This is a genomic window from Streptomyces sp. NPDC057697 (assembly GCF_042799335.1).
Taxonomy (GTDB): Bacteria; Actinomycetota; Actinomycetes; order Streptomycetales; family Streptomycetaceae; genus Streptomyces.
Genome location: NZ_JBHVJA010000026.1, coordinates 1 through 44,929, shown reverse-complemented (window position 1 = coordinate 44,929; position 44,929 = coordinate 1). Strand labels below are relative to the sequence as shown.

Sequence of the window (44,929 nt, the reverse complement as noted above, 5' to 3'; positions counted from 1 at the left end):
CAGGGGGGACCCTGTGGGAGAGTAGGACGCCGCCGAACTCCTTTTGTTGAAAAGCCCCGTGCCCTTGTGGCACGGGGCTTTTCTGCGTTCACCGGGCCTTGCCGTCACCCCTGTGCAGGCGGCAGGAGTGGCTGAGGGTAGGGTCAGGGGGCATCATTGGCACGTTCTTCACACAGGAGGCCCCCGGGTGGAGGTCCAGGAGACTCGGGTTCAGACGGACCGAGTCCTCACCATCCCCAACATCCTCAGCATGGCTCGCCTTGTCGGGGTCCCGCTCTTCCTGTGGCTGATTCTTCGCCCTGTGTTCGGCGGCCCCCAGAGCGATGGCTGGGCCCTGCTCGTGTTGATGTTCAGCGGCATCAGCGATTACCTCGACGGTAAGCTCGCCCGCCGATGGAACCAGATCAGCAGCCTCGGCCGGCTCCTGGATCCCGCTGCGGACCGCCTCTACATCCTTTCGACTCTCGTCGGCCTGACCTGGCGCGAGATCCTGCCGCTCTGGCTCACCGCGGCACTTCTTGCCCGTGAGCTGATGCTCCTCGTGATGGTGGGAATCCTGCGGCGTCACGGCTATCCGCCACCCCAGGTGAACTTCCTGGGCAAGGCGGCCACCTTCAACCTGATGTACGCGTTCCCCTTGTTGCTGCTCAGCGACGGAAGTGGTTGGCTTGCATCGCTGGCCGCTGTTTTCGGATGGGCGTTCGCAGGTTGGGGTACAACGCTCTATTGGTGGGCAGGGATCCTCTACGTCGTTCAGGTCCGCCGGCTGGTCAAGGCGGATGCAGTAGCCGATTGAGCTCGTTGACGCGGTGCCGCGCAGAGTGGCCGGCCCGCCGCTGATGACCCGGATCATGCCCCGACGGGCGAAGTCGGCCAGACCGTCGTCTCTTCAAGGAGGACGTTTCCGACATGAAGGCCGTCGTGATGGCTGGCGGCGAAGGCACACGCCTTCGCCCCATGACCTCAAGCATGCCCAAGCCGCTTCTGCCCGTAGCCAATCGGCCGATCATGGAGCACGTGCTTCGGCTGCTCAAGCGGCACGGGCTGAATGAGACCGTCGTAACGGTCCAGTTTCTCGCCTCGCTGGTCAAGAATTACTTCGGGGACGGCGAAGAGCTCGGGATGGAGCTCAGCTACGCCAACGAGGAGAAACCGCTCGGCACCGCGGGGAGCGTCAAGAACGCCGAGGAAGCGCTGAAGGACGACACCTTCCTCGTCATTTCCGGTGATGCCCTCACCGACTTCGACCTCACCGATCTCATCGCCTTCCACAAGGAAAAGGGCGGCCTGGTCACGGTGTGCCTGACCCGTGTGCCGAACCCGCTGGAATTCGGCATCACGATCGTGGACGAGGGCGGCCAGGTCGAACGCTTCCTGGAGAAGCCCACCTGGGGGCAGGTCTTCTCGGACACCGTGAACACCGGTATCTACGTCATGGAACCCGAGGTGTTCGACTACGTCGAAGCCGATGTCTCGGTGGACTGGTCCGGTGACGTCTTCCCGCAGCTCATGAAGGAAGGCAAGCCCATCTACGGCTACATCGCCGAGGGCTACTGGGAGGACGTCGGCACCCACGAGAGCTATGTGAAGGCGCAGGCCGACGTCCTCGAACGCAAGGTCGACGTCGACATCGACGGCTTCGAGATCTCGCCGGGCGTATGGGTCGCGGAAGGCGCGGAAGTACACCCGGACGCGGTGCTGCGCGGTCCCCTCTACATCGGGGACTACGCGAAGGTCGAAGCCGGTGCGGAGATCCGCGAGCACACGGTCATCGGGTCGAACGTGGTCGTCAAGAGCGGCGCGTTCCTGCACAAGGCAGTGATCCACGACAACGTCTACATCGGCCAGCACAGCAATCTGCGCGGCTGCGTGATCGGCAAGAACACCGACGTCATGCGGGCGACCCGCATCGAGGACGGCGCCGTCATCGGGGACGAATGCCTGATCGGCGAGGAGTCGATCATCCAGGGCAACGTACGCGTCTACCCGTTCAAGACGATCGAGGCCGGTGCCTTCGTCAACACCTCGGTGATCTGGGAATCGCGCGGCCAGGCTCATCTCTTCGGAGCCCGCGGGGTGTCCGGGATCCTGAACGTCGAGATCACCCCGGAGCTGGCGGTCCGGCTCGCCGGGGCCTACGCCACGACGCTGAAGAAGGGCTCGACGGTCACCACCGCACGCGACCACTCCCGTGGTGCCCGTGCCCTCAAGAGAGCCGTGATCTCGGCCCTCCAGGCCAGCGCGATCGATGTCCGGGACCTGGAGAACGTGCCGCTGCCCGTCGCGCGCCAGCAGACCGCACGCGGCAGCGCCGGCGGGATCATGATCCGGACGTCCCCCGGCGTGCCCGACTCCGTCGACATCATGTTCATCGACGAACGGGGAGCGGACCTGTCGCAGGCGCGGCAACGGAAGCTGGACCGCGTCTACGCACGGCAGGAGTACCGGCGCGCCTTCCCGGGCGAGATCGGGGACCTGCACTTCCCGTCCAGCGTCTTCGACTCGTACACCGGATCGCTGCTGCGGAACGTGGACACCGCGGGGATCGCCGACGCGGGGCTCAAGGTGGTCGTCGACGCCTCCAACGGGAGCGCCGGGCTCGTACTGCCCAGCCTGCTGGGGCGGCTCGGTGTCGACGCGCTGACCATCAACCCCGGCCTCGACGAATCACGCCCCACCGAGACCGCCGAGACCCGGCGCTCCGGACTGGTGCGGCTGGGCGAGATCGTCTCCTCGGCGCGGGCCTCGTTCGGCGTACGGTTCGACCCGGTCGGCGAGCGGCTCTCCCTGGTCGACGAGCGGGGCCGCATCGTCGAGGACGACCGGGCGCTCCTCGTGCTGCTCGACCTCGTGGCGGCCGAACGGCGCAGTGGGCGGGTGGCCTTGCCGGTCACCACGACACGCGTCGCCGAACAGGTCGCGGCGTACCACGGCACACAGGTCGAATGGACGACGACGTCGCCGGACGACCTGACGCGTGTGGGACGTGAGGAAGGCACCATCTTCGGTGGAGACGGGCGCGGAGGCTTCATCGTTCCCGAATTCAGCAGTGTCTTCGACGGAACCGCCGCGTTCGTGCGGCTCCTCGGGCTGGTGGCCAGGACACAGCTCACCCTCAGCCAGATCGACGCCCGCATCCCCCGCGCCCATGTCCTGCGTCGGGACCTCGCCACCCCGTGGGCCGTCAAGGGCCTCGTCATGCGCCGGGTCGTGGAGGCCGCCGGAGACCGCGACGTCGACACGACCGACGGCGTACGCGTGGTCGAGGCCGACGGGCGGTGGGTGATGGTGCTGCCGGACCGGGCCGAGGCCGTCACCCATCTGTGGGCCGAGGGACCGGACGACGCCTCCGCACAGGCACTGCTGGACGAATGGGCGGCGGTCGTGGACAGCGCCGGTCAGTAGCGGTGACTCCGGTGTGCCCGGCGGCGGCCGACGACGCCGGCGGGCACACCGGTGGGGCCATTCGGCGGTAGCGGCGGCGACGTGCGACGATGTGCGGCATGTCGCAGCAGCCCCCCGATCGGAGTACCGCCTCGCCACCCGCGCGTCCCGACGCGTCCATGTCGCTGCTGACCAATGTGATGGACCACAGCCTGGACGACGGATACGCCGAGGCGTCGGCGCGTCGCAAGGCCGACGGCAGCGCGGGCCTGCCCCGTACGCTCAAGTCGAAGCTCGGCCTCGCCGCCTGTCTGGTGCTCGCCGCCCTGGTCGTCACGCTCGGGGCCGCCGAGGCCCGCGTCTCCGCGCCGGTCCTCGCCAAGGAGCGCCAGGAGCTGATCGATCGCATCGACGACGAGACGACGGCCGCCGACACCCTTGAGTCGCAGGTCGACAAGCTCCGGGACGACGTGGGCAGGCGCCAGCGCAAGGCGCTGGAGAAGCACGGCGGCGACCAGGGGGAACCGGTGGCGCTGCTCGCCGGGGCGACCCCGGTGGAGGGGCCCGGCGTGAAACTCGTCGTCGACGACGCCAAGAACACCGACCAGGGCGGTGGCGGTCCCAGGGAGACCAGCGGATTCGCCGATACCGGCCGGGTCCGTGACCGGGACCTCCAGAGGGTCGTCAACGGGCTGTGGCAGTCCGGTGCCGAAGCGATCGCGATCAACGGGCAGCGTCTGACCGCCCTGTCGGCGATCCGCGCGGCGGGCGACGCCATACTGGTCGACAACAGACCGCTCGTCCCGCCCTACACGGTGCTCGCGGTGGGGAACGGGAAACGACTCGGCACCGCGTTCCAGGACAGTGCCGACGGTCGCTACCTCCAGGCGCTCAAGGACACCTTCGACATCCGGACGAGCATGTCCGCGCAGCAGAAGGTCAGCCTCCCGGTCGCGCCGAGCCTGATCGTACGTACAGCAGAGCCTTACAAGGCCGCAGACACCGGCAGTGGTGCGGCAGACACAGGGAAGGGCACATCGTGATCGCCGTACTGGGCCTCGTCGTGGGAGTCGTGGTCGGGCTGTTGGTCCGGCCCGAGGTGCCGGCCGTGGTCGAGCCGTATCTCCCGATCGCCGTCGTGGCCGCCCTCGACGCCGTCTTCGGTGGCCTGCGGGCCATGCTCGACGGGATCTTCGTCGACAAGGTGTTCGTCGTCTCGTTCCTCTCGAACGTCGTGGTGGCCGCCCTGATCGTCTTCCTGGGCGACAAGCTGGGTGTCGGAGCGCAGCTGTCCACCGGTGTGGTGGTCGTGCTCGGGATCCGGATCTTCTCCAACGCCGCGGCCATCCGCCGGCACGTCTTCCGGGCCTGACGCCGATGAGCAACGAAGAACTTCCCGGCGAGCCGGAGCGCGCCGACGAGCCCATCCCCGGCTCCGCCAAGGAACTCACCGGTCGTCAGCGGCTTGTCGCCGGACTGTGGCCGCCGAGGGTGACACGGGCTCAACTCGTCGTCGCGCTCCTGCTGTTCGTTCTCGGTCTCGGGCTCGCCATCCAGGTGCGGTCCACCAGCGACAACAGCGCGCTGCGGGGCGCCCGGCAGGAGGACCTGGTCCGGATCCTCGACGAGCTGGACGACCGCACCCAGCGCCTGGAGGACGAGAAGCAGCGGCTGGCCGCTCAGCGCACGGAGCTGGAGAACAGCTCCGACCAGGCCGAGGAGGCGCGCAAGCAGACGCTGGAGAAGGAGCGGCAGCTCGGAATCCTCGCGGGTACCGTGGCGGCGCACGGGCCCGGCATCACCCTCACCGTCAACGACCCCGGGAGCGGAGTCAAGGCGGACATGCTGCTCGACGCGCTCCAGGAGCTGCGGGCGGCGGGCGCCGAGGCGATCGAGGTCAACGGGGTGCGTGTGGTGGCCAATACGTACTTCTCCGGCGACGGCGGCAACGTCAAGGTCGATGACCATAAGATCACTGCGCCGTACGTCTTCGAGGTGATCGGCAAGCCCCAGGATCTGGAGCCGGCGCTGAACATCCCGGGCGGCGTGGTGCAGACACTGGAGAAGGAGCAGGCCACCGTGCAGGTCACACGGGCCGACGACATCGTCGTGGACGCCTTGCGACCGGCGAAGCAGCCTGACTACGCTCGGTCGTCGTCCCCGTGATGCCGCGGCACGCGAGGAGCAAAGGATATGGGCGCGAGGTTGCGGGGGGTCGCCGCATCGTATTGGTGGTGCGTGGTGGAAACTGTCGAGTGCGTACGGACGTTGTGAGGATGTCCGGGTCGGCAGGTGTGTTCATTCAGGGTTCGTCCTGCCCCACGGGCGGGTCTATTTCGGTCAAGGGGAATCGCCCGTGAAGTTGTTTGGGAAGTTGTTCGGCAAGAGCGCTCGAGACGAGGCAGCCCGCCATCGCGCACCGCGCCATGGCCAGGCGGATGAGCAGGGCACGGATCGCCCGCTCTTCCGTGATCAGGTGCCGGGTACGGGCAGTGACAATTCGGGAGCATCCGGCGCGTCGTCTGTTGACCCTGCCGGTCCCGCCCGCATAGGTTTCGGGGAATCGCCGACCTCGGGTACGGGGGGAGAGTTCGCCCCCAGGCAGGAGGGTTCGTCCATGCCGGTCTGTACGAGGTGCGGGCACCGCAACAGCGAGGCCGGCCGTTTCTGCTCCAACTGCGGTGCGCCGCTGAGGGGCGGGGTCCCCGAGCGTGCCTCGGAGACGACCTCGACGATCTCCATCTCCGGTCTTGAGGCGTACGAGGCGGAGGCCACCGGGCAGACGGCCCTTCCGTCCCTCTCGCCCGAGGCACAGGCCGCCGTCGACGCCCTTCCGCTCGGCTCGGCCCTCCTGGTGGTGCGTCGCGGTCCGAACTCCGGCAGCCGCTTCCTGCTGGACGGTGAGCTGACCACGGCCGGCCGACACCCGCAGAGCGACATCTTCCTCGACGACGTGACGGTGTCGCGGCGGCACGTGGAGTTCCGCAGGAACGCGGACGGCAGCTTCACGGTCGGGGACGTCGGCAGCCTGAACGGCACCTACGTCAACCGTGAGCGCATCGACTCCGTCGCCCTCTCCAACGGCGACGAAGTGCAGATCGGCAAGTACCGGCTGGTCTTCTACGCGAGCCAGCGCGGTATCTGACCCGCCCCCCGACTCCGTCGGGGGACCCCAGGAAGGTCCATGCTGAGAACACCGACGGGCGGTGCCGTGACCGGCACCGCCACCGCCGACGACCGTCCGATGAGCATCGGCACGGTGCTTCTGCGGCTGCGTGACGAGTTCCCCGAGGTCACGATCTCCAAGATCCGGTTCCTGGAGGCCGAGGGACTCGTCGAGCCGCAGCGGACCCCTTCCGGCTACCGGAAGTTCCGGGGCGCGGACGTGGAGCGGCTGGCTCAGGTGCTGCGCATGCAGCGGGACCACTACCTCCCGCTCAAGGTCATCCGTGAGCACCTGGACGCCCTCGCCCGGGGCGAGCAGTCCGCTCTGCCGTCCGGGGGCGGTCCGGCCGACGGTGCCTGGGACGCGGTGGCCGTTCGCGCCACCGCGTCCCGGATCGGGCGTGCCGAGCTGCTGGCGGCCGCCGAGGTCACCGAGAGCGACCTCGACGAGTGGGAGTCGTACGGCCTGGTCACTCCGACCGCCGAAGGCGGCTACGACTCCGAGATGGTCACCGTCGCCAAGCTTGTGGCGGATCTGGGCAGGTTCGGTCTGGAACCGCGTCACCTGCGTGCCGTGCGTGCGGGCGCGGATCGTGAGGTCGCGCTGATCGAGCAGGTGGTCGCACCCTTGCGCCGGCACCGGAATCCGCAGACCAGAGCCCATGCGGAGGCCACCGCGAAAGAGCTGGCGGAGCTGTCCGTGAGGCTCCATTCGGCCCTGGTGCAGAGCGCTCTGCACATCCGTCTCCACTGATCGCGCCGGTGCCCGACTACCCAAACCTGCCGGGCACGTCCTAGGGTTGCTGTGTGAACGAGCTCGACGTTGTGGGTGTCCGGGTGGAAATGCCCTCCAACCAACCGATCGTGCTCCTGCGTGAAGTGGGAGGCGACCGGTACCTCCCCATTTGGATCGGTCCTGGTGAGGCGACCGCGATCGCCTTCGCCCAGCAGGGCATGGCTCCGGCCAGGCCGCTGACCCATGATCTCTTCAAGGATGTGCTCGAGGCCGTCGGCCAGGAGCTCACCGAGGTCCGCATCACGGACCTCCGCGAAGGGGTCTTCTACGCGGAGCTGGTCTTCGCCAGCGGAGTCGAGGTGAGCGCGCGGCCGTCCGACGCCATAGCGCTCGCCCTGCGCACCGGCACGCCGATCTACGGCAGTGACGGGGTGCTCGACGACGCGGGCATCGCTATTCCGGACGAGCAGGAGGACGAGGTGGAGAAGTTCCGCGAGTTCCTCGATCAGATCTCTCCGGAGGATTTCGGTACCAACAGTCAGTGACCGTTCTTCGGGGCCGCCGTCAGCGCATCCGGCAAGCCTTTCCCGTTCGTGAGACACGGGAAACCACCCTCAGGGTGATTATCACTCGGCGTGCCGAGTGTGGCGATCGTTGACGCACCCCGAGTGACTGCCTACCTTCGAGAGGGCAGGTCAAGGACGGAGGTCGGCGTGAGAAGCAGCGGCGACGGTACGGCAGCGGGTGGGCCGTATCCGCAGCAGGGGAGTACAGCCGACCACACCATCATGCAACCGGTTCAACCGGCGGCGGTGGCGGGGGGCGCAGTGGCATCGGCCAACGACATCGGCTACCGCGGGCCGACGGCCTGCGCGGCTGCCGGGATCACCTACCGGCAGCTCGACTACTGGGCGCGCACGGGGCTGGTGGAACCGAGCGTGCGACCGGCGTACGGCTCCGGCACACAGCGGCTCTACAGCTTCCGGGACGTCGTCCTGCTGAAGATCGTGAAGCGCTTCCTGGACACGGGCGTGGCGCTCCAGAACATCCGCACCACCGTCCAGCACCTGCGGGCCCGCGGGTTCCAGGACCTTGAGCGGATGACGCTGATGAGCGACGGCGCGACGGTCTACGAGTGCTCTTCGCCCGACGAGGTCGTCAGCCTCCTCCAGGGCGGCCAGGGCGTCTTCGGGATCGCGGTCGGCGTGGTCTGGCAGGACGTCGACGCCGCACTCTCCCAGTTGCACGGCGAGCGGGTGGACACCGGCGAGACCCTCATCGGGAACAACCCCACCGATGAGCTCGCGCGGCGCCGCAACCGCGCCGGCTGACCCGCCGAGCGCGCCGGACACGCCTCGGGGCGCGGCGGTTGTCAGTGCCGTAGGGCAGCATCGACAGATGTGAGAGCCGCGCCCACCATCCTGCATCTGGACATGGATGCCTTCTACGCCTCTGCCGAGCAGGCGGCGAAGCCGAGCCTGCGCGGCAAGCCGGTCGTGGTCGGCGGGCTGGGGCCGCGCGGGGTCGTCGCCACCGCCTCGTACGAGGCACGCCGCTTCGGGGTGCACTCGGCGATGCCGATGGCGCAGGCGCGGCGCCTGGCGCCCAACGCGGCCTACCTGGTGCCCCGCTTCCAGCTCTACCGGGCGGTGAGCGATCAGGTGATGGAACTGCTCGCGAGGCTCTCCCCGCTGGTGGAGCCGCTCAGCCTGGACGAGGCCTTCGTGGACCTGGAGGCCGGCGGGACGGCCGACAGTGCGGCCTCGTCCCGGGAGATCGGTGAGCAGCTGCGTACGGCCATCCGGGCGGTCACCGGGCTCACCGGATCGGTCGGGCTCGCCGGTTCCAAGATGCTGGCCAAGATCGCTTCGGAGGAGGCGAAGCCCAACGGCCTGCTGCTCATAGAGCCGGGCACGGAGAGGGCCCTGCTGGCGCCCATGCCGGTACGGATCCTCCCCGGCGTCGGGCCCGCGACGGCGGACCATCTGCGCCGGGCCGGGATGACCACGGTCGACGACCTCGTCGAGGCGGGTGAGGACGAGCTCGTGCGGCTGCTGGGGAAGGCGCACGGCCAGTCCCTCCACCGCATGGCGTCCGGGTACGACGACCGGCCGGTGGTCGCGGAGCGGGACGCGAAGTCGGTGTCGGTCGAGGACACCTTCGACGCCGATCTGCACGACCGGGTCCGGATCAGGACGGAGGTCGAACGGCTGGCCGACCGGTGCGTGCAGCGGCTGCGGGGCGCGGGGCGCTCCGGGCGCACGGTGGTGCTGAAGGTCCGCCGATACGACTTCTCGACGCTCACGAGGTCCGAGACGCTCCGTGGGCCCACGGACGACCCCACGGTGGTCCGTGAGGCCGCCGCACGGCTCCTGGAGGCCGTGGACACCACCGGAGGCGTCCGGCTCCTGGGAGTGGGCGTCACGGGCCTCGCCGACTACACGCAGGAGGACCTCTTCGCCCAGGCCGCCGGTGAGCGGGCCTCGGCAGCGGAGACGGCCGAGGAGGCTCCCGCGGCGGGGGCCGAGGAGTCCCGGCCGCCGGACGATCCCGAGGTACCGGCTCCGGAGACCGCCGAGACGCTCGCCGCGCGCCGCTGGCCCGCCGGACACGACGTACGGCATGACGTGCACGGCCACGGCTGGGTGCAGGGGAGCGGGGTGGGCCGGGTGACGGTGCGGTTCGAGGAGCCCGGGTCACCACCCGGGCGGGTCCGTACGTTCCGGATCGACGACCCGGAGCTCCGGCCGGCCGATCCGCTGCCCCTGGTGCGGGACCCGGCGGACTACTCGTCCTGGCCGGCCAGTCTGCCGAAGTCCCTGTCCGGGCCGGGCTCCTCGGGCGGGGAGTCCAGACCGTAGTGCCGGTAGAGCTGGAGTTCCTGTTCCGGCGAGAGGTGACGGCCGACCCCGAAGTCGGGCGCGTCCTTGATCAGCGCGCGGTCGAAGGGGACGCGGAGCGTGTCCTCCACGAATTCACTGGGTTCCAGCGGGACGAACGCGTCCCGGCTGAAGAGTCCGGTGCGTACGGCTGCCCACTCGGGCACACCGGTCGCGTCGTCGAGATACACCTCGTCCACGGTCCCGATCTTGGTGCCCTTGCGGTCGAACGCCTTGCGGCCGATCAGGCTGCGCGGATCGATGTCGGTCTGCACGGACCCTCCCACTGGTCGCGGCTACTCCACAAGCACTACAGAAAGGCAGATCCGAGTGGTTGGCCACTCGAGAAATCAGCCATGAACCCCGCTGGTAGGCTGGTGATGGCTGCTGACCCCGTGCGGGAGAGTCCTCCGGAGCTGATCCGAAGGCGCCGAAGGAGCAAATCCTCCCCGGAATCTCTCAGGCCCCCGTACCGCACGGACGAGGTCACTCTGGAAAGCAGGGCGGGTTTCGTGCGGCCGAGTGCCGGTGCGGATCCCTCCCTCACCGACGGTGAAAGCCGGTACGCCGCGGGGCGCGCCGGTGAAGCTCTCAGGTTGAGATGACAGAGGGGGAGGCCGTTCGGGCACCCGCGCCGTGGTGCCCCTCGCAGGTCGTGACAGACCAGGAGGCCTCCACCATGACCCCCCGTCGCACTCCGCTCTCCCAGCTGGAGCAGGGCATTCCGTTCGAGCAGCGCCATATCGGTCCCGATGCCGAGGCTCAGTCGAAGATGCTCGCCCAGGTCGGTTACGGCTCGCTGGACGAGCTGACCGCGGCCGCGGTGCCCGATGTCATCAAGAGCACGGAGGCCCTCGGGCTGCCCGCCGCGCGCACCGAGGCCGAGGTGCTCGCCGAACTGCGCGCCCTCGCGGACCGCAACCAGGTGCTGGCCCCGATGATCGGGCTCGGCTACTACGGCACCTTCACCCCGCCGGTGATCCTGCGCAACGTCATGGAGAACCCCGCCTGGTACACGGCCTACACGCCGTACCAGCCGGAGATCTCGCAGGGCCGCCTGGAGGCGCTGCTCAACTTCCAGACGATGGTCGCCGAGCTGACCGGGCTGCCCACCTCCGGCGCCTCCCTGCTCGACGAGGGCACCGCGGCCGCCGAGGCCATGGCGCTCTCCCGGCGCGTCGGCAAGGTGAAGAACGGCGTCTTCCTGGTCGACGCCGACGCCCTGCCGCAGACGGTCGCGGTCATCGAGACCCGCGCCGAGCCAACCGGTGTCGAGGTCGTCGTCGCCGATCTCTCCGACGGCATCCCGGCGGAGATCGCCGAGCGCGGTGTCTTCGGCGTCCTGGTGCAGTACCCGGCCGCGTCCGGGGCGGTGCGGGACATCCGTCCCGTCGTCGAGCAGGCCCACGGACTGGGCGCGATCGTCACGGTCGCCGCCGATCTGCTGGCCCTGACCCTGCTCACCTCGCCCGGCGACCTGGGCGCGGACATCGCGGTCGGCACCACACAGCGCTTCGGCGTGCCGATGGGCTTCGGCGGGCCGCACGCCGGCTTCATGGCCGTGCGCGAGAAGTTCGCCCGCAGCCTCCCCGGCCGCCTCGTCGGTGTCTCCGTCGACGCGGACGGCAACAAGGCCTACCGGCTGGCCCTGCAGACCCGCGAGCAGCACATCCGCCGCGAGAAGGCCACCAGCAACATCTGCACCGCCCAGGTGCTGCTCGCCGTCATGGCCGGAATGTACGCCGTCTACCACGGCCCGGACGGACTGCGGACGATCGCCCGGCGCACCCACCGCTACGCGACGATCCTGGCCGAGGGGCTGCGCGCCTCCGGCGTCGACGTCGTGACCGGCGCGTACTTCGACACCCTGACCGTGCGTGTCCCGGGGAAGGCCGCCGACGTCGTCGCGGACGCCCGTGAGCGCGGGGTCAACCTGCGGCTGGTCGACGCCGACCTGGTCTCCCTCGCCTGCGACGAGACCACCACGCGTACCCAGATCGCCGCTGTCTGGGCCGCCTTCGGCGCCGACGGGGACATCGAGGAGCTGGACGCCACCGCGGGCGACGCGCTGCCCGAGGGGCTGCTGCGCACCGACGAGATCCTCACCCACCCGGTCTTCCACCAGCACCGCTCCGAGACCGCGATGCTGCGCTACCTGCGCAAGCTCGCCGACCGGGACTACGCGCTGGACCGCGGCATGATCCCGCTCGGCTCCTGCACCATGAAGCTGAACGCGACCACCGAGATGGAGTCGATCACCTGGCCCGAGTTCGGCGCGCTGCACCCCTTCGCTCCCGCCGAGCAGGCGCAGGGATTCCTCACTCTCATCCGTGAGCTGGAGGAGCGCCTCGCCGAGGTCACCGGGTACGACGCGGTCTCCATTCAGCCGAACGCGGGTTCGCAGGGTGAGTTCGCGGGCCTGCTGGCCGTGCGGGCCTACCACCGGGCCAATGGTGACGACCAGCGCACCGTCTGCCTCATCCCGTCGTCCGCGCACGGCACCAACGCGGCCAGCGCCGTGATGGCCGGGATGAAGGTCGTCGTGGTCAAGACCGCCGACGACGGCGAGGTCGACATAACGGACCTCCGCGCCAAGATCGAGAAGCACCGCGACGAACTCGCCGTCCTCATGATCACGTACCCGTCGACGCACGGCGTGTTCGAGGAGCACGTGGCCGACATCTGCGCCGAGGTGCACGACGCGGGCGGTCAGGTGTACGTCGACGGGGCGAACCTCAACGCGCTGGTGGGTCTCGCCCGGCCGGGCCGGTTCGGCGGCGACGTCTCGCACCTGAACCTGCACAAGACCTTCTGCATCCCGCACGGCGGCGGCGGCCCCGGCGTCGGACCGGTCGGTGTGCGCGCGCACCTCGCCCCGTACCTGCCCAACCACCCGCTCCAGCCCGCGGCGGGCCCGGAGACCGGCGTCGGACCGATCTCGGCCGCTCCGTGGGGCTCGGCCGGCATCCTCCCCATCTCCTGGGCGTACGTGCGCCTGATGGGCGGTGAGGGCCTGAAGCGTGCGACGCAGGTCGCCGTGCTCGCGGCCAACTACATCGCCAAGCGCCTGGAGCCGCACTACCCGATCCTGTACAACGGCCCGGCCGGTCTGGTCGCGCACGAGTGCATCGTGGATCTGCGGCCGATCTCCAAGGCCACCGGCGTCAGTGTCGACGACATCGCCAAGCGTCTGATCGACTACGGCTTCCACTCGCCGACGATGTCGTTCCCGGTCGCCGGGACGCTGATGATCGAGCCGACCGAGAGCGAGAACCTCGCGGAGCTCGACCGGTTCTGCGACACGATGATCGCCATTCGCGGCGAGGTCGAGAAGGTGGCCTCCGGCGAGTGGAGCGCGGACGACAACCCGCTGCACAACGCTCCGCACACCGCGGCGATGCTGGGCGGGGAGTGGAAGCACGAGTACGACCGCGAGGTGGCGGTCTTCCCGGCCGGTGTCTCGGCCGCCGACAAGTACTGGCCGCCGGTGCGCCGGATCGACGGTGCCTTCGGCGACCGCAACCTCGTCTGCTCCTGCCCGCCGCTGGACGAGTACGACGACTGAGTCCTGCGCGCCACCGTGTGACGCGGACCTGTGGCGGGGCCGGTTCGGAGAGCTCTCCGGGCCGGCCCCCGTCCGTACCGGCCGCGGTCAGGCGGCCTTCGCCACCCGGTCGGCCGCCAGCGGCCGGTGCGGGGCGATGATCTGGCCGTCCGGAAGCAGCTCACCGGTGTCCTCGAAGAGCAGGACCCCGTTGCACAGCAGACTCCAGCCCTGCTCCGGATGGTGCGCCGTCAGGCGGGCGGCTTCCCGGTCGGCTGAGTCGGCGGTCGGACATGGTGGCTGGTGCTGGCACATGGCTGGGTTCTTTCGCTGCGTCGTAGTGAATGCCCTGCGGCTGGACGAGGTGTTCATGGCCGCCCCCCGTATCGATCGGTCCGGTCCCAGTGTTGCCCCACGGGCGTCATTCCGCAGGGATTTCGCAGCAGCACTTCTCCTTACCCGCAGGACGCATCACCCGCGCGGACGGTTCACCGCAATTGCACTGTCCCTTCGGGTGGTTCGGGGTGGCCGGTACGGGCTAGTCCGGACGGGCGGACCGTGCGCCCCCCCAGCACTGTGCCCCGCGACCGGGGACGGTGGCGGGGCACGGCGTGCCGGTGCGGAGGCCGGTTCTCAGGCCGGGGATCCGAGCAGGGGGCCGGGGCCGGGGGCGATGCGCAGCGTCATCACGCGGAGCAGATCGGCGACCCGGTGCGGGCGGTGCGCGGCGATGCCCGGCGGGGCGGGAGCCAGCGGGACGAGCAGATCGGCGGGGGCGAGCGCCCCGCCGGAGGCGTCGGCCCCGGTGTCGCCGTGCAGCCACAGCGCCAACATGTAGAGCTCCGGGATGGAGAGCAGCCGCGGCTGGTGGTCCGGGGTCACCGTTTCGGCCTGGCGCAAGGCCAGTTCGGTCGAGGCGATGTAGGGGCCCTCGAAGAAGTGCGAGAAGGCCCAGCCGTCCGGAGTGAGCATGGTGTCCGCCGCGGCGACGGCCTGCTCCGAGCTGCGGATCACGAACCGCCAGCCGGCGAGCCGGGTGGCGGGAGCGAGCCCGTTCGGACCGATCCGCTCCAGTACGTGGACGGGGAGCGGGAGTTCGGGGCTCAGCGGTCCCTGTGCGGACCGGAGTGCGGGTGTGCGGGCTTCGCGGACCGCGGTGGGTGAACCGAGTGCCGCGAGAACGCTGCGCAGAGCGGGCGCGGGAGCCGGGTGTACATGCAGCGGCATGGTGGGTCGCCTCTCACTTCGGAGACACGGTGGTGCGTGGGCGGGTGCAGACGGCGCTGTCGGCATGCGGGGCCAGAGGAGGCCGGTGACTGGGCCGGTGCGTCAACTCTCTGCCTCGTCCGCGGAGTTTATACGACACGTGTTCACACGGTGATTCCACTAGCCGTCGCAGGCATTGCCGACAAGGCGGTATCAAGACTTTATTATGCGGAGAATCTACTGATTCCGTGTCATCGGCGCAGCCGCCGCCTGGGATTTTTCCTGCGGCGCGGACGGCCGAAAGACGTCGGCGTTTTCATCCGCGCCGGGCGGGCAAACGTGCCGTGCGCCATGCCCTTGGAATGTGCCTCGGGCCGACGCCCTCAGATTACTGTGTCAGCGGCGTTCTCGTGGGCGTTATGGATCACCCGCCCTGGGCATTATCGATCGTGACGCGAGCGGCCTGGGCCGCGGGCCGCCACTTGAGGGAGGGACGCTCCGATGGGGGAGAAGGTCGTGGCGGGCGCCTTTGACCTGGCCGATCGGCATGGGTACCGGAAGAAGCTCCACCAGTGCCTGGAGGGGCTGGAGAGGCTTCTTGCGGAGCGGAGGTTCGACCGGCCCCGCAACCTCATGGGTGTGGAGATCGAGCTGAATCTCGCGGGCGCCGACGGCATGCCGAAGATGCTGAATGGGGAGGTTCTCCCGCGCATCGCGAGCAGCGATTTCCAGATGGAACTCGGGATGTTCAATTTGGAAGTGAACATAGTCCCGCACCGTCTGGACGGGCGCGTTTTTGATCAGCTGGCCGAGGAGCTGAGGACCGGGCTCGGATATGCCCACCGGAAGGCGGGCGAGGTGGATGCCGGGATCATGATGATCGGTATTCTGCCCACCCTGCGGCACGAGGACCTCGTCCTGGCGAACCTCTCGGACGCGGACCGCTACACACTGCTGAACGATCAAATGGTGGCCGCGCGGGGCGAGGATTTCTCCCTCGATATCCAGGGTGTGGAACGCCTGCTCTCCACCTCGGCCTCGATCACCCCCGAGGCCGCCTGCACCTCGGTCCAGCTCCATCTGCAGGTGACACCGGAGCGATTCGCGGCCGTGTGGAACGCGGCCCAGGCCATCGCCGGTGTCCAGATCGCGCTCGGCGCCAACTCGCCCTTCCTGTTCGGCAAGGAGCTCTGGCGGGAATCGAGGCCGCCGCTCTTCCAGCAGGCCACCGACACCCGGCCGCCCGAACTCCAGAACCAGGGCGTGCGGCCCAGGACCTGGTTCGGTGAGCGGTGGATCGATTCCGCGTACGAGCTCTTCGAGGAGAACCTGCGCTACTTCCCGCCGCTGCTCCCGATCGGCGACGAGGAGGAACCCCTGCGGGTCCTCGACGAGGGCGGGGTGCCCCGGCTGCAGGAGCTGGTGCTCCACAACGGCACGGTCTACCGCTGGAACCGGCCGGTGTACGGGCTGGTCGACGGCGTACCCCATCTGCGGGTGGAGAACCGGGTCCTGCCGGCCGGGCCCACCGTGACCGATGTGATCGCCAACGCGGCGCTGTACTACGGCCTGGTGCGCTCGCTCGCCGACGAGTCCCGTCCGGTGTGGACCAGACTGCCGTTCGCCGCCGCGGAGGAGAACTTCGACACCGCGTGCCGTCTGGGCATCGACGCGGAGCTGCTCTGGCCGCGCCCCGGCCGCGCGGGCGGACTGGCCCGGGTGCCGGCCGTCGAGCTCGTACGCGACGAGCTGCTGCCGCTGGCCGCCGCGGGGCTCGCTGCCTGGAACATCGCACCCGCGGACCGCGACCGCTATCTCGGAGTGATCGAGGGGCGCTGCAAGCGACGGGTGAACGGAGCGTCCTGGCAGGTCGACACCTATCACCGGGCCCGGGAGACCGGGCTCGACCGGCACGCGGCGCTGGCCGCGACCACCCGGCGGTACACCGAGCTGATGCACGGCGGGGAGCCCGTGCACACCTGGCCGACCAGCGTTCCCGGGCGGTGACGCCGGTACGGCGGGCGCCGGGCCCGCCCCGGTCCGGCTCCGGAGCGGTTTCGCCGTCCCGCGGCTCGCGCCTCCGCGGCCGTCCGGCCGCGAATTCGGCTACTCCTCGGAGGTGCGACCGTTCTGGCCCGCCGTCATGATGGCCTGGAGGATCACCGTCTGGATCTCGGCCGGGTCGATGACCTGGTAGCCACCGCCACCGGTCACCTTCGCTATCTCGTTCACCTCCTCGCGGTCGGCCTCGGGACCGACCGCGATGGCGAGGAGGGGAACCGGCCGCTCGGGGTCGGCGATCCGCTTGAGTTCCGCGATCAGGGCACTGCGGGAGATCGAGCGGTTGTCCTGGTTCGATCCGTCGGTGAGGATGACGACCGCGTTGAACTTGCCCTTCACATAGGTCGCCTGGGCGTCCTTGTACGCGGCCAGCATGGTGTCGTACAGACCGGTCGCGCCGTCCGGCACGGGCTTCAGCGCCGCGAAGGCCGCGGTGAGCTTCTCGCGGTGCGTGCCGCCGCCCTTGGCCGGGTCGCCGAGCCGGCTGGTCGGCATCAGCCTGCGGTAGTCCTTCTCGCCGTCGAGCGTGGTGGCGAACTCCCAGAGACCGATCTCGTCGTTGGGGGTGAACTGGTCGAGGGCCTGGATCAGGGACGCCTTCGTGACGTCCATCCGGGACTGGTTGCGCCCGGGGACCAGCGTGGCCATGGATCCCGACGCGTCGACGACCGTGGTCAGCCGGGCGCTCTGCACCGTGATCGTCCACATGCCGAGGGTCTGCTGAAGCGCCTCGGCGGTCGGCGCGTCGGCGGCAGCGGTGGCGTACGGCTGGGGCTTCCTGCCGCCCGCCGCCGCGACCACCGACTCCCCGGCCGTGCCGTCGACGTCCCTGAAACCGTGCTTCTCCAGCGTGGCCTGCGCGCCGGGCTCGTTCAGCAGCGTCATGAACCGCATCGCGGCCCGGCCCTCGGCCGTGCTCATCCTCGTCTCGTCGACCAGCGTGTACGGATAGTTGAGGAGCGGGGTGCCGTCCTCGGGGTAGAAGAGGTCGACCTTTCCGCCGCCGGTCGACTCCGCGTTGTGGGCGAACGCGGCCTGCTCGGAGAGGAGCACCGCCTGATTGCGTCGGGGATTGCCCTGTTCGGCGCCCGAACCGCTCTGCGCCAGCGTGCCCAGCACCTGGGTGTCCCCGTCCGACATGCGCTGCGCCAGCAGTTTGGCGGTCGCCGCGACCCTGGTGTCGCTGTCCTTGCCCTGCTTCTCGGAGGACGCGCCGATGCCGGCGAGCGCCAGCAGCCCGGTGGCGCTGCGCGCCGGGTCGGCCGAGCCCAGGCGGACCTTGTCCGACTCCATGGCCGCAGCCGTCAACTCCGCCCAGGTGTACTTCTTCTCGGGCCAGCCCAGGCTCTTGGCCGCGGACGGCACCATGGCCAGGGTCACGGGGGAGGAGGCGATGGAGTCGCCCGGTGTGATGGGAACGCCGTCGCCGGAGCCCTTGGCCCGGTCGAGCCAGAGGTCGGAGTCGGGCAGCCAGACCTGGAAGTCCGGGGCGTGGCCGTTGCCGGAGAGGGCGTCGGCGACCTTGTAGGAGTCGCGGGCCACCACCGTCACGTACAGGCAGCGGCCGTCGGACCGTACCTCGTCCTCGCGCGCCTGGTCGGCCACGGCGCGAACGGCGGGGGCGATGTCCGGCGAGGCCATCAGGGACAGCCGGACGGCCGAGTCCTCGCAGCTCTTCGAGAACGACAGCAGCCCGCCCTGCGCCGCGACGGCCGTTCCCGCAGCGACCGCGAGTACGAGCATGGTCGCGATCACCACGGTGCGCCGACGGCGCGGCGGTGACCCGTCCCCGCTTCCGTCGCCGGCGTACTCGTCGGGCAAGCTGTGACGTCCCATGTCGGTGGTGCCCCTCCTTGAGGATGAACAAGGAAAAGGGGGACCACACCCCTGGCAAAGGTGGTTGTCCCCCGGCCTGTCGCGCATGATCTTCGTACCTGCATTCGAGACCCTAGCCGGAGGGGGAGCAGGATGGGGCGTGAATGCACAACTCAAGGCAGGTGTACAGGTGGAGGCGGGGCTTGTGGCTGATTCTTTCCCCCAGGAGGCCGTACCGCGACGAATTCTGCGGTCCGAAACGATCCTCGTGCTGGCTCTCTCGCTGGGGGCCAGCGGGGTGTCTGCCCTGATCAGTTTTGTCGGATCACTGACGAAACCAGGGGGTTTGAAGGATCAGGCCGCGACACTCAACAGTTCGTACGCGCCGGGGCGTCCATGGCTGGATCTCGCCTGGCAACTCTTCGGTATCGCGACGGCTCTGGTGCCCGTCGCCCTGGTCGCGCATCTGCTGATCAGGGAGGGCGCCGGCCTGCGGGCCATCGGGTTCGACCGCACCAGACCATGGCCGGACCTCGGGCGCGGCACCCTCGTCGCGGCGGGCATCGGCAGCGCCGGCCTCGCCTTCTATCTGGTGGCGCGGGCCGCCGGATTCAATCTGACGGTGGTGCCGGAGTCGCTGCCCGACGTCTGGTGGAAGTTCCCGGTCCTGATCCTGTCCGCGCTCCAGAACTCCGTCGTGGAGGAGGTGATCGTCGTCGGGTATCTGCTGCGCAGGCTCGGGCAGTTGGGGTGGACGCCGATGGCCGCGCTGGTCGCCAGTTCGGTGCTGCGCGGTTCGTACCACCTGTACCAGGGGATCGGCGGCTTCGTCGGCAACATGGTGATGGGCGTCGTCTTCGTGCTGCTGTACCGGCGCTGGGGCCGGGTGGGGCCGCTGGTGGCGGCGCACGCCCTGCTGGACATCGGGGCCTTCGTCGGATACGCGCTGCTGGCGGGGAAGGTGGGCTGGTTGCCCACACCGTGAGGAACGGGGGCGGGCGGGGAGCCCGCGGGGCGGTGTGCGGGTCCCCGCCGCGCGGGCTCAGAGCGCCGTGAGCAGTTCGCCGTCGATGACGGTCACCGCCTCGCCGGTCAGCAGGGTGCGATCGCCCCGCAGCGCGGTCCGGACCAGGCCCGAACGGGCGGAGGCCTGGAGTCCGGTCAGTTCGTCGCGGCCGAACCGGGCCGACCAGAAGGGTGCGAGCGCGGTGTGGGCGCTGCCGGTCACCGGGTCCTCGTCGATCCCGACACGTGGGAAGAAGCCGCGGGAGACGAAGTCGTAGCCCCGGGACGGGTCCTGCGCGGCGGCCGTGGCGACGACGCCCCGCCGGGAGACGGCGGCCAGCGCGGCGGGATCGGGGGTCAGCCCGCGTACGGTCGCCTCGTCGGACAGCTCCACGAGCAGGTCGCCGATGAACGGGCCGGTGTCGTGGACGGACAGCGGGTCCGCGCCCAGGGCGGCGGCCAGCCCGTCCGGGGCGGTCGCCGGTGTCAGCGGGGCCGTCGGGAAGTCGAGGGTGATCGCACCGTCCGGGCGGGTGGTCGTGGTGAGGATCCCGCACCGCGTCGCGAAGCGCACCGTGCCGCTCGCCGTCGCGGTGGTGTGCAGGACGTGCGCGGTGGCCAGGGTGGCATGCCCGCACATGTCGACCTCCGTGGTCGGGGTGAACCAGCGGAGCGCCCAGTCCGCCTCGCCGCCCGGGGGCAGCGGGTGGGCGAAGGCGGTCTCGGACAGGTTCAGCTCCATGGCGATCCGCTGGAGCCGGTCCTCGGCGGCGAAGGTCCCGGAATCCAGCACCAGGACCCCCGCCGGGTTGCCGGTGAAGGGGCGGTCGGTGAACGTGTCGACGATGCGAATCCTCATGTCCGTGACCCTACGCACGGCACGGAGCCGGGGGCCAAGGCCAATTCCGTGTCGCCGGCCCCCGGATCCCGGCGTCGCGCGGGCGGCGGTGTCAGTGGCACCGGATACGGTCCGGGTGACGGACCGAGGGAGGCCTGTACATGGGAATCAAGTGGAGCCTGACCATCGACTGCGCGCGCTCGGCGCGGCTGGCCGCGTTCTGGGCACTCGCGCTGGAGTACGTGCCGAGGCCCGCGCCCGCCGGGTTCGGGAGCTGGGAGGAGTGGTTCGCACACCACGGGGTCCCGGAGGACGAGTGGGACCAGGGCGCGTATCTGTCCGATCCCGCCGGGGAGGGGCCCGGTCTGTCCTTCCAGCAGGTGCCGGAGGCGAAGGCCGTGAAGAACCGCCTGCACCTCGATGTGCAGGCCGGTGGGGGGCGTGACACCCCCTGGGAGGAGCGGTGGCCGCGTGTGGTCGGGGCGGTGGAGCGCCTGACGGCCGCCGGAGCGACGGTGGTCCGTGAGGAGGCGCTGGACGGCAGACCGGACCATGTGGTGATGGCCGATCCCGAGGGGAACGAGTTCTGCGTGCTCTGAAGCGGTGGCCGCCGCGCGCGGTGGGACGGCGGCGCTCCGGATCGCGACGTGCCCATGTGTGCGGGGGCGGCGGGCGGGTCCGGGGCGTGAGTGCCTGTGCCGTCCCGTGCCGATGTGCTTGTCCGCCCTCGCGGCGCCGCACTACGGTGCCGGGGTGGATCTCTTCGCATGCTCCTGGACGGCGTTGCGCACAGCGGTCGCCGGGCTTCCGGACGACGACTTCGTGAAACCCTCCGGCTGCGCGGGCTGGCTCGTGAGGGACCTGGTGTGCCACCTGGTCATCGACGCCCAGGACGTACTGATCACCCTCGCGACCCCCACCCGCGCGGAACCGACCCGCGACGCGGTGACCTACTGGGACGTCGCGGACGCGCCCCCGACCGGCGACGATCCGCTGGACGCGCTGACCGTCCGGCTGGCCGCCGCCTACGAGGAACCCCGGCTGCTCACGTTCCACCTCGACGACGTCGGCTCCGCCGCGGGCCGGGCCGCCGCGCTCGCCGACCCCGGCCTCCGGGTCGGCACCCGGGACGAGGTCCTCACCGCGGGCGACTACCTCCACGCGTACGTCCTGGAGTGGACGCTGCACCATCTCGACCTGGTCGCGTACGGCCCGGACGCGGCCGGACCGCCCGCGGCGGGACTCGCCGCGTCCCGCGACATGCTGGAGCGGATCGCCGGAGCCGCCTTCCCCGCGTCGTTCTCGGACGAGGACGCGCTGCTGATCGGCACGGGGCGGCGGGCCCCGACCGAGGCGGAGCGGGCCGAACTGGGCGGGACGGCAGTGAAGTTCCCGCTCTGGCTGGGCTGACCTTCCCGGCGAGGCGAGCACCGGCCGGGAGCCGGTGGCCCGGTCCGGGGGAGGGGAACCGGCGCGGCGGCCCCTGTGGTCCCGTAACCGCCCGGACCGGACGGCCCGCGTGCCGGCGGGGCGCCCGACGCCGGCTCGGCGGACCGGCTCCGCTTGACCTTGACACGGTGACAACGCGTTCACTGTGGTCGAGGAGGTGGTCCCGATGACCATGCCGCAGGAGAACACGATCCGAGCCCTCCGGGGGCTGGAGAACCCCAGTTCGTCGGTCCGGCTGCAGGCCGCGCTGGCGGTCGGGACGGCCCCGGACCCGCAGTTCGTCGACAAGCTCGTCGAACGGTGCGCGATCGAGCCCGAGTTCTATGTGCGCGAAATGCTGACCTGGGCACTCACCCGCCATCCGTCGTCGGCGGCGGTCCCGCCTCTGGTCGGGGAACTCCGCTCGGAGCGTGCGCAGGCACGGAGCCAGGCGCTGCACACCCTGTCCAAGATCGGGGAGCGGCAGGCGTGGCCGGCGATCACACGGGCGCTGCTGACCGACGCCGACGACGAGGTCGCCCGGAGCGCCTGGCGAGCGGCGGTGGTACTCGTGCCGGAAGGCGAGGAACCCGCGCTGGCGGAGGTGCTGGCGACCCAGTTCGGGCGCGGCGGGCGGGAGACGCGGCTGAGTCTCAGCCGGGCGCTGATCGCGCTCGGTGAGGCGGTCGTGCCGGCCCTGCGTGCCGCGATGACGGATCATGACCCAGGCGTGCGCCAGCACGCGATCGCCACCGAACGGCTGTTGCGCAACCCGGATGCCGGATTCGAGTGGGCGGTCGAGGAGGCGAAGCGCATCGTGGTCCTCGGCACGACCGGCCAGGAGGAGTGACAGGCAGTGTTGATCGGAGACGTGGCACGACTGTCCGGGGTGAGCGCCCGGATGCTCCGGCACTACGACTCGCTCGGCCTGGTGCGGTCGACGGACCGGACCGAGGGCGGCTACCGGGAGTACTCCGACGAGGACATCCGGCGGATCTTCCACATCGAGAGTCTGCGGTCGTTGGGCCTGTCGCTGCGTGATGTCGCGCGTGCGCTCGACGATCCGGGCTTCACGCCCTCGGGCCTCGTCGACGACCTCGTCCGCCGGACGAGAGAGCGCATCGCGAGCGAGACGGAACTGCTCGCGCGGCTCCGTCGGATCGGTGCCGCGGAACCCGCCCGCTGGGAGGACGTCCTCCAGATCGTGGCGCTCCTCCGGGGGTTGGGATCGAAGAACGCCGGAACGCGCCAACGCGCGGCGCTGTCCGCGGTCGAAAAGGACCCGGGAACCGTGGAAGCGCTGGTCGAGGCCGTGCTGAACGAGACGGACCCGAATGTCGCCGGAGCGCTGCGATGGGCGCTGGCGCACGGGGGCGACGGCGGACCGGCCCTGCTCGCGGAGGCCCTCGGCTCATCCGTCGCCGAGGTCCGGAAGCGTGCCGTCCGGTCCATCGTGGAGATTCCGGGCGACGAGAGCACCGCACTGCTGCGGGAGGCCCTGACCCACCCCGACGTCGTGGTCCGCAGATACGCGGCTCCGGAGCTCGCGGCGCGTGGGGTGACCGAGGCGATCCCCACGCTCATCGAGATGATCGCCGAGGAGACGCATGACGTCGAAGCGGCCGACGCGCTGAGCGCGCTGGCGCGGGACCCCGAGGTGGCGGAGCGGATCGCCACCGGACTCGTGGACCGACTCGCCCACCGCCCCGTCGAGTCCTCCGTACGCCGACGGCTGGCACAGGCGCTCGCGGACATCCCGGGAGCCACGACGTCACGCGCCCTCGCGGAGCTGGCCCAGGACGAGGACCGCGCCGTCGCGCTCACCGCCGCGTACGTCCTCGGGATACGGGGCGCGCGGTAACGGGCGCCTTCCGCGGCGTCGTGACCCCCGGGCCGGGCGCTCGTCGGCCCCCGGCGGGACACATGGCGGGACACATGGCGGGACCGGCGCCGTCGTGGCCCGGCAGTCTCCCGCGCGGACGTACCCGATCGGGCGGGGCGCCCACCCTGGCCGCCCTTCCAGGGGATCACGCCCCGATTCCGGGTCCGGTTCCGATTCCGGGTCCGGTTCCGGGTCCGGTTTCGCGTCCGGTCCCGGCCGCCGGTCAGCCGGTCGTCGGCGCGGCGAGGGTCGTACGCAGCAGCTCCAGGACGGCGGCGGCCGCGGGGCCGGTGGGCCCTTCCGTCCGCCAGGCCAGCGCGACCCGGGCGCGAAGCCGGGGCTCCGTGATCTCCAGCGTCCGCAGCCCGAGCGCCGACGACGTGTCGGCGGGCAGGGCCGGGACCACGGCCACGCCGAGCCCGCGGGCGGCGAGCTGCGCGAGGAACAGCGGAGCCGCCGCTTCGAAGGCGATGCGGGGCCGCAGACCTGCCCGCGCGCACGCGTGGTCGAGAACCCCGCGGATGCCTGTGCCACGGGGCAGGCTGATCAGCGGGCGATCACGCAGCTCGGCCAGGGGAATGCTCGCGCGGTCGAGGGAGGCGAGGGCCGGATCGTCCAGGGGGACGGCCGCGACCAGGGGTACGTCGATCAAGACCTGGAGCGAAATGCCCGGCGGGGGCTCCGTGTTCGCGAGACCGATCACCGCGATGTCGAGTTCCCCCCGGTGCAGTGCGGTGAGCATCCACTCCGAGGTCTCCTCGGTCAGCGCGATCTCCACCTGGGGATGGTCCGCGTGGAAACGGGCCAGTACGGCGGCCAGGTCGAACTCATGGGCCGCCCCGGCCGCCCCCGCGACCAGACCGAGGGCGACCCGTCCGCGGAGCAGACCGGTGAACTCGTCGGCGGTCTGGCGGACGGCCTCGACGGCGCTGATCGCGGCTCGCGCGTACGGCAGTACGGCCTCGCCCACCTCCGTCAGGGTGACCGAGCGGCCGGAGCGGTCCAGCAGCCGATGGCCGAGCTCCTTCTCCAACTGCCGGACCTGGGCGCTGACTCCTGGCTGCGCCAGGTGCAGCCGGGCGGCGGCACGGGTGAAGTTGGCTTCCTCCGCGACCGCGACGAAGTACCGCAGCTGCCGGATTTCCATAACCCGTCATTCTAGTGGCGAGACAACCAAACTATTGGACTTATGGTGGGCCCGCCGAGAGCCTTGACGTCATGGGGACGACGAAGCAGCGCAGGCCGCTGGCACAGGTCAGGGCCGCGATCGCGGCCGAACGCCGGGAGCTGGCAGCCATGTTGGACGGCCTGTCGGCGGGGGAGTGGGAAGCACCGACCCTGTGCGGGGGATGGCGGGTACGGGAAGTCGCCGCCCACATGACGATGGGGTTTCGCCACTCGCTCGCCAGGACGGCGTGGGAGCTGGTCGCGGCGCGGGGCAGTCTCCACCGGATGACCGATCGCTGCGCCCGCAAGGACGCGGCGGCGCATACGACGCGTGAACTGGCCGCCCTGCTCCGCGACAACGCGGACCACCCGTGGAAACCGCCGGTCGGCGGGATCGAGGCGGCCCTGGGCCACGACGTGATCCACGGCCTGGACATCACGGTCGCGCTGGGTCTGGACCGCCGGGTTCCCAAGGACCGTGTGCGCATCCTCCTGGAGACGGTCGACGCCAGGACCCTCACGTTCTTCAAGGCAGACCTGGGCGGTGTCGAACTTCGCGCGGACGACCTCGACTGGTCCTACGGCACCGGAACACCCCTGTACGGCGCCGCACAGGATCTGCTCCTGCTGGCCTACGGCCGACGGCTTCCGCCGGGACACCTCCGCGGCGACCCGGCCGGTCGTTTCCTCGCCGGGCAGGGGTGACCGCGGCGCCACGGCCGCATCGGAACCGGCTGCGCAGGGGGGGCGGTCCGCCCCGTCCGGCTCTCCTCCTCGGGTGCGGGCCACTCCCGGACCGTCCGAGTCGTGGTCGGCCCGCCCCTCGGACCGTCCGTGTTACGTCGTCGGCCCGACCGCCCGACCGTCCGTGTCGCTTCGTCGGCCCGACCGCCGGACCGTCCGTGTCGCGTCGTGGGCCCGCGTGATCAGTCCGTCGTGGACGTGAAGGATCAGAAGGCCGGGGACCGTGAAGCGGGTGCGTCAGGCCAGCAGGGCTCCCACCACGACGTGCTCGGCGGTGATCACCTGCGGATCGGTGGTCTCGTACGCCGAGATCCTCCTGATCTCCCGCACCTGGACGGGGCCCGTGCCCCGGACCGCCCGGTGTCCGGCGCGTACCGCCTCGCGTTCCTCGTACCGCCTCGTGTCCCTCGTAGCGCCGAGGGAAGCCGTGTGTCCCGCGCCACCCGCCACCGAGCGATCTAGGCGCGCATCCTCGACAGCGCCCGGGAGCTGTGCGCGGAGAAGGGGTTCGACCGCACCACCATCCGCGCCTTGGCAACCGCCACGGGCGTCGATCCCGCCCTGGTCATGCAGTACTTCGGCTCGAAGCGTGAGCTGTTCGGCCGAGCTGTGCAGGTGTTTCCCGAACTGTCGGAGACCGCCTACCCCGACGCGGTCGTCGATCGGCTGCCAACCACGCTCGGCATCAAGCTCGGCGGGCTTCCCGAGGGCACACGGTCGATGCTGCGTTCGGTGCTCACCGACCCGGCAGCGGCCGAACACGTCCGCGCCACCCTCGACCGGCGGATCGACGGCCTCGGCGCCGCCCTGCCCACGGCCGGGGACGCCGAACTGCGCGCCGAACTGCGCGCTGGACTGCGCGGCACGGCCCTGCTGGGTGTCGCCATCGGCCACCAGTTTCTGCGCCTGGACGCTCTTAGTGACGCCCCGGCCGGCCGTGTGTCGCCGCCCTGCTGCGCCCGGCGCTCAAAGCCCTTACGCGGCCGCCGGACCGAGTGCGGCGGCCCGATGCGCCGGTTCATGGCCTTCGCGTACGCCTGCCGGGACCGGCCCCGGCCCCCGGCCGCGGCCGCACCGGTTCGGGACGTACGCGTGGTTCGCTGTCAGTGGCGCACGCTTGGATAGGCCGCATGATGGTTCACGACGTTGCCCAGGCTCTTCCCGATATCCCGACGCTGCGGGACCGGTGCCGGTCGATAGCCATGCTGGAGACCGTGCTGAACCCTGACGGTGAGCGCTCCTACTCATTCGACCGGTCCTGGTCCGAGACGGAGGAGATCGCCTCCATGCGCAACGGCTCCGGGGACGAGTTCGACGTCGTCTTCTCTCCGGCCGGCGCGTATGTCCGAGGCTTCGACCACGAGTCGGAGATGAGCCCCTATGCCGAGGACGGGCCCTGGCCGGGCGTAGTGGACTCGGTTCCCGAGGTGTTCCGCGGTTGCGTCGAAGAGCCGGCCTTCACCGACGACGGAATGCCCATGGTGACGGCCTGCCTATGGCGTGAGGCGGGAAGCGGGCGCTGGCAGACCGGAGAGATCGACTTTCCTGAGGGCAGCGCCGACCCCGACGGCTCGGGTTGGCTCTTCCGCCTGCTGGTCGACCCGTCGCCGGAGGCGTTCCAGAAGTTCGCGGAGGACTACTACGAGATTCCGGTCGACATCCACGCGGTGCGCCACATATACGCCCTTCGCCCCCTGACCCAGGACGTGGTCACCGCTTTGAACGACAAGGCATCCCTGGCGGGCATCGCCGACGCGGCCGCCACGATCGGCTACGCCGTCGCAGCCGACTCGGCTCCCTGACCCGGACCTGCCGAGGAGGCTTCGCGGATGCGGCGCGCGCCTGTCGGGTGTGCCGGGCCACGGCAGTTGGAGCTGGTCGGGCGGTGTGACCTAGGGCCGGGGGCAGGGCTGGTCGGCATCGTCCAGCCCAGGTTCTGGGCATCCGGAATGAACTGCCACGTCTGTTGGCACCGGCGCCATGGTTCAGCGAGGCCGGTGGGCGTGGGGTTGCAACGGGACGGTCCCGCTGCCCGGTTCCTGCCGCTTCTTGCCGCTTTCACGGGACCTTCGGCTATGTCTCCAGACCGTCCAGCCGCCTGGTCACCGCGTCGAGCGTCGGCCAAGGAGGGCCCTCGCGCAGCAGGCGCAGGAGTTCCTCTCCGAATCGCCGCCCGTTGGGGAACTGGTCGCCAAGCTCCCAGCGCCACGCGGCGACCATCGCGATGACGAGCTGACGACACTCGTCCAGCAGCTCTTGGTCAACGCTCGGGTACTGCGCGCAGACCGCTTCGGGAACGTGGGCGAGATCGAACTCGACGGGTCCACGGCAGCACGTTTCGAGGTCGATGAACAACGGGCCGTTGCGCGTGCTGAGCACATTGCCCGGATGCGGCTCGCCGTGGAGCAACTGCTCCACGGCGCCGCGGCCGTCGATCGCCCGTCGCAGACTTGCCAGCCTGCCGCCGAGGAACACGCGGTCCGCGTCGGTGAGTTCCGGAGAGCGATCCGGGTCGGCGACGACGTCTTCCGCCTCCGTGATCCGGTTCGTGAACCTTGGACTCGGCACCTCGACCCGGCGCATGCCGGAGTGCAACCGCTCCAGCGCCTCGGCGTAGTCGACCGGTGAGGTATGAGGTGTCACGGGCTCGTAGTAGGTCCACAGCGTCACCACGAAGCCATCGCGCGTATGCACACGCGGGTCCACCCGAGGTTCCAAGGGGCACACCGGACATCCGGCCCCGGCGAGCCGCTGGGCGAGATCGACTTCGAACTGTGCGACCTCCTGTCCCACAGGGGCGACCCGGGCAAAGACGTCGCATGGTGTCAGCCGCAGTGCCAGCTTGTTGGAGTTGTGAAGAATGATGGCATCGTCGGTCGGCAGGCCGAGCGATGCGGCGACCGCAGTCGCGGCCGCGATCGCGCGTGTGACGTCGGTCGTATCCACCCTCGAATCCTGGCATGGACGAGCGAGGGCGAGGCCAACCAGTGCGGCCGGGAACCAACTGCCTTGGCGCGGACCAGGTTTACGGATGCGGAGCCCGCCCGTAAGCCAGCCCCGCAGCCCCGCAGCCTGTGCCGTCCCGATACGTCACAGGTCAGCGGCAGGGCCGGTGCCCGCGCCCACTCGGTTGTCGGGTCCGAATCCCAGGCTCTCCAACTGCGGTCGTGGACACCGGTGTCCCGTCGTCGATCAGGCACTGGCTCCTACGGGGAAGAGGGCGTCGAGCCGAGGTGTCCCGGTGCTCACCGCGGCCCCCACGGTGTCCAGCTCTCCCTCCGGCCTCGCCCCTGCCTCCTGAACGGCTTCCAGGGCCTCGTGGAACGCCTCCCCGTCGTCGCTCTCCTGACCCGTCAGCTCGTCGAACACCTCCTGCGCCACGTAGTCGAGCTCCTCCCATTCCGGCCACTCGTCGTCACACCACTCCCGCGTGGGCCGCCCCGCCAGCGCCCGCACCTCGGCGATGTCGGTGAGAGCATCCGGATCGGCAAGCACCGCCCGGTACGTCCCCTGGCCCTGTGCCACCAGCCAGAGCGCGAAGTAGTCGAAGCCGTCGTCGGAGCACAAGCCGTCCTCGATCCGGTCCACCGCCCGCCACAGCGCATCGACCGCGACCGCCTCGCACGCGGCCTCCAGGTGGGCCTGGAACTCCACCCCCTCCGCAGCCGGCCGGCACCGCAACTCCCCGCGCAGCCACTCCAACCGTTCGTCCCGGTCACCGGGGCGCCGGCTCAGATCGTCCATGAGCACCCAGAAGGTCTTGTCGTCCATGCCGCACAGGATCGCAACCACCACTGACATTCCCGAGAGCCCCACGCGTCGCCGGCAGTACGGCCGCCCTGCCACCCCGCGCGGCCTCGGGACAGGGCACACGGTCGACGACCCCTGACGCGGGTCACCGGCGCTGACCTGTGCCAGTGAACGTTGATCGATTGCCACTGAAGGATGATCAACGCCAGTTTGTGCCACCGCAGGTTGATCATTCGGTGTACAGGTACGCGGGGGACGTGGTGGGGGCACCTGTCGGTGTGTTCGGCGAGGCTGCCCTTGTGGCCCTTGACCTGGCCTTTTCCGTCAGTGACACAGTCGTGCGCCGATCGCTGGGGGCCAGCTGGGATATGCCGTTCGAGGCCATGGAACCGGTGCGAGAGTTCAGCCGGCACAAGGACGGTCACGGGTTCGCCGGCTGGTACTGCTCGTCGACGCCGTCCTCACCGGCACCGAAAAGATCACCAAAGCGGGACTGCGGCCGTCGACCTCGACATCGCCTCCCGTCGCAAGCAGCCTGGCACCGACGGATGACGTCGTTGGCCCCTGGCACCGAGGTCGCCCGCCTTCCGTTCAAGGTTCGTCCACGACAGGGAGAAGGGGGCGCCTCGTTCATCACCCGCCTCGCCAAGGCGAACTACCTTCCCCCTGCCTACCTGCGGTAATACCTCGCTGAACCGCCCATGCACCGGGGCAGTCCGACCTGGCCCCGCGTTGCCGCCGCCGGCCGCTACCCGGCCGAGCTCCGGCAGATCCTGAACACGGTCAACTGCGAGGAATGCGGGGCCCCATACAGTCCAAAGCGAGCTTCGGCATCAAGCCGCTGACCTGTTCGAGGGCCTGTGGCAGAAGAGGTACCGCAAGCGCTGCCCCGCCAGCCAGTGGCGCCGGGAACGCTGCCGGATCTGCCGAAAGGTCATGGTCATGCGTATTGGGCAGCGACGTCTTCTCTGCTCGTCGGCCTGCCGACGAGCCGCCTACCTCGAACGGCAGCAGCCGCAGACCCGGGATCAAGCATGGGCACCCAATAGCGGGCGGTCATGGCGATGTCCCAGAGGGCACGGCCTGGGGCCGCCAAGTCGAAATCGATCAGGGCCGCGGCGCGACCGTCGCGGAAGACGACGTTGTCCGGACACACATCGTTGTGGCACAACATCGTTCCTCCCTCCGGGGCGGCGAGGTCCGGGGGCCACTCGGCGCGGGTATTGACCGCGACGGCCGCGCTGGTCTCATGCAGATGCCGCAGCAGGCTCCCCACCGATTCGAGAGCAGAACTCGTCATCGCCCAGTCCGGGAACGGCGGCAGAGCAACGTCGCCAGGGATGAAAGTCAGCTGCTCACGGCCATCCGCGGTGAGACCGACAGGGGTCGGCGCCGCGTTGAAGCCGTGCTCCTTCAGTGCAAGGAGACAGGCATGCAGGGCGCGCGCGTTGCGCGGTGCCGGCCGCTCCACCAACTCCCCTCGGTGGAAGACCGCCCCCGCGTTCGCCATGCCGCCGGTCGGCGCCTCGTCTTCAGCCGTCATGAGGATCACGCTGTCGCCAGACCGACTCGGCGCGGGCCGGGCTGCACAGGACGTGGATCAGCTCACGACGGAACGCGCGACGCGGAATCCCACGTCGTCGACCTGGAAAGTCGGGTGACTGCGGCGGCGCGCGGAGGCCCGGCAACTCCAGTGCTCATCGAACCAACCACCGCCACGGAGCACCCGGTAGGCGCCATAGACCTCGGCGTCGTAAACATCCCAGCACCAGTCCCAGACGTTGCCGAGCATGTCGTGAAGCCCCCACGGGTTGGGGCGTTTGCCGCCCACCTCGTGGATGCGCTCGTGCGAGTTACCGCGGTACCAGCCGATCTCGTCGAGATCCCCGTAGTGCGGCCCGGTCGTCCCGGCCCGGCAGGCGTGCTCCCACTCGGCTTCGGTCGGCAGTCGGTACCCGTCGGCGGACGCGTCCCACTCGATGTCTTCGGTCTCGGCACGGAAGTGGTACGCGGGCGTGAGGCCGGTGCACTGGGACAGGGCGTTGCAGAACCGCGCCGCGTCCCACCAGGAGACGCACTCGACGGGCAGCCGGTCCCCAGGGGCGGTACTCGGCCGCTGGCCTGTGATCTGTGCGTACAACGCCTGGGTGACCGGGAATGCCGCGAGCTGGTAGGGCGCAAGCTCGACCGACCAACTGCGCTGTGTCCGCCGGTCCGACAGCGTCACCTGCCCCGGCGGGATGGCGATCATCTCGTTCCCCGTCATCACGTCCATGATCAGGAGATCCTAACGAGACCTGCCAGTGCGAAACGACAGAGCCACCAACGGTCGTCCATGACTGACACGAATCTGCAAGTCGTCATCCTTCACCGACACAGACAGCCATCGATCGCCCTTCAGCGGCCATCGATCAACGTTCACCGGCACAGGTCACCGGCGCCGCCGGACAAGGGATTGCCAGGCGATCGGTTCCGATATATCGTTGACGCATCGCGACCGATCAACGATAGAAGGAGCGTAGTCATGCGTTCACATGGACATGAGCACGAATTCGGACACGGGTACGGACATCACGGTCATGGCCCCGGTCATCAGGGGCGTGGCGACTTCGAGGGGCGGCGGGCGGCCTTCGGGCCGTTCGGGCCGCCGTTCGGTGGCGGGCCCTTCGGGGGTGGCCCCTTCGGTGGCGGGCGTGGCCGGGGTGGCGGCAGGGGGAGGGCGCGGCGTGGTGATGTGCGCGCGTCGATCCTGGCGCTGCTGAAGGACCGGCCGATGCACGGGTACGAGATGATCCAGGAGATCGGCGAGCGCAGCGGTGGGGCCTGGCGGCCCAGCCCCGGCTCGGTCTATCCGACCCTTCAGCTGCTGGAGGACGAGGGTCTGATCGTCAGTGCGAGCGAGGGCGGGAAGAAGCTGTTCACGCTCACCGATGCGGGGCGCACCGAGGCGGAGTCCGGTTCCGAGGCGCCCTGGGAGGAAGCCGGGCGTGGTGTCGACTGGGAGAGCGCCAACGAGATCCGGCAGGCCGGCTTCGGTCTGATGGAGGCGTTCGGCCAGGTCTGGAAGACCGGCTCGGCCGATCAGCGGCAGAAGGCCCTCGCGGTCATCGGTGACGCCCGCAAGAAGCTGTACCTGATCCTTGCCGACGAGCACTGAGCTCGTGGGTGCGGCGACAGGGCCTCGCGGCGAGCCGCGAGGCCCTTCCCCGTGGCGGGGGCGCGTCAGGCGGCGACGAGTCCGCCCGGTTTGCGCAGCGATTCGACGAGCGCGGCCGTCGCCGAGTCCTTGAGCTTTCCCGCCATCAGGGAGACCGCGGCGCCGGTGAACTCCCCGTCGATGCGGACCGTGGTCGCGTCCCCGTCGGGGGTCAGTGAGTAGCGCATGGCCAGGCTGACGCCCATCGGGCCCTTGCCCTTGGTGGTCAGCAGGCGCGTGGTCTCCAGTTCCGCCACCGTCCAGGTCACCTCGGCCGGGAAGCCCATGAGCTTCATGTTCTCCTCGTACGTGGCCGCGAGTTCCAGTGTCGCCGGACCTCCCTTGGGGAAGCTGGTGTGGGTGGCGTTCCACTGGCCGTACGCGGTGAAGTCCGTCAGCTGGGCCCACACCTTCTCGGCCGGTGCTTCGATGCGCGCCTCTGCGCTGACTTCGGCCATGCGACCACCCCTTCTCGGCGGGTTACGGTGTCGCGGAACGTAGCCGCAGTGGCCGGAACATTCAATACTGATGAACAGTCAGAACTGCTGGGCGGTCAGATCCACCTGGCCGGTTCCCTCCGTCCCGGCGCGCCAGATCAGGGCGTCGTCGAACCGGTCGAAGGCACGCGGGTGCGGGCCGTCGTCGTGGCAGTGGAACGCGGCCCAGAAGAGGTCGGCGCGCAGGGCGTCGGCCGGTGCGTGGACCCGGTACACGTACTCCCGCCCGTCGAGGGCCGGCAGGGCGACCAGCCAGGACACGTCGGCGGTCTCCCTTCCGGTGGTGCATGGGTATGGCCTGTGGGACGTACGGGCGTGGCTTCCGGTTGCCCGGGGAGCGCGTGGCAAGGCGGCGCGCGCCCTTTTCCGCGATCGGATCCGGAAATGGCGAGATCTCATCCGCAAGGAGGAGAAACCGTTCGGGTGTGCCCAACTTGCGTGGGATGCCTAGATGAGTCCATCCGGTGATGTATGGGCGCCTGGGGGCTGATGGACTGGGGGACGTGCACAACCGGACGCCGCGGATTCCTCAGCAGCCCGTTCCGAACCGCGCCGAGCTCGACGCCAGACTCACGGTGGAGCTGGCCGCCGTGGTGACGGGCGCCCGCAGGCGTGCGCTGCGGGACGGCGACCGCCAGATCGACACGGCGCATCTGCTGCACTCCCTCATCGAATCGGACCCCGCGGTGCGGGCTGCCTTCGAGGGCGGCCCCCAACTGGCCCGGGTGCTCGGCTATCTCGTCCAGCGCAGTATCGGGTACGGGCTCCGCTGGCAGGGTGCGGTGGAGGACTCGGGAGCCGTCCCGGTCGTCGTCCCGCACCTGGACTCGGCCGTGCGCGACTCGGGAGTGGAGGGCTGGTCGCCCTCAGCCGCCGCAGCGATGGCCGGGGCGATGGAGCGGGCGGAGAAGCGCGGTGAAGCGCGGGCCGGAGGGCTCGACCTGCTCGCGGCGCTGGCGGTGGACCACGACTGCCGGGCGGTGGAGGTGCTGGTCCGCGGCGGGATCGACGCGGAGCGGCTCGCCGCCCGGATCGCCGACGCACCCGACCGGGGGGCGCGCGAGGCGGGAAGTTGACCGCCTGACGTACGGAGGGCCGGGCCGGTCCCGATACCGGCGGGGGAGCCGCCGGGACCGCACGGCCGGCGCAGGTGTGTGTCAGGGGTGACGTGGGCGATGCTGCTGACCGCAGCTGTCATGATGGGCCGATGCACGCGTCTCAGGGGAGAAGCGCCGGCCTGGGACTAGCCCTGGCCTCGGCGTTCGCATTCGGTGGTTCAGGGGTGGCGGCCAAGCCGCTGATCGAGACGGGTCTCGATCCGCTCCATGTGGTGTGGCTGAGGGTGGCGGGTGCGGCCCTGGTGATGCTGCCGGTGACCTGGCGCCACCGGGGCCTGCTGCGCAGCAGGCCGGGCCTGCTGCTGGGTTTCGGGCTGCTCGCCGTCGCGGGGGTGCAGGCCTGCTACTTCGCCGCGCTCTCCCGTATCCCCGTGGGTGTCGCGCTGCTCGTCGAATATCTGGCGCCCGCGCTCGTGCTCGGCTGGGTCCGGTTCGTCCAGCGCAGGCCGGTCACCCGGCGGGCCGCGGTCGGCGTGGTGCTCGCCGTCGGCGGGCTGGCATGCGTGGTCGAGGTCTGGTCGGGGCTGAGCTTCGACGCGGTCGGACTGCTGCTCGCGCTCGGCGCCGCCGGTTGCCAGGTCGGCTACTTCGTCCTGTCGGACCAGGGGAGCGGGGACGGGGCGGACGGCGTCGAACCGCCTCATCCCGTCGGTGTCATCGCCTACGGGCTGCTGATCGGCGCGCTCGTCCTCACGGTGGTCGCACAGCCCTGGGGCATGGACTGGTCGCTCCTGGGCGGCACCGCGGGCATGAACGGCACGGATGTCCCGGCCTGGTTGCTGCTCGTCTGGATCGTGCTCCTGGCGACCGTGATCGCCTACGTCACCGGGGTGATCGCCGTGCGGCTGCTGTCTCCCGCGGTGGCGGGCGTGGTCGCCTGCCTCGAAGCGGTGATCGCCACCGTGCTCGCCTGGGTGATGCTCGGCGAGCACCTGTCGGCGCCCCAGCTCGTCGGCGGTGCCACGGTGCTGGTGGGCGCCTTCATCGCCCAGTCGTCGACCCCCCGGTCGCCCTCGGGCCCCGTCGCCCTGGGGTCCGGGGCGACGGGGGCCGCCACGGACGCCGCCGAACGGCCCGGAGCCGATCGCTCGCCCGCCGAGGGGGAGCTGTTCGCGGACCGCGCCGCGACATGAGGCGACACGATGTGACGTGACGCTACGCCTCGCGTGGCGGTCGCGTCCTCGCGTCCTCGTGCCGGTTGTCGGCCGTTGCGGTCGCGGACCGTCCCCCCCCGGGTCGGGTCAGAGGGCGGTGATGTAGTCCGGCACCCCGATCGCGGGGTCGAGGTCGTCCGAGGGGAGCGGTGTCTCGTATCCGCGGGCGAGCGGGACGACACCGGCCCAGTGGGGGAGCGCGAGGTCACGGGGCTCGTCGTTGGGGCCGCCCGTACGGATCTTGGCGGAGACCTCCCGCAGGTCCAGCCGGATCACCGCGGTCGCGGCCAGCTCCTTCTCGTCGGCGGGACGCGAGTCGGCGGACCGGCCCGGGACCACGTGGTCGACGATGGCGTCGAGGGCGGTGCGCCGTTCCTGGGGGTCGGTGACCGTCCGCGCGATGCCGTGGACCACCACGGAGCGGTAGTTGATCGAGTGGTGGAAGGCGGAGCGGGCCAGCACCAGCCCGTCGACGTGCGTCACCGTCAGGCACACGGGGAGGCCGGGATCCGTGCGGCCCGCCTCGCGCAGCGGCCGGGAGCCCGTCGAGCCGTGCACATAGAGCCGGTCACCCACCCGGCCGAAGAGCGTCGGCAGGACGACGGGTGCGCCGTCACGGACGAAGCCGAGATGGCAGACGTACGCCTCGTCGAGTATCGAGTGGACCAGCTCCCGGTCGTATGCGGCCCTTTCGCGGGAACGGGTCGGAACGGTGCGCTCGGTGGGCTCGTATCCGGCCGCGGCGTCCGGGCCCGTGGTCTGCGGCGATGCGCTGTCCGGCATTGCGTACTCCATTGCACTAGTGCATAATCTGGTTTGTGCTAGGAGAGTATCGGATCGAGGGGCGGCGCGCATCGGAAATTGCCGCCAGTGTGGAGAACGGGGTCGGGTCCGGTGAGCTCGGCCCCGGGCAGGCGCTGCCTCCCATGAGGGAGTTGGCCGACCGGCTGGGGGTGAATCCGAATACGGTGGCGGCCGCCTACCGCACGCTCCGCGAGCGCGGGGTGATCGAGACGGCCGGGCGCCGGGGCAGCAGGGTGCGGCCGCGCCCCGCGAGCACGGCGCGCGGCTCCCTCGGGGTCGAGGCGCCGGAGGGCGTACGGGATCTGGGGGCGGGCAACCCCGATCCGGCCCTGTTGCCGGCGCTGGGGGACGTCTTCGCCGCGGTCGCCGAGGAGTACGCCCGGCAGCCGGGCATGTACGGACAGGCCCCGGTGGACCCGGAGTTCGCCGCGCTCGCCCGCGCCGCGATGGACGCCGACGGAGTGCCGGGCGGACCCGTCGTAGCGACCTCCGGATCGCTGGACGCGATCGAACGCATCCTGGTCGCGCACCTCAGACCGGGGGACGCGGTGGCGATCGAGGACCCGGGCTGGGGCAGTCTGCTGGATCTCGTACCGGCGCTGGGGCTGCGCCCCGTGCCCGTCGCGGTCGACGACGAGGGCCCGCTGCCCGATGCCGTCGAAGACGCGCTGAACGCCGGTGCCCGCGCGCTCGTGGTCACCGACCGCGCGCAGAACCCCACCGGCGCGGCGATCGGCGCGGGCCGCGCCGTCGAGCTGAGAGCGGTCCTCGCCGGGCACCGGGGTGTCCTGCTGATCGATGACGACCACGGACACGGCATCGTCGATCTGCCGCCGCACCCCCTGGCGGGCGCCACGGACCGCTGGGCCTTCGTGCGGTCCGTGGCCAAGGCGTACGGGCCGGACCTCCGGGTCGCCGTGCTGACCGGCGATCCGGTCACGGTGGACCGGGTGGCGGGGCGGCAGCGGCTGGGCCCCGGCTGGGTCAGCAAGCTGTTGCAGCGGACCGTGGTGCACCTGTGGAGTTCGGGCGCCGTCGACCCGGGCGAGGTCGCGCGGGCGTACGCGGAGCGGCGGGACGGTCTGGTGCGCGCGCTGGCGGAGCGGGGCGTCGCGGCCCACGGGCGCAGCGGGATGAATGTGTGGGTTCCGGTCAGCGACGAGACCGGTGCCGTGGCGAGGCTGCTGCACTCCGGCTGGGCCGTGGCGCCCGGGGCGAGGTTCCGGATGACCGCGCCCCAGGGGATCCGGCTGACCGTCTCGTCGCTCGCGGCGGCCGACATCGGGCCGCTGGCGGATGCGGTCGCGGCGGCGGTGGGACCGGTGCAGCCGCTGAACTACGGGTGATCCCCAGTCCCGGTCCCGGTCCCGGCCCCGCCGCCTGCCGGTCCGGCTGTGCCCCCGGCCCCGGCCCCGGTCCTGGCCCCGCCCCCTGCCGCTCCGGCCGTGTCCCCGACCCCGGTCCGGGCGGCGGAGGCCGGGACGTTCCGGCGGGCTGCTCCGCTCTGGGTGAGAGCGGCGCCGGCCAGGACCACGAGGGCCCCGACCGGGGTGTTCCAGCTCAGCCGTTCGCCGAGCACAACCACCCCCGCGGCGGTGGCGACGACCGGGATCAGATAGGTGACCATCTGCGCGGTCGTCGGCCCGACCTCCTCCACCAGGCGGTACTGCATCAGGACCGCGAGGCCGGTACCGAGCGCCCCGAGGGCCACCACGGCCAGGGTCGGTAGCAGCGGGAAGCTGTCGGGCAGCGAGGTGAACAGCGGAGTCACCAGGGCGATCTGCGCCGTGCCCAGGAGGAGCTGGCCACCGGTGAGCGCAAGCGCCGACGAGCCGTTGCCCGCCAGGGTCCTGCGGACGTAGATCCAGCCGATCGGGTAGCTGAGGGAGGCGAGCAGGGCCATGGCCGTGCCGCCGAGGTCCAGCCCGGAGAAGCCCTGCCAGGCGCCGAGCACGGTCAGGACGCCGAGGAAGCCGAGCCCGAGTCCAGCGACCCTGCGACGGGTCGGCCGGTCCTCGGAGAGCGCGACGAGCGACAGCGCCATGCCCCACAGGGGCGAGGTCGCGTTGCAGATGCCGGCCAGCGTCGAGGGGATGGTCAGCTCGGCATGGGCGAAGAGCGAGAACGGAAGCGCGTTCAGCAGGAACGCCGCGACGGCCAGATGCCCCCAGGTCCGGGCGGTGCGGGGCAGTCGCTCACGCCGGACCGCCATCGCGACGGCCAGCACCGCCGTGCCGGACAGCAGACGGCCGAGGGTGACCTGGAACGGGGCGTACCCCTCGGTGCCGACCTTGATCAGAAGAAAGCTGAAGCCCCAGATGAGGGAGAGCGCGCCGAAACGGATCCGCCAGTCCCGCCCCGGGCGCGCGGCGGGCCCCGGGTCCTGGACGGCGGCGGGAGCCGGTGCCGGGGCGGAGGTGGAGGGCCTGGCGGGAGGCGTGGTCTGCGGGGTGGTGGCGGCGCTCATGGACTCCACGATGACCAGCCCGACCACGTAGGACAAGCGAGACTTTCTGTGCCGGTCTGCGTAGCATCGCTTATATGTTGAATCTGGAGCGCCTGCGCACCCTGGACGCGCTGGCCCGGCACGGTTCCGTGAGCGGCGCCGCCGAGGGGCTGCATGTGACCACCTCGGCGGTCTCCCAGCAGATGGCGAAGCTGGAGCGCGAGGTGGGGCAGCAGCTCCTGGCCAGGAACGGGCGCGGTGTCCGGCTCACCGACGCCGGCCGGCTGCTCGCCGACCACGCGGCCCGGATCCTGTCCCAGGTCGAGCTGGCCCAGTCCGACATCGAGGCGCAGCGCGGCGAGGTGGTGGGCGAGATCCTGCTCTCCGCCTTCCCGACCGCGGCGCGCGGACTCTTCCCCGCGGTGCTCCGGGCGCTGCGCGGGGACCATCCCGAACTGCGCGTCCACACCCGGGAGCTGGAGCCCGAGGACGGAATCCGCGCGGTGATCAGGGGAGACATCGATCTGGCGGTGGTGCTGGACTGGAGCAACAAGCGGCTGCCCGTCCCCGGCGGTCTGACCAGGGCCGAACTCCTGGACGACGCACCGGACATCGCGATGCCGGCCGGTCACCGGCTCGCCGGCCGGCCCGAGGTGGACCTGGAGGACTTCGCCGACGACGACTGGGTGTCCTGGCCCGAGGGCGAGTTCTGCTACGACTGGCTGATGTTCACCCTCCGCTCCAAGGGCATCGAACCGCGCATCGCGCATCTGGCGGGCGAGCACCACACCCAACTCGCCCTGATCGCGGCCGGCATGGGTGTCTGCGTGGCACCGAGGCTCGGCCGGGGACCGGTGCCGGACGGGGTGCGGCTCGTGCCCGTACGGCAGAAGATGCGACGCCACGTCCACGCCGTGTGGCGCACCGACGCGGACCGGCGGCCGTCGATCAGGGCGGCGGTGACGGCCCTGAGGGCGGCCGGCCGGGAGCTGGACGAGCCCTAGGGCCGGGCGCGGTCAGGCGGTGGCCGGTCCCGCGAGCTTGTTGAAGTCCCAGGAGGTGACGGCCTGCGGCGTCAGCCGCAGCCAGGCGTGCCGGCCGTCGTGCGGCATGGTGTCCATCCCGAAGTACTTCGCCGCGAAGAGCCGTTCCGGCGCGTCGAGTCCGGGGCACGGCTCGCCGGTACGGGGCGCCTCTCCGACCGGGACGGCCTCGCCGGACAGCTCGACGCCGCGCAGTTCCCCGTACTCCACCCCGTCGTCCACGACCACCGCGACCCTCGGATCGTGGCGGAGCTGGGCCCAGCGCAGGCTGCGGGTGATCGAGTACAGCCAGAGCGATTCCCCGTCCCAGACGAACCAGAGGGCGCCGATGTGCGGGCGGCCGTCCTCGGCCACGGTGGCCACGCGGCAGGTGCGCTGTTCGGTGAGATAGGTGTCGCGTTCGGCGTCCGTCATCATGATCCGACGGCCCCGTCGTTGAGTGGCGGCCATGGGCGTCCCCTCCCGTTGGCTGACTGTGTGTCAGAGATCATGGGGCCTCTTCCTTCATCACGCAATGGCGGCTACCCTCGCGCGCCCGGTCCGTCGCAGAGAGGGGAAGCCGTGCCGCCGAGGAATCGACTCGCCGAGCAGCTCGATCCGGCCACCACCGTGCTCCTGACGGTCGAGTGCCAGCAGGGGGTCGTGGGCCCGGGGAGCGCGCTGCCCGAACTGGCCGAGGAGGCCCGGTCGTCCGGCGCGCTGCACCGGGTGGCCCGGCTGGTCGCGGCCGCCCACGCCGCCGGGGTGCAGGTGCTGCACGCGGTGGCCGAACGCCGCCCCGACGGGCGGGGCGCCAACAGCAACGCCCGGCTCTTCCGGGCCGCGGGACGGCTGCCGGTGCAACAGCACTGCGGCACCACCGCGGTACGGATCGCCGAGCCGATCGAGGTGGCCGCCGAGGACCTCGTCGTGCGCCGGCTGCACGGCCTCTCGCCCCTCGCGGGTACGGACGTGGACGCGCTGCTGCGCAACCTCGGCTGCCGGACCCTCGTCGTCACCGGCGTCTCCGCCAATGTGGCCGTACCCAACGCCGTGTTCGACGCGGTGAATCTCGGCTACACGGCCGTGGTGCCGTCCGACGCCATCGCGGGCGTCCCGGCCGACTACACCCCCGTGATGGTCCGCAACACCCTCGCCCTCGTCGCCACGGTCACGGACACGGAGGCGGTGCTGGGCTGCTGGCGGGGCCGGACGCCGCGCGGGGCCGCTCCCGACGCCTGACCCCGGGAACCCTCCCGCCGGAGCGTGCGCTTGGGGAGGCGGCGGGCGCCCGGCCCGCGGAGGGGGCGTGGCGGGGGCGGTCCTTGCCAGGCCCACCGGCCGCGGCACGCCCCGTCCGGTGGGCGGCGGTCAGGACGTGAGCGTGATCGAGCCGCCCGAGACCGAGATCTTCCTGGTGGGCAGGGGCCTGGTGGCGGGCCCGTGGGCCACGGCGCCGGTCGCCGCGTCGAACCTGCTGCCGTGGCAGGGGCAGTCGATGGTGCCGTCCGCGACGCTCGCCACGGTGCAGCCCTGGTGGGTGCACTTCGACGAGAACGCCTTGAACTCGCCCGCCTTCGGCTGCGTCACCACCACGCCCTGGTCCGCGAAGACCTTGCCGCCGCCCTCCGGGATGTCGGCGGTCCTCGTCAGTGTGGTGCCGCTGCCGCTCGTACCGCTGTCGGCGGGCTCGACCGCCCCTGGACCGCCCGAGTCCTTCTGCTTGCCGCAGGCGGTGAGTACGGCGGCCACCGAGGCGGCTCCGGCCGCGACGACGACGGCCCGGCGCCCGGGACGGCCCCCGAGGTTCCACGATGTGCTCATACTGGATCTTCCTTCCGCAGTGGTCGCGACTTCGGCCCTCGCCCGGGGCCGCGCGCGGCGGGCCCCCGTGTCCGGCGCCCGGGAACCTCCTGGCGGGCTCCGGCGGCCGCCGGGCGACGGCCCCCCTGTCATCGGCAGGTCGGTGCGCGGGCATGAGCGGCCGCCGGACCGTCGGAGGCGTCCGCGAGACTGGGCGGCATGACACCGAGAAGCTTCGACGACATCGAGCGGGCCATTCGCCGCGGCTGGGGCGCGGACACCACGACCCCCGCCCACCGCCCGGACTGGACCCCGGACCGCCCGGCGCGCGACCAGTGCGGGGTCACGGCGCTCGTGGTGCAGGACCTCCTGGGCGGTGAGCTGATCCGCGGCGAGGTGCACGTCGACGGCGAGCGGGTGGACTACCACTGGTGGAACCGGCTGGGCCTGGGGGTCGAAGTCGACCTCACCCGGGAGCAGTTCGGGCCGCGGGAGATCGTCGTCGGCGGGGAGGTGATCGAGCGTCCGGCGGAGATCGTACGGCTCCGCGAGGAGTACGAACTGCTCCGCGGCAGAGTCGTGGCGGCCCTGCGCCCTTAGGGCGTGTACGAAGGTCCCGTCCGCCCGGCGTGTCCGGTGCGCACGCTCGCCGCGTTGTCGGGACCGCTCCGATGCGCCCGGTACCGGAGCGGCCCTCCGCCTTGCGGTCGCACGTACCGGACACGCCGGGCCCGCCCTTCGGGCGGACGACGCCACTTTCGGCACACGCCCCGGGCGGGCCTCCCCGCCGGGTGCCGGTGGCGCGGGTGCCGTCGCCTCAGGTGGCGGAACCCGCGGGGGAGCCGTCGGCGTCGGAGGGGGCCGGCGTGCCGGTGAGGTCCGCGCCGAGCGCGGCGCCCCGCGCGCTGAGCGCGCCGCTCTCCAGGCCGAGTTCGCGTTCGGCCGTGCTGACCGCCATGCGCGTGACGACCTCGGGGCGGGCTTCGGTCCCGGTGTTGGCGTGCGCGCCGAGGCCGTCGATGACGACCAGGATCTGCACGGTCGTCACATACGCGTCGGCGGTGCGGAACTCCCCGCGGTCGACGCCGTCGCGGACCAGGTCCTCCAGGCGGCCCCGCCACAGGGCTTCCTGGCGGCCGACCCGCTCACGCAGGACGGGCCGGTAGCGGCTGAGGTGCCGGGCGTTGATCCACAGCCTGCTGATGTCGTCGTACGCGGCGCCCGTCGCCAGCACGAAGAAGCGCGCGAGGCGGTCCGTGGGCGTGCCCGTCGACCGGTCCGCCGGCAGCAGGGCGTCCAGTTCGGCACCGGCCGCGGTGCCGAAGGCCTCGGCCACCAGGTCCTCGACCGCCGGAAAGTAATGGCTGATCAGGCCCGGGCGCACATCGAGCTGTTCGGCGACCCGGCGCAGCGTGATGCACTCCAGTCCCTCGGTCAGCGCGATGGCCGCCGCCGCTGCGACGATCTCCGCACGCCGGTCGGACGGCGATTTCCTGATCCGCTTGCGCTGGGTGCCTGGAGCCATGCCGGCCATGCTATTGGTCAGCTGCCCAATAGGCAATCCGCGGGCCGGACGCCGAACCCTCCGCGAAGCCGCCGCCCGAACTGCCGATCGTGACGGTGCACCGACCCTACCGTCGATTTCCGTAAGCACCGACTGACGCCATGGAGGACACGGATGAACAACAGCATGCGTACCGCGGCCGCTGCCGCAGCCCTCGTCGCCGGTCTCGTCACGGTCGGCGGCACCACCGGCGCCGCCGCCGCCGAGCGGCCGGACCGGATCACCACCCAGGAGCAGCTCGCCCAGAGCATCGCTCAGGCGGTCGCCACCGAGCAGCGGAACGGTCCCGTCACCGGCGGGGTCATCGGCGGAATAGTGGCCAACTCGACCTCGATCACCCCGCGTTCCTGCTGACGAAGAGGAGGTGAGCACCGTGGACAGCACTGCGGACCGCGCCCGGGACGGGCGGGAAAGCCCCCTGAGATGGTGCCCGAGCGGAGATGCCGACCGCCCGGAGACCGTTGTCCTCGGCGTACGGTCCGGGGAACGCGATCAGGTCGTCTACCTGGCCGAACCTGTACCCGCCGCCGAAGTTCTCGGTAGCATTCCGGAGGGGATCGCCCCCAACCGGGTGCTCCGGTTCGCCTCGCACTGCGTGTCGGACTGCGCGAACCGGGTCGGCGAGGCATGCGGGCTGATCGAACGGATCACGACCGTACCGGCCGAGCCGGGACCGGCCGCCGTGCCACGGTGCCACCTCCGCCCGCACTGCAAGTGGTGGAACCAGGTCGGTGTCGAGGCCTGCCACCGCTGCCCCGCCCTGACCACCCTGGAACCCCGCGACAACGAACTCGCCGTTCTCGTCGCGGACCCGGCGACCACCCGTGAACAGCTGGAGAGCTGGATCGCTGCCGAACAGTGAGCGCGGAACGTTCACGGAGTCGGTCGCGGACCGGACCGAGAACATGAGAGAAGGGATGTCGTGGACAACTGGATACGGTGTTTCCGTCCGGCCCCCGACGCCGGAGCGCAGCTGGTGTGCTTCCCGCACGCGGGTGGTTCGGCCAGTGGCTACCACTCGCTGACGACCGAGGTCGGCGGGACGGCGGAGACACTGGTCGTGCAGTACCCGGGGCGGCACGACCGCATCGCCGAGCCGTTCGCCGAACGGCTCGGCGACGTCGTGGACGCGGTGCTGCCCTCGATCCCGGCCGACGGGCGCCGGCCGCTGATTCTCTTCGGCCACAGCATGGGCGCGCTCCTCGCCTTCGAGACCGCCCGGCGGCTCGCGGCCGAGGGGCGGGAACCCACGGCCCTGATCGTCTCGGGAAGCGAGGGCCCGGCGCTGCCCCGGGCCGAGCGGTTCCCCCGGCCGCCGAGCGACCAGGACCTCATCGCGGAGATGCGGCTGCTGTCCGGTACGGACGACGAGCTGCTGACGCACCCGGAGATCCTCCAGCTCGCGCTGCCGCCCCTGCGCGCGGACTACGCCATGCTGGGCGCCCGCGTCCACGTCCCCGGGCCGCCGCTGCGCTGCCCGGTCGTCGCGCTGACCGGTGACAGCGACCCCCGGGTCTCCGTCGAGGGCGTCCAGGCGTGGGAGGGGGAGACCGAAGGCCCCTTCGAACGGCATGTACTGACCGGCGGTCACTTCTTCCTCGGCGACCATCTGCCGTTCGTGGCGGAACTCGTCGCCGCGCAGGTGTCCGGCCGGCCGGCCCGTACGGTCGTCTGACACCCCGCACCGCACAGGGCTCGGGCCCCGACCCCCTTCCGGGTCC

Annotated in this window: 48 protein-coding genes and 1 riboswitch; of the genes, 30 read left to right on the top strand and 18 right to left on the bottom strand. The window is 71.0% G+C overall.

The window, feature by feature from the left end; all coding sequences use genetic code 11:
- Positions 1 to 187 precede the first annotated feature (187 nt).
- The 10 genes from ACFVFH_RS35560 (at position 188) to ACFVFH_RS35515 (ending at position 10,146) form a co-directional block, all read left to right on the top strand.
- Entirely contained in the window at positions 188 to 796 is a 609-nt protein-coding gene (locus tag ACFVFH_RS35560; protein ID WP_383777045.1) for a CDP-alcohol phosphatidyltransferase family protein, read from the top strand.
- A gap of 113 nt (positions 797 to 909) precedes the next feature.
- Positions 910 to 3,405 carry a sugar phosphate nucleotidyltransferase gene (locus tag ACFVFH_RS35555; RefSeq protein WP_383777042.1) on the top strand — a complete coding sequence of 832 codons (2,496 nt, stop codon included), beginning with the start codon at positions 910 to 912 and terminating at the stop codon, positions 3,403 to 3,405.
- Between the two features lie 98 nt (positions 3,406 to 3,503).
- Positions 3,504 to 4,427, top strand: a complete 924-nt coding sequence (locus tag ACFVFH_RS35550) for a DUF881 domain-containing protein (RefSeq protein WP_383777039.1) — start codon at positions 3,504 to 3,506, stop codon at positions 4,425 to 4,427.
- Positions 4,424 to 4,756, top strand: coding sequence for a small basic family protein (locus ACFVFH_RS35545; protein ID WP_003970459.1), 333 nt, complete (start codon positions 4,424 to 4,426; stop codon positions 4,754 to 4,756). The genes ACFVFH_RS35550 and ACFVFH_RS35545 overlap by 4 nt, the downstream gene beginning before the upstream one ends.
- A gap of 5 nt (positions 4,757 to 4,761) precedes the next feature.
- Entirely contained in the window at positions 4,762 to 5,550 is a 789-nt protein-coding gene (locus ACFVFH_RS35540; protein WP_383777037.1) for a DUF881 domain-containing protein, read from the top strand.
- Between the two features lie 190 nt (positions 5,551 to 5,740).
- The gene (locus tag ACFVFH_RS35535) at positions 5,741 to 6,529 is read left to right on the top strand and encodes an FHA domain-containing protein (protein ID WP_383777034.1); all 789 of its coding nucleotides are present in this window, start codon (positions 5,741 to 5,743) and stop codon (positions 6,527 to 6,529) included.
- A 39-nt stretch (positions 6,530 to 6,568) separates the two neighbouring features.
- On the top strand, positions 6,569 to 7,303 hold the full coding sequence (locus tag ACFVFH_RS35530) for a MerR family transcriptional regulator (protein ID WP_383777032.1): 735 nt from the start codon (positions 6,569 to 6,571) through the stop codon (positions 7,301 to 7,303).
- Between the two features lie 53 nt (positions 7,304 to 7,356).
- Positions 7,357 to 7,830 carry a bifunctional nuclease family protein gene (locus ACFVFH_RS35525; RefSeq protein WP_006123076.1) on the top strand — a complete coding sequence of 158 codons (474 nt, stop codon included), beginning with the start codon at positions 7,357 to 7,359 and terminating at the stop codon, positions 7,828 to 7,830.
- A 168-nt stretch (positions 7,831 to 7,998) separates the two neighbouring features.
- Positions 7,999 to 8,616: a MerR family transcriptional regulator gene (locus ACFVFH_RS35520; RefSeq protein ID WP_383777030.1), complete on the top strand. Its 618-nt coding sequence runs from the start codon at positions 7,999 to 8,001 to the stop codon at positions 8,614 to 8,616.
- A 69-nt stretch (positions 8,617 to 8,685) separates the two neighbouring features.
- Positions 8,686 to 10,146 carry a DNA polymerase IV gene (locus ACFVFH_RS35515; protein WP_383777028.1) on the top strand — a complete coding sequence of 487 codons (1,461 nt, stop codon included), beginning with the start codon at positions 8,686 to 8,688 and terminating at the stop codon, positions 10,144 to 10,146.
- Here ACFVFH_RS35515 and ACFVFH_RS35510 read toward each other — a convergent pair.
- Complete coding sequence (locus ACFVFH_RS35510) at positions 10,071 to 10,439, bottom strand: PRC-barrel domain-containing protein (RefSeq protein WP_383777026.1); 369 nt, start codon at positions 10,437 to 10,439, stop codon at positions 10,071 to 10,073. The genes ACFVFH_RS35515 and ACFVFH_RS35510 overlap by 76 nt on opposite strands.
- Before the next feature lie 113 nt (positions 10,440 to 10,552).
- Positions 10,553 to 10,649, top strand: a riboswitch (glycine riboswitch).
- Between the two features lie 194 nt (positions 10,650 to 10,843).
- On the opposite strand from ACFVFH_RS35510, the gene gcvP reads away from it, so the two are divergent.
- Positions 10,844 to 13,729, top strand: coding sequence for an aminomethyl-transferring glycine dehydrogenase (gene gcvP, locus ACFVFH_RS35505; protein ID WP_383777024.1), 2,886 nt, complete (start codon positions 10,844 to 10,846; stop codon positions 13,727 to 13,729).
- 87 nt (positions 13,730 to 13,816) lie between these two features.
- On the opposite strand, the gene ACFVFH_RS35500 is transcribed toward gcvP, so the two are convergent.
- Both ACFVFH_RS35500 and ACFVFH_RS35495 read right to left on the bottom strand, forming a co-directional pair.
- Entirely contained in the window at positions 13,817 to 14,023 is a 207-nt protein-coding gene (locus tag ACFVFH_RS35500; protein ID WP_383777022.1) for a DUF5999 family protein, read from the bottom strand.
- Positions 14,024 to 14,341: 318 nt separating this feature from the next.
- Positions 14,342 to 14,935 carry a hypothetical protein gene (locus ACFVFH_RS35495; protein WP_383777020.1) on the bottom strand — a complete coding sequence of 198 codons (594 nt, stop codon included), beginning with the start codon at positions 14,933 to 14,935 and terminating at the stop codon, positions 14,342 to 14,344.
- 480 nt (positions 14,936 to 15,415) lie between these two features.
- Here ACFVFH_RS35495 and ACFVFH_RS35490 point away from each other — a divergent pair, with 480 nt between their 5' ends.
- On the top strand, positions 15,416 to 16,921 hold the full coding sequence (locus ACFVFH_RS35490) for a glutamate-cysteine ligase family protein (protein WP_383777017.1): 1,506 nt from the start codon (positions 15,416 to 15,418) through the stop codon (positions 16,919 to 16,921).
- A gap of 99 nt (positions 16,922 to 17,020) precedes the next feature.
- Here the strand turns inward: ACFVFH_RS35490 and ACFVFH_RS35485 are convergent, their stop codons facing one another.
- Positions 17,021 to 18,811: a substrate-binding and VWA domain-containing protein gene (locus ACFVFH_RS35485; protein WP_383777014.1), complete on the bottom strand. Its 1,791-nt coding sequence runs from the start codon at positions 18,809 to 18,811 to the stop codon at positions 17,021 to 17,023.
- A 184-nt stretch (positions 18,812 to 18,995) separates the two neighbouring features.
- Between ACFVFH_RS35485 and ACFVFH_RS35480 the strand changes: the two genes are divergently transcribed.
- Positions 18,996 to 19,775 carry a CPBP family intramembrane glutamic endopeptidase gene (locus ACFVFH_RS35480; protein WP_383777011.1) on the top strand — a complete coding sequence of 260 codons (780 nt, stop codon included), beginning with the start codon at positions 18,996 to 18,998 and terminating at the stop codon, positions 19,773 to 19,775.
- 57 nt (positions 19,776 to 19,832) lie between these two features.
- Here the strand turns inward: ACFVFH_RS35480 and ACFVFH_RS35475 are convergent, their stop codons facing one another.
- Entirely contained in the window at positions 19,833 to 20,654 is an 822-nt protein-coding gene (locus ACFVFH_RS35475) for a PhzF family phenazine biosynthesis protein (RefSeq protein ID WP_383777009.1), read from the bottom strand.
- 140 nt (positions 20,655 to 20,794) lie between these two features.
- Here ACFVFH_RS35475 and ACFVFH_RS35470 point away from each other — a divergent pair, with 140 nt between their 5' ends.
- The 4 genes from ACFVFH_RS35470 to ACFVFH_RS35455 all read left to right on the top strand — a co-directional run bounded on the left by ACFVFH_RS35470 (position 20,795) and on the right by ACFVFH_RS35455 (position 23,922).
- Entirely contained in the window at positions 20,795 to 21,232 is a 438-nt protein-coding gene (locus tag ACFVFH_RS35470) for a VOC family protein (protein WP_383777007.1), read from the top strand.
- A 154-nt stretch (positions 21,233 to 21,386) separates the two neighbouring features.
- Positions 21,387 to 22,043 (top strand): maleylpyruvate isomerase N-terminal domain-containing protein, encoded by a 657-nt coding sequence (locus ACFVFH_RS35465; RefSeq protein ID WP_383777004.1) that lies wholly within the window; start codon positions 21,387 to 21,389, stop codon positions 22,041 to 22,043.
- Between the two features lie 205 nt (positions 22,044 to 22,248).
- Complete coding sequence (locus tag ACFVFH_RS35460) at positions 22,249 to 22,911, top strand: HEAT repeat domain-containing protein (protein ID WP_383777002.1); 663 nt, start codon at positions 22,249 to 22,251, stop codon at positions 22,909 to 22,911.
- Positions 22,912 to 22,917: 6 nt separating this feature from the next.
- The gene (locus ACFVFH_RS35455; protein WP_383777000.1) at positions 22,918 to 23,922 is read left to right on the top strand and encodes a HEAT repeat domain-containing protein; all 1,005 of its coding nucleotides are present in this window, start codon (positions 22,918 to 22,920) and stop codon (positions 23,920 to 23,922) included.
- Between the two features lie 244 nt (positions 23,923 to 24,166).
- Here the strand turns inward: ACFVFH_RS35455 and ACFVFH_RS35450 are convergent, their stop codons facing one another.
- Positions 24,167 to 25,090, bottom strand: coding sequence for a LysR family transcriptional regulator (locus ACFVFH_RS35450; protein WP_383776998.1), 924 nt, complete (start codon positions 25,088 to 25,090; stop codon positions 24,167 to 24,169).
- 71 nt (positions 25,091 to 25,161) lie between these two features.
- Here ACFVFH_RS35450 and ACFVFH_RS35445 point away from each other — a divergent pair, with 71 nt between their 5' ends.
- A complete protein-coding gene (locus ACFVFH_RS35445) occupies positions 25,162 to 25,815 on the top strand; it encodes a maleylpyruvate isomerase family mycothiol-dependent enzyme (protein ID WP_383776995.1) in 654 nt (217 codons plus the stop codon).
- A gap of 276 nt (positions 25,816 to 26,091) precedes the next feature.
- On the opposite strand, the gene ACFVFH_RS35440 is transcribed toward ACFVFH_RS35445, so the two are convergent.
- The gene (locus ACFVFH_RS35440) at positions 26,092 to 26,304 is read right to left on the bottom strand and encodes a hypothetical protein (protein ID WP_383776993.1); all 213 of its coding nucleotides are present in this window, start codon (positions 26,302 to 26,304) and stop codon (positions 26,092 to 26,094) included.
- Positions 26,305 to 26,322: 18 nt separating this feature from the next.
- Between ACFVFH_RS35440 and ACFVFH_RS35435 the strand changes: the two genes are divergently transcribed.
- Together ACFVFH_RS35435 and ACFVFH_RS35430 are read left to right on the top strand one after the other, a co-directional pair.
- On the top strand, positions 26,323 to 26,979 hold the full coding sequence (locus ACFVFH_RS35435; protein ID WP_383777050.1) for a TetR/AcrR family transcriptional regulator: 657 nt from the start codon (positions 26,323 to 26,325) through the stop codon (positions 26,977 to 26,979).
- Between the two features lie 5 nt (positions 26,980 to 26,984).
- Entirely contained in the window at positions 26,985 to 27,656 is a 672-nt protein-coding gene (locus ACFVFH_RS35430) for a hypothetical protein (protein ID WP_383776991.1), read from the top strand.
- 271 nt (positions 27,657 to 27,927) lie between these two features.
- Here the strand turns inward: ACFVFH_RS35430 and ACFVFH_RS35425 are convergent, their stop codons facing one another.
- The 4 genes from ACFVFH_RS35425 to ACFVFH_RS35410 all read right to left on the bottom strand — a co-directional run bounded on the left by ACFVFH_RS35425 (position 27,928) and on the right by ACFVFH_RS35410 (position 31,879).
- Complete coding sequence (locus ACFVFH_RS35425; RefSeq protein ID WP_383776989.1) at positions 27,928 to 28,800, bottom strand: phosphotransferase enzyme family protein; 873 nt, start codon at positions 28,798 to 28,800, stop codon at positions 27,928 to 27,930.
- A 246-nt stretch (positions 28,801 to 29,046) separates the two neighbouring features.
- Positions 29,047 to 29,625, bottom strand: coding sequence for a DUF4240 domain-containing protein (locus tag ACFVFH_RS35420; RefSeq protein ID WP_383776986.1), 579 nt, complete (start codon positions 29,623 to 29,625; stop codon positions 29,047 to 29,049).
- Between the two features lie 919 nt (positions 29,626 to 30,544).
- Positions 30,545 to 31,147 (bottom strand): aminoglycoside phosphotransferase family protein, encoded by a 603-nt coding sequence (locus ACFVFH_RS35415; protein WP_383776983.1) that lies wholly within the window; start codon positions 31,145 to 31,147, stop codon positions 30,545 to 30,547.
- A gap of 57 nt (positions 31,148 to 31,204) precedes the next feature.
- Positions 31,205 to 31,879, bottom strand: coding sequence for a formylglycine-generating enzyme family protein (locus tag ACFVFH_RS35410; RefSeq protein ID WP_383776981.1), 675 nt, complete (start codon positions 31,877 to 31,879; stop codon positions 31,205 to 31,207).
- A gap of 249 nt (positions 31,880 to 32,128) precedes the next feature.
- On the opposite strand from ACFVFH_RS35410, the gene ACFVFH_RS35405 reads away from it, so the two are divergent.
- Positions 32,129 to 32,761, top strand: coding sequence for a PadR family transcriptional regulator (locus ACFVFH_RS35405; RefSeq protein WP_383776979.1), 633 nt, complete (start codon positions 32,129 to 32,131; stop codon positions 32,759 to 32,761).
- Positions 32,762 to 32,826: 65 nt separating this feature from the next.
- Here the strand turns inward: ACFVFH_RS35405 and ACFVFH_RS35400 are convergent, their stop codons facing one another.
- Both ACFVFH_RS35400 and ACFVFH_RS35395 read right to left on the bottom strand, forming a co-directional pair.
- Complete coding sequence (locus ACFVFH_RS35400; RefSeq protein ID WP_383776977.1) at positions 32,827 to 33,258, bottom strand: SRPBCC family protein; 432 nt, start codon at positions 33,256 to 33,258, stop codon at positions 32,827 to 32,829.
- 78 nt (positions 33,259 to 33,336) lie between these two features.
- Entirely contained in the window at positions 33,337 to 33,558 is a 222-nt protein-coding gene (locus ACFVFH_RS35395; protein ID WP_383776975.1) for a hypothetical protein, read from the bottom strand.
- Positions 33,559 to 33,800: 242 nt separating this feature from the next.
- Between ACFVFH_RS35395 and ACFVFH_RS35390 the strand changes: the two genes are divergently transcribed.
- Both ACFVFH_RS35390 and ACFVFH_RS35385 read left to right on the top strand, forming a co-directional pair.
- Positions 33,801 to 34,373: a Clp protease N-terminal domain-containing protein gene (locus ACFVFH_RS35390; protein ID WP_383776972.1), complete on the top strand. Its 573-nt coding sequence runs from the start codon at positions 33,801 to 33,803 to the stop codon at positions 34,371 to 34,373.
- 131 nt (positions 34,374 to 34,504) lie between these two features.
- Positions 34,505 to 35,548, top strand: a complete 1,044-nt coding sequence (locus tag ACFVFH_RS35385; protein ID WP_383776970.1) for a DMT family transporter — start codon at positions 34,505 to 34,507, stop codon at positions 35,546 to 35,548.
- Between the two features lie 108 nt (positions 35,549 to 35,656).
- On the opposite strand, the gene ACFVFH_RS35380 is transcribed toward ACFVFH_RS35385, so the two are convergent.
- Positions 35,657 to 36,352, bottom strand: coding sequence for a pyridoxamine 5'-phosphate oxidase family protein (locus ACFVFH_RS35380; protein WP_383776967.1), 696 nt, complete (start codon positions 36,350 to 36,352; stop codon positions 35,657 to 35,659).
- Positions 36,353 to 36,387: 35 nt separating this feature from the next.
- On the opposite strand from ACFVFH_RS35380, the gene ACFVFH_RS35375 reads away from it, so the two are divergent.
- Positions 36,388 to 37,719: an aminotransferase class I/II-fold pyridoxal phosphate-dependent enzyme gene (locus tag ACFVFH_RS35375; RefSeq protein ID WP_383776964.1), complete on the top strand. Its 1,332-nt coding sequence runs from the start codon at positions 36,388 to 36,390 to the stop codon at positions 37,717 to 37,719.
- Here ACFVFH_RS35375 and ACFVFH_RS35370 read toward each other — a convergent pair.
- A complete protein-coding gene (locus tag ACFVFH_RS35370) occupies positions 37,710 to 38,840 on the bottom strand; it encodes a DMT family transporter (RefSeq protein ID WP_383777047.1) in 1,131 nt (376 codons plus the stop codon). The genes ACFVFH_RS35375 and ACFVFH_RS35370 overlap by 10 nt on opposite strands.
- 74 nt (positions 38,841 to 38,914) lie before the next feature.
- Between ACFVFH_RS35370 and ACFVFH_RS35365 the strand changes: the two genes are divergently transcribed.
- Entirely contained in the window at positions 38,915 to 39,823 is a 909-nt protein-coding gene (locus ACFVFH_RS35365) for a LysR family transcriptional regulator (protein ID WP_383776961.1), read from the top strand.
- A 12-nt stretch (positions 39,824 to 39,835) separates the two neighbouring features.
- On the opposite strand, the gene ACFVFH_RS35360 is transcribed toward ACFVFH_RS35365, so the two are convergent.
- Positions 39,836 to 40,312, bottom strand: a complete 477-nt coding sequence (locus ACFVFH_RS35360) for a pyridoxamine 5'-phosphate oxidase family protein (protein ID WP_383776959.1) — start codon at positions 40,310 to 40,312, stop codon at positions 39,836 to 39,838.
- Between the two features lie 111 nt (positions 40,313 to 40,423).
- Between ACFVFH_RS35360 and ACFVFH_RS35355 the strand changes: the two genes are divergently transcribed.
- Positions 40,424 to 41,083, top strand: coding sequence for an isochorismatase family protein (locus tag ACFVFH_RS35355; RefSeq protein ID WP_383776956.1), 660 nt, complete (start codon positions 40,424 to 40,426; stop codon positions 41,081 to 41,083).
- 129 nt (positions 41,084 to 41,212) lie between these two features.
- Here ACFVFH_RS35355 and ACFVFH_RS35350 read toward each other — a convergent pair whose 3' ends face one another.
- Positions 41,213 to 41,665: a Rieske (2Fe-2S) protein gene (locus tag ACFVFH_RS35350; RefSeq protein WP_383776953.1), complete on the bottom strand. Its 453-nt coding sequence runs from the start codon at positions 41,663 to 41,665 to the stop codon at positions 41,213 to 41,215.
- A gap of 198 nt (positions 41,666 to 41,863) precedes the next feature.
- Here ACFVFH_RS35350 and ACFVFH_RS35345 point away from each other — a divergent pair, with 198 nt between their 5' ends.
- Positions 41,864 to 42,244 (top strand): hypothetical protein, encoded by a 381-nt coding sequence (locus ACFVFH_RS35345; protein WP_383776951.1) that lies wholly within the window; start codon positions 41,864 to 41,866, stop codon positions 42,242 to 42,244.
- A gap of 217 nt (positions 42,245 to 42,461) precedes the next feature.
- Here the strand turns inward: ACFVFH_RS35345 and ACFVFH_RS35340 are convergent, their stop codons facing one another.
- Positions 42,462 to 43,169: a TetR/AcrR family transcriptional regulator gene (locus ACFVFH_RS35340; protein WP_383776949.1), complete on the bottom strand. Its 708-nt coding sequence runs from the start codon at positions 43,167 to 43,169 to the stop codon at positions 42,462 to 42,464.
- Positions 43,170 to 43,322: 153 nt separating this feature from the next.
- Between ACFVFH_RS35340 and ACFVFH_RS35335 the strand changes: the two genes are divergently transcribed.
- From ACFVFH_RS35335 to ACFVFH_RS35325, 3 genes are read left to right on the top strand one after another with little or no spacing between them, the layout of a single operon-like run.
- Entirely contained in the window at positions 43,323 to 43,562 is a 240-nt protein-coding gene (locus tag ACFVFH_RS35335; protein ID WP_383776946.1) for a hypothetical protein, read from the top strand.
- A 19-nt stretch (positions 43,563 to 43,581) separates the two neighbouring features.
- Positions 43,582 to 44,070: a hypothetical protein gene (locus tag ACFVFH_RS35330; RefSeq protein WP_383776944.1), complete on the top strand. Its 489-nt coding sequence runs from the start codon at positions 43,582 to 43,584 to the stop codon at positions 44,068 to 44,070.
- A 60-nt stretch (positions 44,071 to 44,130) separates the two neighbouring features.
- Positions 44,131 to 44,883 carry a thioesterase II family protein gene (locus ACFVFH_RS35325; RefSeq protein ID WP_383776941.1) on the top strand — a complete coding sequence of 251 codons (753 nt, stop codon included), beginning with the start codon at positions 44,131 to 44,133 and terminating at the stop codon, positions 44,881 to 44,883.
- Positions 44,884 to 44,929 lie beyond the last annotated feature (46 nt).

Bases quoted from the DNA above. Each gene is read 5' to 3' on its own strand.
- ACFVFH_RS35335 (WP_383776946.1), top strand. From the start codon at position 43,323: ATGAACAACAGCATGCGTACCGCGGCCGCTGCCGCAGCCCTCGTCGCC.
- ACFVFH_RS35470 (WP_383777007.1), top strand. From the start codon at position 20,795: ATGGGAATCAAGTGGAGCCTGACCATCGACTGCGCGCGCTCGGCGCGG.
- ACFVFH_RS35430 (WP_383776991.1), top strand. From the start codon at position 26,985: ATGATGGTTCACGACGTTGCCCAGGCTCTTCCCGATATCCCGACGCTG.
- ACFVFH_RS35550 (WP_383777039.1), top strand. From the start codon at position 3,504: ATGTCGCAGCAGCCCCCCGATCGGAGTACCGCCTCGCCACCCGCGCGT.
- ACFVFH_RS35415 (WP_383776983.1), bottom strand. From the start codon at position 31,147: ATGACGGCTGAAGACGAGGCGCCGACCGGCGGCATGGCGAACGCGGGG.
- ACFVFH_RS35475 (WP_383777009.1), bottom strand. From the start codon at position 20,654: ATGAGGATTCGCATCGTCGACACGTTCACCGACCGCCCCTTCACCGGC.
- ACFVFH_RS35340 (WP_383776949.1), bottom strand. From the start codon at position 43,169: ATGGCTCCAGGCACCCAGCGCAAGCGGATCAGGAAATCGCCGTCCGAC.
- ACFVFH_RS35450 (WP_383776998.1), bottom strand. From the start codon at position 25,090: ATGGAAATCCGGCAGCTGCGGTACTTCGTCGCGGTCGCGGAGGAAGCC.
- ACFVFH_RS35365 (WP_383776961.1), top strand. From the start codon at position 38,915: ATGTTGAATCTGGAGCGCCTGCGCACCCTGGACGCGCTGGCCCGGCAC.
- ACFVFH_RS35385 (WP_383776970.1), top strand. From the start codon at position 34,505: ATGCACGCGTCTCAGGGGAGAAGCGCCGGCCTGGGACTAGCCCTGGCC.
- gcvP (WP_383777024.1), top strand. From the start codon at position 10,844: ATGACCCCCCGTCGCACTCCGCTCTCCCAGCTGGAGCAGGGCATTCCG.
- ACFVFH_RS35400 (WP_383776977.1), bottom strand. From the start codon at position 33,258: ATGGCCGAAGTCAGCGCAGAGGCGCGCATCGAAGCACCGGCCGAGAAG.
- ACFVFH_RS35350 (WP_383776953.1), bottom strand. From the start codon at position 41,665: ATGAGCACATCGTGGAACCTCGGGGGCCGTCCCGGGCGCCGGGCCGTC.
- ACFVFH_RS35540 (WP_383777037.1), top strand. From the start codon at position 4,762: ATGAGCAACGAAGAACTTCCCGGCGAGCCGGAGCGCGCCGACGAGCCC.
- ACFVFH_RS35490 (WP_383777017.1), top strand. From the start codon at position 15,416: ATGGGGGAGAAGGTCGTGGCGGGCGCCTTTGACCTGGCCGATCGGCAT.
- ACFVFH_RS35495 (WP_383777020.1), bottom strand. From the start codon at position 14,935: ATGCCGCTGCATGTACACCCGGCTCCCGCGCCCGCTCTGCGCAGCGTT.
- ACFVFH_RS35460 (WP_383777002.1), top strand. From the start codon at position 22,249: ATGACCATGCCGCAGGAGAACACGATCCGAGCCCTCCGGGGGCTGGAG.
- ACFVFH_RS35405 (WP_383776979.1), top strand. From the start codon at position 32,129: ATGCGTTCACATGGACATGAGCACGAATTCGGACACGGGTACGGACAT.
- ACFVFH_RS35485 (WP_383777014.1), bottom strand. From the start codon at position 18,811: ATGGGACGTCACAGCTTGCCCGACGAGTACGCCGGCGACGGAAGCGGG.
- ACFVFH_RS35370 (WP_383777047.1), bottom strand. From the start codon at position 38,840: ATGAGCGCCGCCACCACCCCGCAGACCACGCCTCCCGCCAGGCCCTCC.
- ACFVFH_RS35555 (WP_383777042.1), top strand. From the start codon at position 910: ATGAAGGCCGTCGTGATGGCTGGCGGCGAAGGCACACGCCTTCGCCCC.
- ACFVFH_RS35530 (WP_383777032.1), top strand. From the start codon at position 6,569: ATGCTGAGAACACCGACGGGCGGTGCCGTGACCGGCACCGCCACCGCC.
- ACFVFH_RS35410 (WP_383776981.1), bottom strand. From the start codon at position 31,879: ATGGACGTGATGACGGGGAACGAGATGATCGCCATCCCGCCGGGGCAG.
- ACFVFH_RS35445 (WP_383776995.1), top strand. From the start codon at position 25,162: ATGGGGACGACGAAGCAGCGCAGGCCGCTGGCACAGGTCAGGGCCGCG.
- ACFVFH_RS35380 (WP_383776967.1), bottom strand. From the start codon at position 36,352: ATGCCGGACAGCGCATCGCCGCAGACCACGGGCCCGGACGCCGCGGCC.
- ACFVFH_RS35500 (WP_383777022.1), bottom strand. From the start codon at position 14,023: ATGTGCCAGCACCAGCCACCATGTCCGACCGCCGACTCAGCCGACCGG.
- ACFVFH_RS35420 (WP_383776986.1), bottom strand. From the start codon at position 29,625: ATGGACGACAAGACCTTCTGGGTGCTCATGGACGATCTGAGCCGGCGC.
- ACFVFH_RS35345 (WP_383776951.1), top strand. From the start codon at position 41,864: ATGACACCGAGAAGCTTCGACGACATCGAGCGGGCCATTCGCCGCGGC.
- ACFVFH_RS35360 (WP_383776959.1), bottom strand. From the start codon at position 40,312: ATGGCCGCCACTCAACGACGGGGCCGTCGGATCATGATGACGGACGCC.